A 45621-nucleotide genomic window follows, 5' to 3' on the forward strand; every position below is an offset into this window, starting at 1 on the left:
ACGTGGCCGGTGTCGCTGGGCTCGTCGACGTCGAAGTGGCGGTGGTCGCTGGCCCGCTGCCGCTCGGCCTCCGCGTGGTCCGGGTCGAACCGAACGACGGCTTCGGCCACCAACCTCTCGAGCTGCTTCCAGCCGACGTCGTCGACGGCGGCGTCGAGCTGTCGGTCCACGAACTCGGCCGCCTCAGGACTGAGCGGGTGGGTGAGGTCGGAGATCCGCTGCGCCTTCCACGTGTCGACCCGTCCGGCGACGACGGCCCGGTAGAGGCGGGGCAGGCGCCAGGCGCACTCGATGACCTGACCGACGTAGGCGCGGCCACCGATCGGTGAGCGGCCGAGGACCGCGATGAGTTCCATCAACGCGAACTCACTGACGAGGGGTGCACCGGGGCCGGCGATCGGGACACCGGTGTCGACCACCCCGTCAAGCAGCGTCGCCGCACCTTCAGGGGAGTCGAGGGTGTTCTGGTCGGCCCAGGCGACGATGGCGATCCACTCGTCGATCCAGAGGTTCTTGCGGGCGTCGACCCGTGACCTGATCTCGGTCAGGAGCTCGGGCACGGAGCGGCCGTCGTACTGGCCGATCGATGCGTTGGTTCCGAGATCCATGACTGGATTCTTCCAGAGACCACCGACGCAAAGGTCGGCCGGAAACCCGCCTGTGGACTGGGGATTCTCCGGATTCTCTATCCACAGTCCGCCTTGAAGGCCCGGTGGTTTCGAGGCTCCTCGCTAGCGCTCGTCGCACCTCAACCACCGGGAGCTGGGTGCACGCCGAGACCAACACCGCCCCACCTACGACCCGCGAGCCGACAGGCGGACCCGACCACCTCCCCAGTCCTCTCGTCGCTGCCTTTCGCAGCTGTGCCAGCTGCGTGACCGCAGCCCACCGGGACCATCCCCGTCCACCTACGCAACCGCAAGCCGACCGCCGGACCGGACTACCTACCCAGCCATCTTGTCGCCGGCTCTGGGAGCCGTGCCGATCACCCCACCCCGAGCCGCCGCAGCGCCCGCTCGGCGGCGTTGAACCCGCACATCCCGTGCACCCCGCCGCCGGGCGGGGTGGCGGAGGAGCAGAGGTAGACGCCGTCGATGCCGAGCCAGTAGGGGTCGAGGGTGGGGCGGGGGCGGAAGAGGAGCTGGCGGGCGGTGTTGGCGCCGGCGGAGATGTCGCCGCCGACGTAGTTCGCGTTGTAGGTTTCGAGCGCCGCCGGGCCGCGGGTGGAGACGGCGAGGACGCGGTCGCGGAAGCCGGGGGCGAAGCGCTCGACCTGGCCGAGGATCGCATCGGTGGCGTCGCCGGTGTAGCCGTGCGGGACGTGGGCGTAGGCGTAGACCGGGTTGACCGGGCCGGAGGAGCGGGAGGGGTCGGCGAGGTACTGCTGGCCGAGCAGGACGAAGGGGCGCTCGGGCATCCGGCCGCGGGCCGTGTCCTTCTCGACGGCGGCGACCTGCTCCGCCGTACCGCCGAGGTGCACGGTGCCGGCGCGGCGGCAGGTCTCGTTGGTCCACGGGATGTCGCCCTCGACGGCGAGGTCGACCTTGAAGGCGGCCGGGCCGTAGCGGAAGCGGGTCAGGCCGCGACGCACCCGGGCGGGGAGGTGGTCGCCGAGGATGCGACGGGCACCAGCCGGCGCCGTGTCGAGCAGTACGACGTCCGGCCGGCCCCCGACGAGGTCGTGGAGCTGCTCCAGCGAGTCAGCGCAGAAGTCCGTCACGACGCGTCCACCGAGCTCGGCGAGCTCGGCGAGCAGGGCCCGGGTGATCGCCTCGGTACCGCCCTCGGCGACGGGCCAGCCGACGGCGTGGGCGGAGGCGGCGAGCAGGAGCCCGACGGAGGTGGTCAGCGGCGTGTCGAGACGGCCGAAGGCGTGCGCGGCGGCGCCCATGAACAGCGCGCGGGCGGGGTCGTCGCGGAAGCGGGCGCTCGCCCACGTCGCGGGGAGGAGCGCCTTGGCGCCGAACCGGCCGAACGAGACGGGGTGCCGGGGCAGGTGCACCACCGGTTGCAGCACCTCGCCCATGAGGTCGTCGAAGCGGCGCACGATCGGGGAGAAGGTCCTCCGCCAGCGCTCACCGTCCTCGCCGAGCGTGGCGACGGAGGCGTGCAGGTCGCGGGAGGCGACGCCGGCGCGGCCGTCGTCGAGCGGGTGGGCCAGGTCGACCTCGGGCCACGACCAGCGCAGGCCGTGCCGGTCGAGGCGGAGGGAGGCGAGGAAGGGCGAGGCCACTCCGGTCGGGTGGAAGGCCGCGCACTCGTCGTGCAGCACGCCGGGCACGGTGAGCTCGCTGGAGCGGGCGCCGCCGCCGGGCCGTCCCTGCGCCTCGACCACCGTCACGGCGAGCCCGGCCTGCGCGAGCCGGATCGCGCCGGCGAGGCCGTTCGGTCCGCTGCCGACGACGACGGCTGTGCCCATGCCCGGGACGGTACCGGTCGACGCCGCGGCGTAGTCCTCGCGGGCCAGCAGGTCGAGCCGATCGACATCGCCGTCGATGCCCGGGTCGGCACCGGTCCGACCTACGGTGGAGCGCCCGAACGGAGGAGCCCCGTGTCCCACCGCCACCGAACCGTCGCCACCGGCACCGTCCCCGGCACCGTTCCCAGCACCGTCCCCAGCATCGTCCTGGGCCTGCTGGTCGCGCTGCTGCTCGGCCTGCTCGGCGCCGTGGCCGGTCCTGCCCAGGCTGCCCGCACGCCGACGGTCACCGGGCTGGCCGCGGCCGGCCAGGACTGGGCGGCCGCGCGGCTCAAGGTGCGCTGGAAGGCCGTCCCGGGCGCGACCTACCAGGTCCGCTGGGCGCGGAGCCGGGCTGCGCTGGCGAGGGCGGAGGTGCAGCGGGTGGAGAACCGGGCGGCGACGTCACCGACCCTGGGCAACCGCTGCGTGACCTGGTACGCCCAGGTCCGCGCGGTGCGCAAGGGCTCGGCCGGTGCCTGGTCCCGGCCGAAGGGACTGCGCTTCACGCGTGGCCCGGTCGGCACACCCCGGCTGACCGGCCCCGCCTCGGCGCAGACCAGCGAGCAGGCCGTCCGGTTCACGTGGACGGCGGCGCGGTACGCCGCCCGTTACCGCCTCGACTGGTCGGCGGCGGCGCACGGCCACTGGGCCGGCTTCGCCCACAACTACACGCGGTGGCTGGCAGCGGGCGCCCGGTCGGCCGTCATCCCCGTCCCGGCCACCCCGGCCCCGGGGGACCGCTTCCTCGCCCCGGCCTACGGCAACGCGGTCTACGCACAGCTGCAGTACGACAACACCTGCATGCCGAAGGCGCACCGCACCAAGTACGTCGGCGCCTTCCCCCGTCCGCGCGACCCCGGGACCGGGGACCTGGTCAGCGTGGGCTCCTACAACGTCGAGCTGTCGCCGACGACGAGCTCGCGGCCACGCAAGATCGCCAACATCGCCGACAACATCGCGCGCCGGGGTCTCGACGTCGTCGCGCTGCAGGAGGCCAAGGAGCAGACCGCGAAGGACCTGGTCCGGCGCCTCGCCGATGCCGAGGGCCAGAAGGACTGGGCCCACTGGGGCGTCGGCGCGCAGCGGGTGCTCTGGCGCACCGGCGCCTGGCGGGCGGCCCTCGGCGGCAAGGTCGACGTGGGCCGCGCCTCCGACAAGTCCGCGGCCACGCCGCTGCCGGCGCCGGCCGTCCGGCTCACACCCGCGCTGGGCGCCTGGGCGCCGGGCCGGCAGGACATCTTCGTCGTCTCGGTCCACCTGGAGGACCGGCGTCGCTTCGACGCCGGGGCCACCGTCAAGGAGCGCAAGCGCGACGCCCACCTCGCGGCCAGCGCACTTCTCGACAGGATCGCCGCCGTCAACCGCGGCGGCGTGCCGACGCTGGTGCTGGGGGACCTCAAGGGCAACTTCGGCGGCGGCGGGCTGCCGGCCGGTGCGGGCTACTGCGACGAGAACACCGGCTGCGTCGGCGAGGGCCAGCCGACGTTCGTGCGCGCGGGCTTCTGGGACGCCCAGAGCGCGGTCACCAAGGTCGGCATCGAGTACGGCACCGTCAACAAGCACGTCGCCAAGCAGCCGGTCTCGGTGACCGGCGTCGGCGGCCGCACCGACCACATCCTCGCCCGGGGCACCGGCGGCTTCACCTTCTACCGCAACGTCGTCGCGACGTACGGCGACGCGTCGGCCTCCCAGCAGCCCGACCACAACCTCGTCATCGCGAGGGTCGTCGTCCCGCGCCTTCCCTGACCCGCCCCGCGCGGCAACGCAGCAAGAACGGTCAAGCGCAGGAGGCCCGGACCGGTCCACACTCGTCGTGTGACCACCACCCCGAGCGGCCGTGACCGCCTGCGCGAGCTCCTCGACGCCGTGCTCGACGAGGACAACCGCACGCTCGGCGACATGGCCGGGGGCGCCCACGCGTCGCCGTACCACTTCAGCCGGATGCTCTCCCGCGACGTCGGCGAGGCGCCGGTCGCCCTGCGGCGACGGGTGATGCTCGAGCGCGCGGCGTGGCGGCTGCGGCACGGCGTGACGGTCACCGACGCCGCGTGGGAGGCGGGCTACGAGTCCGTCGAGGGCTTCAGCCGGGCGTTCACCCGCGCGTTCGGGCACGCCCCCAGCGAGACCGGCGCCGCCGGCGGCAGCGTGTGGCTGCCCGCCGCCAACGGCATCCACTTCCACCCGCCCACGAGCCTGTGGGTGCACAGCACGGAGCAGACGATGAACCCGGTCACCGATCAGCAGGTCCGCCACGACCTCGACGACACCCGCCTTCTCATCGAGCACGCCAAGGGCATCAGCGACGACGAGTGGACCCGCGTCCGGGTGCCCGGCCACGAGGTCGCGGCCTGGGAGGGGCCCGAGGAGTCCGTCGCGGTCGTCCTCGAGCGGACCGTCTTCGCCAAGGAGGTGTGGCTCGCGGCCATCGAGGGGACCGACTTCCCCGCCGTCGACCGGCAACCCACCCCGGCCGCGCTGCTCGAGCGGCACGACGCGGTCGCCGGGCGCTGGCTCGCCACCGTCCGCGACATCGACCGGCGCGGGGGCTGGGACGACCTGATCATCGACGCGCTGTGCGAGCCGCCCGAGTCGTTCGTGCTCAGCAGCATCGTCGCCCACGTGCTCACCTACAGCGGCTACCGACGCCTGCTCGTGCGGTCGTGGCTGCGCGGCACCGGCCTCGACCTCGACGACGGCGACCCCATCAACTGGCTGCGCCGCGAGCTCGACGAGCACCGAGACACCCCCACCGGAGGAGACCGATGACCCGCACCACCTACTACACCGCCACCACCCTCGACGGCTTCATCGCCGACCCCGACGATTCGCTGGCCTGGCTGCTGCGCCAGCCGCAGGACGAGGGCGGGCCGCAGGACTACGGCGAGTTCATCAAGCGCATCGGCGCGGTGGTGATGGGCTCGACGACCTACCTGTGGGTGCGCGACCACCTGCAGCGCACCGGCGAAGACTGGTCCTACTCGATGCCCGCCTGGGTGATGACCAGCCGCGACCTGCCGACGATCGACGGCGCCGACCTGCGCTTCGCGTCCGGCCCGGTCACCGACGTGTACGACGACCTGCGCTCCGCCGCCGGCGAGCTCGACATCTGGGTGATCGGCGGGGGAGACCTCGCCGGGCAGTTCGCCGACGCCGGCCTGCTCGACGAGGTCATCGTGTCGATCGCACCGGTGACCCTTGGCGCCGGCCGGCCGGTCCTGCCGCGCCGGCTCGAGCTGCGGCTCGCCGAGACCGCGCCCAACGGCGCCTTCGTCACCGCGCGCTACGAGGTCGACGGACCGCTGCTGGAGGACCGGAAGGACTGACGTACCTCCTTGCTGCCCGGCAGCGGCCTTGACAGCGGGGGCATGGTGGAGGGAGTCGGACCACAGTCTCGGGAGGACACCGTGCGCCGTACTCACCTCCGTCGCGGAGCCGTGCTGGCCGCTGCGACCACCGTCGCCCTGACCATCGCGCTCGTCGCGCCCGGCCCCGCGCCGGCGAAGCCCGGGCCGAAGCCGCCGCCGAAGGTCGCGACCGCGACCGGGTTCGGCGGTGCGGTCAGCTCCGTCGACCCCGACGCGACCCGGATCGGGCTGGAGGTGCTGCGCCGCGGCGGCACCGCCGCCGACGCCGCGGTCGCCACCGCAGCGGCGCTCGGGGTCACCGAGCCCTACAGCGCCGGCATCGGCGGCGGCGGGTACTTCGTGCACTACGACGCCCGCACCGGCGAGGTCACCACCATCGACGGCCGCGAGACCGCGCCGGCCGCGATGCAGCCGGACGCCTTCATCGCCCCGGAGACCGGCGAGCCCTGGCCGTTCACCCCCGACCTCGTCACCAGCGGCGTCTCGGTCGGCGTGCCCGGCACGCCCGCCACCTGGCAGGAGGCCCTCGACCGGTGGGGCAAGCTGTCGCTCAAGAAGGCGCTGCAGCCCGCAGCCGACCTGGCCCAGCACGGCTTCGTCGTCGACCCGACCTTCGCCCTGCAGACCAGCGAGAACTCCGAGCGCTTCCGCACCTTCACCAGCTCGAAGAAGCTCTTCCTGCCCGGCGGCAAGGCGCCGGAGGTCGGCAGCGTCTTCCGCAACAAGGACCTCGCCCGCACCTACCGCCAGCTCGGCGCCCACGGCGTCGACTGGCTCTACCGCGGCGCGCTCGGCAAGGAGGTCGCCCGCACCGTGCAGCGGCCGCCGCTCAGCGGCGAGACCGACCTGCCGGTGCCCACCGGCGACATGACCACCGCCGACCTCGCGGCCTACCGCGCGCTCGTGCAGGCGCCGACGGCGGTCGACTACCGCGGCAACGACGTCTACGGCATGGCGCCGTCGTCGTCCGGCGGCACCACCGTCGGCGAGGCGCTCAACATCCTCGAGCAGCTCGAGCCGCCCGCCGACGACGTCGCCGCGCTGCACCAGTACCTCGAGGCCAGCGCCCTCGCCTTCGCCGACCGCGGCAGGTACGTCGGCGACCCCGCCTACGTCGACGTCCCCGTCGACGCCCTCCTCGACGACACCTTCGCCAGGGAGCGGGCGTGCCGGGTCGACCCCGACGCGGCCGCGACCAAGCCCGTCCCGGCCGGTGACGTCACGTCGTACGACGGCGTGTGCGACGCGCCCGCCGGCGACGGTGCCGAGGACCCGGACACCGAGAACCTCTCCACCACCCACCTCACCACCGCCGACCGGTGGGGCAACGTCGTCGCCTACACGCTCACCATCGAGCAGACCGGCGGGTCCGGCATCGTCGTGCCGGGCCGCGGCTTCCTGCTCAACAACGAGCTCACCGACTTCTCCACCGTCTACGACGAGGCCGACCCGAACCGGATCCAGCCGGGCAAGCGCCCGCGCAGCTCGATGTCGCCGACGATCGTGCTGCGCGACGGCCAGCCGGTGCTCGCCCTGGGGTCGCCCGGCGGGTCGACGATCATCACCACGGTCCTGCAGGTGCTCATGAACCGGCTCGACCTCGGCATGAGCCTCCCGGAGGCGGTTGCCGCCCCGCGGGCCTCGCAGCGCAACACGACGAACGTCACTGCCGAGCAGGCGTTCATCGACGCGTACGGCGACGCGCTGGCGTCGTACGGGCACGGCTTCACCGTCGCCGGGCCACCCGGGTCGAGCGCCTCGGAGATCGGTGCCGTCGCCGCGGTCGAGCTCGGGCCGGACGGCCGGCTGACGGCCGTGGCCGAGCCCACGCGCCGCGGGGGAGGAGCCGCCGGGGTGGTCCGGCCTACCCTTGTCCCGTGACCTGGGACGGGACGTGGACCGAGATCCGTGACGACGCGGCGCTGACCGCGCTCCTCGGCGAGCCCGCACCCGCGGCGCGCGCCAAGGAGCGGGACGTGCTGACCGACGTCGACCGCGACTGGCTGGCGGCCTCGCCGTTCTGCATCGTCGGCACCGCCGACGCCGACGGGCGCTGCGACGTCTCGCCGAAGGGCGACCCGGCCGGCAGCCTCGTGCACGTCCTCGACGACCGCACCATCGCCATCGCCGAGCGACCGGGCAACCGGCGCGCGGACGGCTACCGCAACGTGCTCGCCAACCCGCACGTCGGCCTGGTCTTCCTGATCCCGGGCCGTGGCGACACGCTGCGGGTCAACGGCCGCGCCAGGCTGGTCAGCGACGCGCCCTTCTTCGACGAGATGGTCGTCAAGGGCCACCGGCCGGTGCTCGCGCTCGTCGTGGAGGTCGAGACGGTCTTCTTCCACTGCGCCAAGGCGTTCCTGCGCTCGCAGCTGTGGCGCCCGGAGACCTGGGACCCCGAGGGGATCGTCCCGCGGCGCGCCGTGGTGGCGCAGCGCTTCGAGCGGCGGGGTGCGAGCCTCGAGGAGCTCGACGCCTACTACGGCCCCAGCTACGAGGAGGGCATCTATGTCTCCTGACGGCTACCCGTTCCTCAAGGGCCACGGCACCGAGAACGACTTCGTCCTGCTGCCCGACCACGACGGCGCGGTGCACGGCGACCTGCCGGCCGACCGGGTCCGCGCCCTGTGCGACCGCCACGCCGGCATCGGCGGCGACGGCGTGCTGCGCGTCATCCGCACCGCCGCCGTCGGCGAGGCCGGCGCAGGCCAGGACGCCGAGTGGTTCATGGACTACCGCAACGCCGACGGCTCGGTCTCGGAGATGTGCGGCAACGGCGTGCGCGTCTTCGGCCGCCACCTCGCCGAGCAGGGCCTCGTCGACCCGACCGGCCCGGTCCCCGTCGCCACCCGGGCCGGGGTGAAGGTCCTCGCCTTCGCCGGCGGTACGCCGGACGGCGAGATCACCGTCGACATGGGCATCCCGAAGGTCCTCGAGCTGACCTCGGTCGCCGTGGGGGAGCAGGAGTGGGACGCCCTGCACGTCGACATGGGCAACCCGCACGCCGTCGCCTTCCTCGGCGACGGCGCCAGCCTCGACGACGTCGGTCCGCTGCTCGACGCCCCGGCCCACGACCCGGCCGTCTACCCCGCCGGCGTCAACGTGGAGTTCGTCGTGCGCCGCGGCCCGCAGCACGTCGCGATGCGCGTGCACGAGCGCGGCTCCGGCGAGACCCGCTCCTGCGGCACCGGCGCCTGCGCCGTCATGGTCGCCACCGCCCTGGCCGACCGCGCGGAGCGCGACACCGAGTACCGCGTCGACCTCCCCGGAGGCACCCTGCGGATCACCTGGACCGCCGACGACCGGGTGCTGATGACCGGGCCCGCGGTGGTCGTGGCCGAGGGGCAGACCACGCTCTGAAACCGGCTCCGACGAGCGTTAGAGTCCGGCGCATGGAACTCACCGGATCCTCTGCCATCGTCACCGGCGGTGCGTCGGGCATCGGCGCCGCCGTCGCCCGTGCGCTCGCCGCCAAGGGCGCGACCGTCGTCGTCGCCGACCTCCAGGCCGACAAGGGTGAGGCCCTTGCCGCCGAGATCAACGGCGTCTTCGCGCAGGTCGACGTCACCAACAGCGAGCAGATCGGCGCGGCCGTCAAGGCTGCGGCCGACATCGCCCCGATCCGCGCGGTCGTGAACTCCGCCGGCATCGGCTGGGCGCAGCGCACGATCGGTCGCGACGGCCAGCTGGAGTCGGCGCACTCGCTCGAGGCGTTCACGAAGGTCGTCGCGATCAACCTGATCGGCACCTTCGACATGGTCCGCCAGGCCGCCACCGTGATGAGCCAGAACGAGGCGGACGAGGACGGCTGCCGCGGCGCGATCGTGAACCTCGCCAGCGTGGCTGCGTTCGACGGCCAGATCGGCCAGGCGTCGTACTCCGCGTCGAAGGGTGGTGTCGTCGGCATGACCCTGCCGGTCGCGCGCGACCTCGCGGCCGCGGGCATCCGACTCAACACCGTCGCGCCGGGCCTGATCGACACCCCGATCTACGGCGAGGGCGAGCAGGCCGAGGCGTTCAAGGCCAAGCTCGGCGAGAGCGTGCTCTTCCCGAGGCGCCTTGGCACCGGTGCGGAGCTGGCGTCGATGGTCGTCGAGTGCCTCACCAACTCCTACATGAACGGTGAGGTCGTCCGCGTCGACGGCGGCATCCGGATGCCTCCCAAGTGAGCTGACCACCCAGGTCCGACGACGAGCGCCCGGCGTGGGGTCCCCACGCCGGGCGCTCGCGTCTCTGCCCGTACGACGGCCGGCCGTCAGCAGCTCAGTCGGTCACTCGCCGACCCGGTCGCGCTCCTCGCGGGTGTAGCCGTCCATCATCGGCGCCGGCGCGCCCGCCGGGGCGGCCATCCGGTCGCCGCGGAGCTTGCCGAGCTTCTGCGAGGTCATCGCCAGCACGTCGCGGGTCTTGCCGCGGCCGTAGGTGACCGACGCGTCGCGGCTGACGCCGAGCCGGGCGCCCACCTCGATCGCGTCCTGGTCGGCCCCCATGTAGAGGAACTGCCACGCGTAGTCGGTGGTCTGCTGCTCGACCAGCGCCTTGATCGCCGGGTGCGTCCACTCCTGGCTGGCGTTCTCGTGGCCGTCGGTCATGATCGCGACGATCACCGTGCCCGGCCGCTCCTCCTCGGGCAGCGCGGCGAGCTCGGTGCCGGCGGTGGTGACCAGCCGGCCCATCGCGTCGAGCAGCGCGGTCGACCCGCGCGGCTGCAGGTCCAGCGGCGGGACCTCCTCGACCGGGACGCCGGAGTAGACGACGTCGTACTCGTTGTCGAACTGGGCGAGGGTGACCCGGCACTCGCCGGGCAGCGCCTGCTGCTCGGCCACGAAGGCGGCGAAGCCACCCTCGGTGTCGGTCTTGATGGACTGCATCGACCCGCTGCGGTCCAGCAGGAAGTACAGGTGGGTGAGGTCGGCTCGGGTCATGGTTCCTCCGTTCCGGACGCCGGTGGGCGTCCTCAGCTGGGCCGGCGCGGCTTGAACCGCATCGGCGCCGGGGGTGCGGCGGGTTGCCGCGGCTGACCTGTCTCCAGGTCGTACTTCGCGCGCTCGACCCCGGCGGCCGTCACCCGGCCCCGGTCGTCGGCGTACGCGCCGAGGGTCCGGGTGCGGGCCAGCCGGGGTCCGACCGCGTTCTCGGTGAGGCCGGCCTGCGCCCCCGCCCCACGCAGGGACGCCTGGCCGGTCAGCACCGCGGTCGCCATCGCCTCGTCGATGAGCTCGGTGAGGCGATCAGCTGCCTGGCGAAGGTAGGGGAGGGCTCCGACGGAATCCCTTCCCTCCGCCTCGTCGAGGGCCCGCCGCACGTCGTCCAGCGTCGTGGGGCGGGCGTCGTCCTCGTGGTTGCTCATGCCCTCCATGGTGCCGCACAAACTGCGGACGCGCAAGTAGTGCGGATCCGCAGATGGTGCGCACCTCGCGGTGTGGTGGGGGCCGGGCGGAAATCGGGAAGCATCCGGCCGACCCCGTGGTTACGCTGGAGACGCCTATGACGAACCATGCTGAAGACTTCTCCCTCGCCGCCGCCCTGCGAGCCACCGAGGGCTGGGACGACCCCGACGACCTGGTCGACGACCTCGACACCGACCCGACCGCCGACCGCGCCGACCGCGCCGACCGCGCGGACCGCGCCGACCGCGCCGATGACGACGACTGGGAGTCCGGTTACGCCGACGACGTCGCCCTGAGCGACCCCACCACCGGCGACCTCGACCTCGCCGCGCGCCACGAGCTGCGCCGCGTCGCCGGGCTGCGCACCGAGCTCGAGGACATCACCGAGGTCGAGTACCGCCAGCTCCGCCTGGAGCGGGTCGTGCTCGTCGGCGTGTGGACCGAGGGCACCGTCGCCGACGTCGAGAACGCGATGGCCGAGCTCGCGCTGCTCGCCGAGACCGCCGGGTCCGAGGTGCTCGACGCGATCTACCAGCGCCGCCAGTCGCCCGACCCCGCCACCTACATCGGCCGCGGCAAGGTCGAGGGCCTGCGCGAGATCGTGGAGGCCACCGGCGCCGACACCGTCATCTGCGACGGTGAGCTCGCGCCGTCGCAGCTGCGCAACCTGGAGGACCGGGTCAAGGTCAAGGTCGTCGACCGGACCGCGCTCATCCTCGACATCTTCGCCCAGCACGCGAAGTCGAAGGAGGGCCAGGCGCAGGTCGAGCTGGCGCAGCTCAACTACATGAAGCAGCGGCTGCGCGGCTGGGGTGGCAACCTCTCCCGCCAGGCCGGTGGTCGCGCCGCCGGCGGTGACGGCATCGGTGGCCGCGGCCCCGGTGAGACCAAGATCGAGACCGACCGGCGCCGGATCAACGACCGGATCGCCAAGCTCCGCCGCGAGCTGAAGGTCATGAAGGGCACCCGCGACACCAAGCGCCAGGAGCGCCGTCGCAATCAGGTGCCGTCGGTCGCCATCGCCGGCTACACCAACGCCGGCAAGTCCTCCCTGCTCAACCGGCTCACCGGCGCGGGCGTGCTCGTCGAGGACGCGCTGTTCGCGACCCTCGACCCGACCACCCGGCGCACCCAGACGCCCGACGGCCGCGTCTACACGATGAGCGACACCGTCGGCTTCGTCCGGCACCTGCCCCACCAGCTGGTCGAGGCGTTCCGCTCGACGCTGGAGGAGGTCGCCGACGCCGACCTCATCGTCCACGTCGTCGACGGCTCGCACCCCGACCCCGAGGGCCAGATCAGCGCCGTGCGGGAGGTGCTCGCCGAGATCGAGGCGGGCGACATCCCCGAGCTCGTGATCATCAACAAGGTCGACGCCGCCGACCCGCTCGTCATCGACCGGCTGCGCCGCCGCGAGCCGCACTCCGTCGCGGTGTCGGCGAAGACGGGGGAGGGCATCGCCGAGGCGATCGCCGCCGTCGAGGCCGACTTGCCGCGCCCCCGCGTCGAGTTCACCGCGCTGGTGCCCTACGCCCGCGGCGACCTCATCGACCGGATCCACAAGGACGGCGAGATCACCGCGCTCGAGCACACCGCCGACGGCACGCACGTCACCGGCCGCGCCACCGAGGCGCTCGCCGGCGAGCTCGCCGACTTCGCCGTCTGAGGCTGTACGGAGGCAGTACGGCGACGGTCCGGTCACGATTTCGCCTGATCTTCGCCGAAAGGGCTCCCCGCACGGCCAGCACGACGGATGATCCTCCGGTGACTCGGCACCACTCCCGCCCCCGCCTGCTCGGCGTGCTGCTCGCGCTGGGCCTGGTCGTCGTCGCCACGGCGCTGGTCTGGGGCCGCGCTGGCGCGGACGCCAACCCCTGCGCGCGTCGCGCCGACCGGGCCGAGCAGCGCAGCCGGCTGGTCACCGGCAGCGGGCCGGAGGTGCTGGTCATCGGCGACTCCTACTCCGTGGGCGCCGGTGTCGCGCTGCGCGACTCGTGGCCGGTCCGGCTGCCCGGCCGGGTCCGCGTCGACGGCTTCTCCGGCAGCGGGTTCAGCGTCGGAGCCAGCCCGTGCGGCGACGTCTCCTACGGCACCCGTGCCCCCGCCGCGCTGCGCCCCGCCACCGACCTGGTCGTGGTCGAGGGCGGACTGAACGACACCGACCGGCCCGCCGCCGAGCTGGAGGAGGGGGTCGAGCGGCTGCTGCGCCGCCTCGACGGCCGGCGCGTGCTGGTGGTCGGGCCGCCGGTGACCCCCGACCGGCCGCGGTCCCACGCCGAGCGGGTCGACGCCACGCTCGCCCGGATCGCGCGCGAGCACCAGGCGTCGTACCTCTCGATGCTGGGGACCGAGCTGACCTTCCTCGACGACGACCTCCACCCGGACCCGGCCGGGCACCGCACCTTCGGCGACGTCGTCGCCGCGCGGGTGCGGGAGATGCTCGCCACCTGAGGCCGCCCGCCTGTGGAGCCAGCAGCCGGAGCGTCGGCCGGGCCATCTAGGGTGCTCCGGTGAGCACCCACCCGGACGTCGACGCCAGCCCCGTGCGCGAGCTGCTCGCCACGGCCGTGGCAGCGCTCGGCGGCCAGGAGCGCTCCGGCCAGGTCGCGATGGCCGACGCGGTCGCGCAGGCGTTCGCCGACAAGGAGCACCTCCTCGTCCAGGCCGGCACCGGCACCGGCAAGTCGCTCGGCTACCTCGTCCCGGCGCTGCTCCACGACAAGCGGGTCGTCATCGCGACCGCGACGCTGGCCCTCCAGCACCAGCTCGTCGAGCGCGACCTGCCACGGCTGGTCAAGGCCGTCGGCACCACCCCCGGCCTCGACGCCAGCTACGCCGTGCTCAAGGGCCGCTCCAACTACGCCTGCCTGCACCGCATCCGCGAGGGAGCCCCCGACGACCAGGGCGAGCTGGTGCAGCTGCCCGAGGGGTCGATGGGCGCCAAGGTGCTCGCGCTGCGCGAGTGGGCGACCCGCTCCGCCGAGGACGGCGGCAGCGGCGAGCGCGACGACGCCCCCCGCCACACCGAGAAGGAGTGGCGCCAGGTCAGCGTCAGCGCCCGTGAGTGCGTCGGCGCCAGCAAGTGCCCCTACGGCCAGGAGTGCTTCGCCGAGAAGGCGAAGGAGAAGGCCCAGCGCTCGCACCTGATCATCACCAACCACTCGCTGCTCGCGATCGACGCGATCGAGGGCATCCCGATGATCCCCGAGTACGACGCCGTCGTGATCGACGAGGCGCACGAGCTGGCCGCCCGCGTGACCCAGGCGGCGACCGACGAGCTCTGGGCGGCCGAGGTGGAGCGGGCGGCCCGCCGCAGCGTCCGCCACGTCGAGGGCAACGAGGCCGACGACCTCGCCGACGCCGCCGACGCCCTGCGCGCGGCGATCAGCGAGGCCCCGGCCGGACGCTTCGAGCGGCTGCCCGAGGACCTCGCCGACGCGCTGGCGCTGGTGCGCGACGCGGCCCGCGCCTGCATCTCGGCGTTCCCGAAGGCCGAGTCCGGGAAGGAGCCCGACGCCGCCATGACCCAGGCCAGGGGCATGGTGCAGGAGGTCTTCACGACCGCGGAGCGGATGTCGGCCGGCTCGGACAACGACGTGCTCTGGCGCACCGAGGGCACCGACCGCCTGCCGCCGATGTTGTGCGTGGCGCCGCTGCAGGTGTGGGGCCAGATGCGCGACAAGCTGCTCGCCGACAACACCGTCGTGATGACCTCGGCGACGCTGATGCTCGGTGGCGACTTCAACTCCGTCGCCCGCTCCGTGGGGCTCAAGCCGATGCCCGACGCCGAGCAGCCGTGGCGCGGCATCGACGTCGGCAGCCCGTTCGACTACGGCAAGCAGGGCATCCTCTATGTCGCCCGACACCTGCCACCGCCGGGCCGCGACGGGCTCGGTCCGGCCCAGCTCGACGAGATCGCCGAGCTCGTCGACGCCGCCGACGGCCGTACCCTCGGGCTCTTCTCCAGCCGCCGCGCGGCCGAGGCCGCCGCCGAGCACGTCCGCTCGGCGCTGCCGCACCTGACCACCCTCGCCCAGGGCGAGGCCCAGCTGCCCGAGCTGGCCCGCCAGTTCGTCGAGGACCCGCACACCTGCCTGTTCGGCACGCTGGGCCTGTGGCAGGGCCTCGACGTCCCGGGCGAGACCTGCCAGCTGGTGCTCATCGACCGCATCCCGTTCCCCCGGCCCGACGACCCGCTGATGAGCGCCCGGCAGAAGGCAGCCGACCGGGCTGGTGGCAACGGCTTCATGCAGGTCGCCGCGACCCACGCGGCGCTGCTGCTCGCGCAGGGCGCGGGCCGCCTGATCCGCACGACCAGCGACCGCGGGGTCGTCGCGGTGCTCGACCCGCGGCTGGCCACCGCCCGCTACGGGTCCTTCCTCAAGGCGAGCCTGCCGCCCATGTGGCCCACGACCGACCCGGCGGTGGCGCGCGGCGCCCTGAAGCGGCTCAGCGGCGGTACGCCCGGCCGGTGACGGCCTGCAGCCGGTTGTCGTCGCGGGCGAACCCGTGGCACGTCGTGCTGGCGTCACGGTCCGGGTCGTCACAACCGCCGAACCGGGTGCTGGTGTTCAGCACCGTGACGTCGATCCACTGGACAGCGGGGCCGAAGCGCACGTCGAAGGCCCGGTTGCCGTGCACGTTGAGGCTGACCATCGAGGTCTTCGCCGCCTTGCCCTTGCGCTTCACGGTGAGCACGGCGCGACTGCCGACGGCCCGGTCGTTGAGGTTGAGCTTGAGCTGCACCCAGTGCCGCTTCGTCAGGCCGGACCCGCGGATGAAGCGCACCGTGGACGCCGCCAGGTGGTCGAGCCGGAACCGGAACGAGCCGGCGGGCGCGCCGCCGCGCAGGTTGAAGGTGCGCCGGGTGGGCGAGGCGCGGTAGGCCGCCCCCTCGTCGTAGAACGCCGCCGGCCGCCGGTTCCAGATCGTGAACTTCGAGAGCTCCGTCGCCAGGGACGACCCGCGCTTCGAGAGCGAGGAGCGCACCGCCTCGACGGAGTACATGCCCTTGGCACCGACCCCACCGTCGTGGGCGAGGCGACGCCAGATCTCGCGGACGATGATCGGCATCCCGCCGGCCGAGCTCGGGTAGCGCTCGCCCAGGAACTGGAAGAAGATCCACGAGCCGTACTGGCTGAGCTGGCTGTAGAGGTCGAGCGACTGGTGCGGCAGCGCCAGCGGGCCGTAGGGCAGGTAGTTGCGGTTGTCGTTGATCCCGTCGAAGACCTGGTCCTCGATCCAGGTGGCGGTGGCCTCCATCAGCCAGGCGTCCTCGTTGAGGTCGTAGGCGAACTGGACCGCGTGGAACCACTCGTGCGCCGCCGTGGCCCGCAGCGCGGACCGCGGGGCGATCCCGAACTCGGCGTAGTCGTTGTCCAGCACGCAGTACGCCGGGGCCGGCACGTGCTCGGTGACCGAGTGGTCGTCGGTGGTGCAGTAGCCGTAGGCGCCGAGGTCGCCCAGCTCGCCCAGGTAGATGTCCGGGCGCGCGTCACCACCCTTCGTGCCGTCGCTCAGCACGTCGCGGTAGCCGGCCTTGCGGTAGGTCTGCGCGACCCGCGTCAGGGTGGACAGCACGAACTCGACGTAGTCAGGGGCGCCGCCGGCCTTGCCGGGATAGCGCCCACCCGGACCGTCGTTCTCGCCGGGCACACCGTGCCGGGCGCTCGTCTTCCGGTTCACCCAGTGCACGCACAGCATGCTGTTGCAGGTGCGCTTGACGCCCTCGCGCCCGCCGTAGCAGACGAGGTCGCCCTCGTCCCGGTCGTTGCACACGACCAGGCTGTCGTCGGGACGCGCGAGCAGCCGGCCCGCGGCCTCCCGCTTCGACTTCGGCAGGTCCGAGCGTGCGGCGGCGAGGTCGCGCAGGGCCAGCGTCAGGTCCTTGCCGCCGGCACGCAGGCCCTCGGTCGCCGGCTCGTCGCCGGTGTGGTCTGCGTCGTGGGTGCCGTCAGTGGCGTCGGGGTCACCAGCGTCGCCCGTGCCGGCGTCACCGGAGTCGGCGGCGGCCGCACCGGACTCGATGATCTCCTCGACCGCGGCCAGGGCTGCCTCGGCCGTCTCCTCGGCCGTCACGGGGGCGGGGTCGGTCGCCGGGGCGTCAGCTCCAGCCGGTGCGGCGAGCAGGGGCACGGCCAGGAGAGCAGCCAGCACGGCGGCCCACGGTGCACGTCGAGGGGTCACGGGGGAAGGCCTCACGGTGGGGACGTCAGGGGACCCACCGACCCTACGTGAGAAGTGGCGTCAGACACGCCTCAGCACGGCCGTCACCTTGCCGAGGATCGTGGCGTTCGTGCCGTCGATCGGCTCGAAGGCGGGGTTGTGCGGGAGCAGCCAGACCTTGCCGTCCTTGCGCTGGAAGGTCTTCACGGTGGCCTCGCCGTCGATCATCGCTGCGACGATCTCGCCGTTCTCGGCGGTCGGCTGCTGGCGGATCACCACGTAGTCGCCGTCGCAGATGGCAGCCTCGATCATCGACTCGCCGCTGACCTCGAGCAGGAAGAGCTGGCCGTCGCCGACGAGCTGGCGGGGGAGCGGGAAGACGTCCTCGACGCGCTCCTCGGCCAGGATCGGGCCGCCGGCGGCGATCCGGCCGACGACCGGCACGTTGGCCGGGACCGGGGCGGCGTCGCCGATCCCGGTCTCGTCGTACGACGTCTCCTCGGCCGAGCCCATCGCCTTGCGGGCCGCCATCACCTCGGGCAGGAACACCTCGAGGGCGCGGGGCCGGTTCGGGTCGCGCTTGAGGTAGCCCTTCTCCTCGAGCACCCGCAGCTGGTGGGCGACGCTGGAGGTGCTGGTGAGGCCGACCGCCTGGCCGATCTCGCGCATGCTCGGCGGGTAGCCGCGCTTCTCGATGCTGTCCTTGATGTGGGCCAGCACGCGCTGCTGGCGCGGCGTCAGCCCGGTCGCGTCCGGGGGACCGTCCGGCAGCTCGGTGACGCCGCGGCCTGCCTTGCGCTCCGCCATGGGGGTGCCTCCCGTTCGCTGTGGCGGCCGGTCGTCCCACCGGCCTGGTGTGACGACGCTAACCGATCCCGCCGCGCTGTTTCAAACACCTGTTCGAAGGGCGTGTCGCGGCCCACGGCCCACTTCTGCGGCGTGGCAGTGGCTGCGACACGGTCGAACAGGATTTCGAACAGGTGCTGGATTTGTTCGAACGTGTGATCTAACCTCGTACACATGTTCGATCGAACGCATGGTCGAACAGCCTTCCGTCGGACCCCGTCCGCAGACTCCTCCCCGGAGTCCCGGACTCGGCCCGCTCCCTTCCCCGGAGGTCACCAGACATGAGCACGATCAGCATCGCCCCGCACCGCGTCAGCACCGCCCGCGTCGCTCCCGCCGCCCGCCGCGGCGCGCAGCCACGGGCCGCCGCGCCACGGGGCCAGGTCCGGCTGACCCGCCGCGGCCGCGTCGTCGTGTTCGTCCTGGGCTTCCTCGTCGTCGCGGCGCTGGCCGTCGCGGTGGCCGCCGGGTCGGCGGCGACCCGCGAGGACGGCGGCGCCCCGGCCGTCCAGGTCGTCACCGTCGCGCCCGGCGAGACCCTGTGGGACATCGCCTCCGGCGTCGCGGCCGCGACCGGCGGCGACGTGCGCGGCGCGATGGCCGACATCCAGGACCTCAACACCCTCGACGGCAGCATGGTCTACGCCGGCCAGCAGCTGCGCATCCCGGCCGCGAAGTAGCGCGCCCACCGACTCTCCGCTGCCTCGACCCCAGCGGAGCAGGGGAAAGACGAAGGGTGGCAGGCAGCCGGCTCACCGAGCCGCGCGCTTGCCACCCTTCGGCGCGTTCGGGTCGCGCTTCGGCCGCGGCTCGGGGGCCGAGGTGAGGCCGAGGGCGCGGGACAGGCGCACCGCCAGCATGAAGGCGAGGAAGAGGCAGAGCATGCCGCCGAGCGAGGCGACCGCGAGGAAGAACCAGGCGCTGCCGTCGCCGTCGTGCCGGGCGTCGGCACCGAAGTCGATGGCCGCCAGGACGAGGTACCCCCACGCCACGAGGGCGAAGGTGATGCCGACCGCGAGGAGCAGGAGGTCGGCCCGAAAGCGCGGTCGCGCCTTGCTCCCTGCGCGGCTGCCCGCGCGCTTCCCACCTGCCACGGTCGTCATTGTTGCCGATCACCCAACCTGGTGGGTGCCCGCCCCGCGATCGGCCTCAGCGGCCCGTGACGGAGTACTGCACGAAGGTCTTGCCGTCCGCCTCGGTGAGCGTCCCGACGATGACCTCCCACGCGTCGTTCTCGTAGCTGGAGATGCCGGCCGCGCTCGCCTCGTCGTCGCGGGTGAAGCCGGCGGCCCCCAGCTCGTCGCCGATCCGGGCGGCGACCTCGTCGGTCCCGCCCGGCACCTGCAGCTGGACGACGAAGCCGGGCTTGCCCCCGCTGGTCGTCGACGCGCCGGAGACGATCTCCCCGTCGGTGACCGGGACCTCCTCGGGGAAGCCCTCGGGGAGCTTGCCGGTCCCGTAGGAGAACGAGCCGTCGCTGCTCTCGACCTTCACCTCGCCGGAGTCGGCGTCGATGTCGACGTCGGCGCCGCCGGCGTCCTCGGCGGCCTTCTCGATGGCGCGCTCGGTGATCTGCTCGGCGGCCTCGCCGCACGCGGACAACGCCAGCGGGAGGGCCACGGCAGCGGCCGTGGCGGCGACGGTACGACGAAGGCGGGCTCGGGTGGGCAGGGCAGGCATGTTCGGCTCCTGGGTGTGTGGGGGGGGGGGGGGCGAGCGGCGCGGACCCGAGACGCGCCGGTCAGACGATAGTCCCGGACAGCCTCGTCCCGCTCGTGACCTGCGCAAACGCGGTGCCGGGCAAAACTTCCGGCAACTCTCCCGCCCCCGGTCTTGCACCCGTGGTGGCCGGGGCGTACGGTTACCACTACATCTAGTAGTTACAACGATGTAGTTCTCCACATCTAGTCCACAGGACTGGGGGTGGCGATACACAGATCAGTACCCGTTCTGCACGGCGGAGACCAGGTTATCCACAGGTTTCCGCGGTCCGGGACGTCGATCCCGGGAGGAGGAACCATGCACTGTCCGTACTGCAAGCACCACGACACCAAGGTCCTCGACTCCCGGGTCGCCGAGGACGGCTGCTCGATCCGCCGCCGGCGGGTCTGCCAGTCCCAGGACTGCGAGAAGCGGTTCACGACGGTCGAGCTCATGCAGCTCACGGTGCTCAAGCGCTCCGGCGCCACCGAGCCGTTCAACCGCGAGAAGGCTGTCGCCGGCGTACGGAAGGCCTGCAAGGGCCGTCCGGTCGGCGAGGACGACCTGGCCCTGCTCGGCCAGGAGGTCGAGGACCAGCTCCGGCTGGCCGGCAGCCCCGAGATCGCCGCCCACGAGGTGGGCCTGGCGATCCTCAACCCCCTGCGCCGCCTCGACGAGGTGGCCTACCTCCGCTTCGCCTCGGTCTACCGCGGGTTCGAGTCCGCGGCCGACTTCGAGAACGAGATCGCCCTCCTGCGCGCCGAGCGCCAGTTGCAGGGCGACCCAGCCCCGACGGGCTGACCACAGACGCCCGGCAGGTAGTGGGGAAGCTGCCTGCCGGGCCACCAGCTTCCCTGTCCCGACCGATCGGGGCACGCAGCACCCGCACCACCCACGCAGCATCCGCACCACCGCCGACAGCACAGCCGACCAGCGCACCAGGAGAGTCATGACCGAGACGGCCAGCAACCCGACCGAGGCAGGCGCACCCGCCCGCAAGGGCCTGAAGATCGAGCGGGTCTTCAGCACCGAGGGCGTGCACCCGTACGACGAGATCACCTGGGAGCGGCGCGACGTCGTCCAGACCAACTGGAAGACCGGCGAGACCGTCTTCGAGCAGCTCGGTGTGGAGTTCCCCGACTTCTGGTCGCTGAACGCCTCGACGATCGTCACCACCAAGTACTTCCGCGGCGCGGTCGGCACCCCGGAGCGCGAGACCGGCCTGCGCCAGCTCGTCGACCGCGTGGTCTCCCGCTACGTGGAGGCGGGCCTGGAGAACGGCTACTTCGCGACGGCGGCGGACGCGGAGGTCTTCGAGCACGAGCTGACCTGGCTGCTCGTCCACCAGTACTTCTCGTTCAACTCCCCGGTGTGGTTCAACGTCGGCACGCAGTCCCCGCAGCAGGTGTCGGCCTGCTTCATCCTGTCGGTGGACGACTCGATGGACTCGATCCTCAACTGGTACAAGGAGGAGGGCTTCATCTTCAAGGGCGGCTCCGGCGCCGGCCTGAACCTCTCCCGCATCCGCTCCTCCAAGGAGCTGCTCAAGTCCGGCGGCACGGCCTCCGGCCCGGTCTCCTTCATGCGCGGCGCCGACGCCTCGGCGGGCACCATCAAGTCGGGCGGCGCCACGCGTCGTGCGGCCAAGATGGTCGTCCTCGACGTCGACCACCCCGACATCGAGGAGTTCGTCGAGACCAAGTGGCGCGAGGAGGACAAGATCCGCGCCCTGCGCGACGCCGGCTTCGACATGGACCTGGGCGGCAAGGACATCACGTCCGTGCAGTACCAGAACGCCAACAACTCGGTGCGCGTCACTGACGAGTTCATGAAGGCCGTCGAGGAGGGCACCGAGTTCGGCCTGCGTGCCCGCACCACCGGCGAGGTCATCGAGACCGTCGACGCCCGCTCGCTGTTCCGCAAGATCAGCGAGGCCGCCTGGGCCTGCGCCGACCCCGGCCTGCAGTACGACGACACGATCAACGCCTGGCACACCAACCCCGAGACCGGCCGGATCACCGCGTCCAACCCGTGCTCGGAGTACATGTCGCTCGACAACTCCTCGTGCAACCTCGCGTCGCTGAACCTGCTGAAGTTCCTCAAGGACGACGACACCTTCGACGCCGAGCTGTTCACCAAGGCCGTCGAGCTGATCATCACCGCGATGGACATCTCCATCTGCTTCGCCGACTTCCCGACCGAGGCGATCGGCGAGACCACCCGCGACTACCGCCAGCTCGGCATCGGCTACGCCAACCTCGGCGCCCTGCTGATGGCGATGGGTCTGGGCTACGACTCCGACGGCGGCCGCGCGATGGCGGCCACCATCACCTCGCTGATGACCGGCACGTCGTACCGTCGCTCGGCGGAGCTCGCCGGCATCGTCGGCCCCTACGCCGGCTACGCCCGCAACGCCGAGGCGCACAACCGCGTCATGCGCAAGCACCAGGCCGCCAACGACGACGTGCGCACGCTGCACATCGCCGACGCCGCGGTGCACAAGGCCGCGACGGAGGAGTGGGCCAGGGTCGTCGAGCTCGGCAAGACCAACGGCTTCCGCAACGCGCAGGCCTCGGTGCTCGCCCCGACCGGCACCATCGGCTTCATGATGGACTGCGACACCACCGGCATCGAGCCCGACTTCTCCCTGGTGAAGTTCAAGAAGCTCGTCGGCGGCGGCTCGCTGCAGATCGTCAACCAGACCATCCCGCGGGCCCTGAAGAAGCTGGGCTACGACGAGGAGAAGGTCGAGGCGATCGTCGCCTACATCGGCGAGCACGGCCACGTCGTCGACGCCCCCGGCCTCAAGCCGGAGCACTACGAGGTCTTCGACACCGCCATGGGCGAGCGTGCGCTCAAGCCCATGGGCCACGTGAAGATGATGGCCGCCTGCCAGCCGTTCCTGTCCGGCGCGATCTCCAAGACCGTCAACCTGCCGGAGACGGCGACGGTCGAGGACATCGAGCAGATCTACATGGAGTCGTGGAAGCTCGGCCTCAAGGCCACCGCGATCTACCGCGACAACTGCAAGGTCGGCCAGCCGCTCGCCGACGGCGGCGGCAAGGCGAAGAAGGACGCCGCGGACGCGGCCGAGGCCGCCGAGGCGACCAAGGTCGTCGAGAAGGTCGTGGAGAAGGTCGTCTACGCCCCGACCCGCAAGCGCCTGCCGAAGTCGCGCCAGGCCCGCACCACGTCGTTCACCGTCGCCGGTGCCGAGGGCTACATGACCTCCGGCGCCCACGACGACGGCAGCCTCGGCGAGATCTTCCTCAAGCTCGGCAAGCAGGGCTCGACCCTGGCCGGCGTGATGGACGCCTTCTCGATCGCGGTCTCGATCGGCCTGCAGTACGGCGTCCCGCTGGAGACCTACGTCTCGAAGTTCACCAACCTGCGCTTCGAGCCCGCCGGCCTCACCGACGACCCGGACGTCCGGATGTCGCAGTCGATCATGGACTACGTCTTCCGCCGCCTGGCCCTCGACTACCTCTCCTTCGAGCAGCGCTCCGCCCTCGGCATCTACTCCGCCGAGGAGCGCCAGCGCCACCTCGAGACCGGCTCCTACGAGCCGATCGAGGAGACCGGCTCGGCCTCCGAGCTCGTCGAGTCCGCCCCGGCCCCGAAGGCCGCGGCCGCCGCGGCCGAGGACGTCGTCGAGGCCGAGGTCGACACCGACGAGGACCCCCTCGCCGGCGCCCCCGAGGTCAAGGTCGCCAAGACCACCGCCGAGCTCCTCGAGCAGATCACCGGCCACGCCGTCGACAGCCCGCTCTGCATGACCTGCGGCACCAAGATGCGCCCCGCCGGCTCCTGCTACGTCTGCGAGGGCTGTGGCAGCACCAGCGGCTGCAGCTGAGGCTGACTGTGCGCGCGGCACTCCGGTTCACCGGGGTGCCGCGCGCCTCCGCGTTTCGTCGGTCGGGTCCGCTAGCCTGGGACCAGCGTTCGATCACCTGTTCGAAAGGGGCGTCATGGGCGACGCGGTCAAACTGAAGTCGGGGGAGCCGGACTTCCGGTTCATCGACCTTTTCGCAGGCATTGGCGGCTGTCGCATGGCCTTCGAGCGCGCCGGGGGCGAGTGCGTCTTCACCTCGGAGTGGGACGACTACGCCCGCAAGACCTACGAAACGAATTTCCCTGCGGACGAAGGCAGCGAGCACATCTTCCGCGGCGACATCACGCAGGTGCACGTCGACGAGATCCCGCCTCACGACGTCCTCGTCGCGGGCTTCCCCTGCCAGCCGTTCAGCATCGCCGGAGTCTCCAAGAAGAACGCCCTCGGTCGACCGCACGGGTTCCAGGACCCGACTCAGGGCACGCTGTTCTTCGACGTCGCCCGGATCATCGAGCACAAGCGGCCGCGGGCCTTCCTGCTGGAGAACGTGCGCAACCTCGTCTCGCACGACAAGGGCAACACCTTCCGGGTGATCAAGCAGCGTCTGGAGGGCCTCGGCTACGAGTTCCACCATGAGGTGATCAACGCTGCCGCTGTCGTTCCGCAGGGCCGGCGCCGGATCTTCATGGTTGGCTTCGACCGCAGCGTCTACCCGGACGGATCGGGCTTTGATTTCAACAAGGTCGAGCTACCGGCGGTCCACCCGACGATGGATGCCGTGCTCTACAAGGAGGACGGCACCGAGAAGGTCGAGCCGCCCTACACCGACGAGCACGGCGCACCGGCGGAGAAGTACACGCTCACGCCTCGTCTGTGGGAGTACCTGCAGAACTACAAGAAGAAGCACAACGCTGCGGGCAACGGCTTCGGTTTCGGCCTCGTCACGCGCAATGACGTCGCCCGGACGTTGTCTGCCCGCTATTACAAGGATGGCTCGGAGATTCTCGTGGACCAGGGCCCTGGCCGTCGTCCGCGTCGACTGACCCCGCGCGAATGCGCCCGCCTCATGGGGTTCCCCGACAGCTACGTAATCCCGGTCAGCGACACCCGTGCCTACAAGCAGTTCGGCAACAGCGTCGTGGTGCCGGTCGTTGAAGCAGTGGCGAAGCAGATCGCGGCCCACCTGGACGAAGGCGCTCTGGCGGTTCCAGCAGCGGGCTAGGCTCGATCGCATGCCCGACGTGGTCTCTCCCGAGGTCCGCAGCCGGATGATGGCGGGCATCCGCGGCAAGGACACCAAGCCGGAACTCCTGCTGCGCAAGGCGCTGCACCGCGACGGCTTCCGCTATCGCCTGCATGCCAGGAACCTGCCGGGCCGACCCGACATGGTGTTCCCGCGCTACAAGGCAGCCGTCTTCGTCCACGGCTGCTTCTGGCACGGCCACGAAGGCTGCAGCTACTTCAAGGTGCCCGCGACCCGCCGGGAGTTCTGGGAGGCCAAGTTTGCTGCCAATCGGGAGCGCGACGCCCGCCGTCGGCTCGAGCTCGAAGAGGCCGGCTGGCGCACGGCCGTGATCTGGGAGTGCGCGACTCGGCGCTGTCTTGCTCAGACTGTGCGCGACGTTGAGACTTGGTTGGTCGGTGAGGAGCGGAGGTTGAACCGAGCGTGGGAATGAGTCGACGAGTCGAAGACTTCTTCGAGGGAGCGGCTGGAAAGTACCTGAGCGCGGTCGAGGCGAACCCGGTAGCTTCGAATCAGCATGAGTTCAACGGAGTATCCGCGCTTAGGGGTCTGCTTGGAGACCCTCCGGAGCGAGGTGTGATTTTCCCCGCCAAGTTCATTTTCCTGGATGACGAAATTGAACCCGAGGTGGCTGAATCGACCGTGACCTGGTACGACGCACGCGCTCGTCATCCCACGCGCTCAGAGTGTCGGCTCTACTACCCCTCCAACTACGTCATGGACGGAGCTGGCGAGGGGGACTACATGGTGATTGCCAAGCTGCGACAAGGAGTGGACGCCGAAGCGGAGGTTGTCGTGATCATCACGCCGGGTCCGTCGAGCACGGCCGCACAGTTGCAGGTTCTCTTTGGTCTCGAGCCATCGAATCGCCTCGACGTAGAGACCACTCCGAGCGGCGTGGATTTGAGCCTCACGTCCAGGGCGCTCGTTGAGTCCTTGGGCTACGAGGTGGCTGATGATCGTGATCATCTACTCGGTGTCATGGTGGACGCATTCGGTGATGCCTTCCCGCCGAGCGGTGAGTTCTCCACCTTCGCGCGACGCCAAGTTGCCGAAGCCGACCCGGTAGGTGAACCGGATACGGCTCTGGTGGCGTGGATGAAGGAGGAGGAGGCCCTATTCCGAACCTTCGAGCGACATCTCTTGGAAGCGCGTCTGCAGGGTTTGGTAGGAGATGTAGACCACGTTCTCGAGCTCGCAATGCAAACCTTCCAGCGCAGGCGAGCGCGAGCTGGAAAAGCGCTGGAGAACCATGTCAGTGCGATCCTGCAGTCGCACAACGTCACGTTCGCGTCGCAAGCTTTCACGGAAGGTCGAAAGAAGCCTGACTTTCTCTTCCCAGGGGCTGTCGAGTATCACGACCACACCTTCCCCGCAGAAAGTCTACGCATGCTGGCCGTGAAGACGACTTGTAAGGACCGCTGGCGCCAGGTGTTGTCAGAAGCAGATCGTGTAAAGCGGAAACACCTTTTGACCCTTGAGGCTCCTATCAGCTCGACACAAACGCGTGAAATGGCATCGCGTGATCTTGTCCTGGTGGTGCCCCTAGAACTGCATCACCTGTTCGATTTCCAGCAGCAAATGAGCCTCCTTAGCCTAGGCACGTTTCTTGATGAGGTCGGCATCAGCTGATGTATTCGTAGCCGTTGTCGACAAGTCGCTGACGCAATGAGAGCAGTCGCTTGGACTGGAGCTCGGTGGGCAGATTCCCGCGCATGACGACATTGAGAATGCCAGCTTCTGCGGGGGTGATCAGTCGTCGAGCCTGGGCGTACTGCTGCATAGCAGCCCACTCCTCGGCCGGAATGGCGAGTACTGCGGCCTGTCCCTCGATACCCTCATCGACTCGACGCTGCTGCCGCGCTGAGCGCTTGCGGGATGTGGCTTCAGTGGTCGAAACGAGGTCGTCTTGGAACGCAGGGGGGATCTCCACAGGCATGGCCTTAATCAGGTTCCAACACTCCGCGCGCTTTGCCCACTCCGTTACGTTGACGACGGGCCTGCTCTCGGAGGTCAGTACGCGCAGGACGTTATGCGCGATTCCGAGCGCGAAGGCCCGGGTTGCGTCAGAGATTTCCTGGCGCTGCCACACGGCGTCAAAGTTAAATTCTCGACTCGGCGACATGGACGCAACCGTCTCTGCAATCTTCGCGATGGTGTAGGTCACGATGTTCGCGAGGTATCCGGTCTGGTACCAGTCTGCCGACGAGACTGCCGATCGCACTGAATTGAACAGAATGCCCTTAGCTACGAGATGACGGAAGTAGTCATCGTTGAAATCTGCTTCGGCGCTCTCCCATCGGTCCGCGACCTCGTTCGCGAAAGCGACAAAGTTCTTTTGGGCGCCCGAACTCACCGTGTGCGGTTTCCGCGCCCATGAAACTAGATACTTTGCCGCGTCCGTTTTTGTGATGACCTGGGTTCGTGGATATTGAGCGGTGAACTTCTTCTCGTCGGCGGTGCTGAGCTTGCTCTTCTCGTTGAGGTATTGGCCTCTGGTTCTCTCGTAGAACCACTTGGTCTGGAAGGTGACGCCCGGCCGGGCAGGCGTGAGGATACGCCTCGACAGTTCTTCCATTCGGATGTGGAAAGGACTGTTAGAGAAAAAGTCTGCTTCGCTAACCTTGTTCTGACTATTGGCATAGCGAGAGATATATGGCACCAGTTCCTGCGCACGCTCTGGAGTGACCTCCACCAGCTTGGCCTGCACGGCAATGTCGCGGAACTGAGGCGGGTTCTTTTCGTCCCGGTCGACATAGAAGAGCGATGCTGTGGTCTGACCACCGTTGACGATCTGAAGGTCAGTCAGCCCAACGATGTGGCGGCCATCGTCGCTCAAGTGAACCCCCGTCGCCGTCGCGGTGATTCCGTTGTTGTAGGCCAGGAAGCGGTCGGGCTCGGCCATGACTGTTTTCTTGATGCCCTTATTCACGTTACCCCGGGCGCTGAGATACGATCTAACGTTCCCTTCAAGAAGCCTGCTGCCGTACCGGCCGTAGAGGTCTGCTATCAGGCGGGCCGGCAGGGCACACAGGTAAGTGGTCGTCGACCCACGGCCATCAGAGACTCTCAGTGCAGGAATGCCATCGGGAGCCCACTCACGCAGGTCAATAATCAGCTCCTCCCGTCCGCGAGCTGACTCGTGCAACTGATGAAGGCGCTGAACGTCCCAGACGTGGTACTCAACCGGAATGCCGGCGATTTCCTTCGAAGGGAGGTCCTTAGCGCGGCTGCTCAACTGTTGGTTAGTGAGGAGGTACAGGCGATACCTCGTGACCGACCGGCCCCGTCGGCGGAGGTCTTCAGCGAGTTGGTATTCCGGCGTGCTTTCTTCACGCTCTTCCTGGAAGACGCCACTAAGCGATTCTGACAAGAAGGCTTGAAGAGCGTCGAACATCTTGGCGATGGCAGGAACGCCGATCGTCTCGATCTCCTCGGAGTCAACGAAGCCAGAGACCACCAGGGCGATGGAACCGTCGGCGTCGTCGAGGTCATAGCCGTTCACGGCAATCTTGCGGCGGTTGGTTCCCGTCCCTTCGAAGTAGAAGGTCGTGAGATTGTCGATCTCCTCTGCGTCAGCCATGCGTTCGGCCATTTCCGCCATGAAGGAACTGGCACGGTAGTCAGAGTCCACCTCGGCGCGTGTCCGGACCTGGTTCATCAGGTCACTGTAAAACTCTTCGATCTTCATCGAACTACTCCTACGATGTGGCCAAGGGAATGTCGACGGAAAGGAAACCTTCGACGAAGTTGAGGTCTAGTCGGTACTTGGTCGCCCTCAAAGCTTCCGGCAAGTCGGCACGGCGTAGAGCCGGGAAGTCGTTCTTGACGTCATAAACACGCAGGCGGGTTGCTTGATAGCTCTGATCCCGGTACCACGGATCATCGAGATTCGCGCCCACCTCGAGGAAGCGGCGCTGAAACTCAACTCGGGCCTCAGGCTCTTTCAGGCCGACCTGAATCGATGAGACAAGTTCGGGCAGGTTCATGGCGCCGGGGCCGTAGCTCTCCTCCAGTGTCACAGCGGCCAGGCGAAGGTTCTCGCCCTCTAGCTGGAACTCCGAACTAATCTCGACCACGTCGCCGCTTGCCCGCAGCGCCTTGACCTCGTAGCTGGGGCCAGGTTTCGGAAATCGGAAATCTTGGTAGCCGCCCCGTGGTCCATCCCAGCTCGCCACAACGATGTCGAGATCGAAGCCGTGATGCCCACTGGCGAACCCGAACCAGAGTTCCGCGATCAAGCCGCGCAGACGCTCCTCGGAGAGTCGGTCGTTGCGCGGGCGTAGCAATCGTTGCCAATCACCAACCTCAGCAAGCAGCGAAGTCATGGCGTCCCGCTCGGTAGTGGCGGCCGTACATTTCGCCGCTAGGTCGACCACAAGGGTGATGAATATGTCGGACAGTGTCGAGTCGTTGAGGACAAGGTTTAATGTCCACTTTCCGTCCTGGCGAACCCGACGTTCGACGGAGATGGCGCCGTGCAGACGAGGCAGCCCGGGCTTTTCCTCTACAATCACGGAAAAGAATGGGTTCGCCAGCGCGTCCAGACCGAAGACCATCCGAATCGGGCTGCGCGCGTCTACCTCGCGCGTAGCGTAGTCGCCGGCCGCAATCAATGAGCGCCAGCGCTCTTCAAAGTCGTCAATCATCGATATCCTCGTCGTCGGCGCCCGTGAACTCCGTCAGCCATTGCTGTTGTGCGACTGTATTGATGACGTATTCAACCTCACCCTCGCTGTTGCGCGGGTCCGTGCTGTCTCCCGGGATAGCCACCTTGACAGCCACCAGGTTTCCAATTGTTTGGTCGTCATCGGGGGGTTGGAGCAGGTAGATCATCAGGACTGGACGCTCAAGCGCTTTGTAGAAGCGGGTCTCCGGAACCCCCTTTTTCTCAGGGAACTCCTCGCGAAACTCCGTCTCAATCTGCTCTCGCACGTTGCTAGGTAGCAGGCTGGCGACGTCTGACGGTCCCGCCAAGCGCATGCGAGCTCCTGACACCCGCAGTGTGGGCCTGTCTGCCGCACGGACGAGCTCCCGTCGGGGGATAGGAATGTCGGTACCGCCGATGCGTTCGCGCTTCGCGCTCTTGTGGCCCTTGGCTATGACCACGTCCCATGTTGCGAATCGAATGGCTCGTGCGCGGCGTACCCATCCGCTGAGAGTGGCATCCGAGAAGAACGGATCGCCCGGATCGGCGACGTAGTTCTCGAGGAAGTCAGCAATAGAGGTCCGGGGAACGCCCTGCCACCTGGGCCATTGGACAGGCGTCGGGGCCTTGGTTCCTTCCGCTAGGACGGCCTCAAGCAGTGAGGTTAGTGCAAGTCGATTCTTTTCCGGAGCGCCAACCTTTGGGTCGACATTCAAGCGAGTAGTCTCTAGGCGCCGACCGGCCAAGCTCACGACCTTTGTCGCGCTCTGGGTATTTCGCATCTTGTTCCGCGCGGTGATCAGCAGCGAAGTGGGGTGCTTCTTGACAGCAAGGCCGAAGTGCTCGGGCGTGAGTTTCTGGCGCAGCATCAGACGCAGGTCCAGACGAAGATCTTCGATGGACTCGGCAGCTAGACGATAGTTATCCGCCGAATCGTGGTTGATCCAAAGGTGACAGAGGTCCTGGTACCCGTCGCGGTATCCGAACCAGCGGGCCATCTGCATCAGGGTGTCGGAAGCCGTGACGGCCCGGTAGAAGTAGCTGGTCGAAAGACCTTCAAGCGTGAGGCCGCGACTAAGGACGTCGCCGCCGACAGCAACCATGCGCGGTGGACGCTCCCACGACAATTCCTCTTCTTCGATCAAGGCTTTGTCGCGGTCGGAGTTGAAGAGTTGCACGCGGACGTCGGACACACTCTGAGGCAGCGCCTTTCGAACCTCGTCCCAGGTGGTGCCGGTGTCTGCGAAGTGAGCCTCGTAGGCACGTCGGAGCCTCTCGATCTCCCGGTGGCGGCTTCCCGGCATGCTGCAATGGAGCTGAACCGCATTGTTGAGTGCCGTTACCTCCTCCTGCAGTAAGTCGTGCACCTGTGCCTGGACTCGCTTGAAGCGGGACACGTTCACCAACATCGCGCGCGGCTGGTCGGTCTGGCCGCGGAGGTCGCGGATCGCGTTGGCGACAAAGAAAGTCCGGACGGCCTCCTTGAGGCTTGCTGGCAGTGCTGGGACGACGAGCTCTGACTTGTGACGCAGCGGAATGAGGTCATCCACGTCGTCAAGCAGGTGCAAGCGGTCTGTCTTCACGTCCTCAGTTGTTCCGAATACTGTGGTGCTACCCACATAGTTACTCGGCGCCTCGAGCGAGTAGACGAAATCCTTGGGGAACAGATCATTGTCTACGCCGTGGTCCATGAAGATGTTGGCGAAGGGCGTCGCTGTGAACGCGACATAGGAACTTCGCGCGAACAAACTGAGGATGTCTCTGATCGCCTTGTTGATGGCGGTGGGATCGCTGTCCTCGCGAGTGTTGATGCTCGCGTAGTCGGACTCGTCATCCAGCAGAAGGAGGGGGGTGTGGATGACCCCGCCGTAAGCGGCTGCCTGCTCCTCAAGCCACTGTTGAACGGCGCTGAGCACCGACTTGTTCTTTTTCAATACGAAGACGAACGGGTGCGCGGCGTCCTTGGGCAAGGTAATGCTGCTCGCCTCGTAACTGCTCTTTCGGAAGTCCCTCAGCACGGTCGTCATGCCAACGGTGTGCGCGAGATCCTTCCGAATGAGACCGATGCCAATATGCTTGCTCGGCGTCGTGTCCGCCCCCGTCCGCCGGCCTTGGCGAGCTGTGTCGCGACCGATGAAGGCCTCGTCCACACGGGCCTGGGTCTGGCGCCTCAGGACCTCGGTGTTGCCAGCGAGCAAAATAACGAGTCGGTAGCCCGCGTCGGCCGCTTTGTTGAACAGGCCAAGGTAGGTCGCAGTCTTGCCGGACTGAACATCGCCGAGGACGAGCCCGCGGCGATTCCAGCTGCCTCCGACAGTGGGGTCTCCTGCGAAATCGAGGATGTCGTCGGTCAAGTCGTCGAGCTTGTCGATGACCTTGGGGGACCTACCCTGCCGCAACATCAGGGTCCGGTAGGCCGCCCACCGCTCCCACTCAATGTCCCGCTTTTTCTCCTTGAGCCATGGTTCGAAGTCTTCCGCGGTGATCGCGGTGCCAAGGTCGACGTCGATGTTCAGCTGCTCTGCCAGCTTGCGACAGAGGTAGTCCAGGTCCTCGTCGCTGAGGTCATAGTCCACCGTCGGGCGGAAGGTCTCGAGCGTGGATCGCACGGAGGCTTCGTCATGTTGCCCGTCTTGGAGCATCACGCTGGCGAGCTGCTGAAGACGAGAGAGAGCCTTGCGGCGCTCCGGAGATGTTGTGCTAGTCACTCAGCACCTTCCGTAGGTACTTCTCGATGTCGGGCAGGGCAGAGAACGGCTCGACGTAGCGGAGTCGATCCGCCAGGGCGTCGACGTCCTCGATCGGCTGCATGCTGCGCCACATGAGTCGGGTGAGTTGTTCGAGCTCCGGGGTCTCGGCGTTGGGGGCTCGATGTGCGTTGTCGCTCCCCAACCGGTTGTACGCGTCTTCCACCGGGAATGTGCTCTCGATGACTTGTAGGGCGCCGTTCAGAATATCCAGTGAGTCGTCGCTCAAAGCAGCTGCCAGCTGATCGATCACGGGGTGCTGTCGATTCAACTCGTAACGAAAAGTTCCGCGCTCCTCGATCAGGCTCCAGAGCCTCGAAATCGAGTCCGAGGATGGGATCGGCCGTCCTCGATACTTGTGTGTCCTCGTGCTAGGCGTAACGAAGTTCGTCGCCAAACGGCGCAGCTGTGAGCGCACCTCCGGAGGAGGTACGGCGGTGGACTTCTTGATGTCGAGTGACCATAGGTGGTCAAGCGAGTTGGGGATGTCGACGCGGACTCGAGCGAGCTTTCCGAGGTCATCCTTCGGGACGATTCGAAACCAGGTCCCCCAAATCACGAGCCGTCGTGATCTGTAGATGTAGAAGCCCTGGCTGTCTCGCAACGGTCCTGCGATCTGCGCGGTTTCTCGGTCCCGCTGACTCAGCTTAGAGACATACGGGAGTGTGAAGGCCTCCAGGGAAACGGGTACTCCTGCAATCGTCACCTGCTCAAGGGGCGACTTCTGAGTTGCTCGATGTGCGGACAGGAACGGGTCAACCGCCGGTACAGCGCTGCCATTGATGCGCAGGAGTAGTGGTGTCTTGGGGTCGCTAGTGAAGCGGTGGAAGACAAGGGCGAGGTGGTCTCGGACGCGGGCCATTTGCTCATCGAGCTCCCTCTCGCGCTCGTCTGCGTTCACGTGAAGCTGGTCGAGGTCGGTCCACACCACGAGTGTTCCGCTGTCGTTTTCCTTGAGCAGATCCGCATGCGGGACGAGTGAACATTCGTCTTTGCTGAGGATCAGGAGGGCCCAACGACCCGTGGCGGCCAGGTGATCGAGGCTCCAGCGCACACCAATGACGTCGCCGCCCTTAACCTTGCTGAGCACAGTCAACACGCGACATTGGCTTAAGCTCGCTGTCTTCAACCCCAAGCCAAAGCGGCCGAGATCTCCGTCGCGCCGGCTGTCCAGCGGACTTCTGCCGGCAAGTCGCATCGCCTCCTGGAGACCGGCGGCAGTCATGCCCTTGCCATCATCGAGGATTGCGACGTAGGGAGACGGCGCTGCCGAGAAGAGGACATCTATCGTCATGGCTTCGGCCGTGATTGAGTTGTCAATCACGTCGGCCACGGCGGTTTCGAGGGTGTACCCAACCGCCCTCATGGATTCCATGAGGTGCGGGTCGGGGGCGATCTCAGTCTCTTTCAAGGTGCTCCAGACCTCTGTTTGCTTGGTCGAAGCCGACCGTAGCAATGGGATCCGACGGAAGGTGCGGCTTGGCCAGTTTTGGTAAAGACACCCCGCTACGCCATGGTTCGGGGCAAGCTGCACGTGTGCTTACCAAGCAGAATCTTCCTGACATGGTGATCGAGGCGCTCAAGGCTCTTGGTGGGTCAGGTTCAGTGGTGGACGTGTGCCGCGAGGTGTGGAAGCGCCACGAGGACGTGCTCCGAGACAGCGGCGACCTGTTCTTCACGTGGCAGTACGACATTCGGTGGGCGGCACAGAAGCTGCGGGATCAGGGCCGGCTGGAGCCAACTGCCCGCGGTGCCGCGTCAAGATGGATTCTGGCGGATCGGACAGTCGTGCGGACGTAGAGGCGCTCCGCTGCACACGGTTGGACGAAAGAAGTCCGGTGCCGCCGCCGTGCCGCACCGAGACTCTGTTACCGCGGCAAGTACCCCAGCCATAAACCGTCTCTGGCGCGTGTCATCCCGACGAAGAGCTCGCGGTGGAAGCGTTCCAGCCGTTCGGCGTAGGCAGATTCCGCTTCTCCATGTCGTCTCGCGGGCGGGCTGTGGCGCAGTCCAGGCATCAGGACGTACTTGAAGTCGAGTCCCTTTCCCCGCTTGAAGGTCCCAATCTTGACCTTGTCCTGCGTGACCCCGTCGTAGGCCGTGAGCTCAACGGTGGGAACACCTGCCGCACGCAGCACCCGCTGATACTGGGAGACGGCGCCGACGTACGCCACCAGGACCGCCATGTCGCCCAACGGGACGCCGTAGTCCCGAGTGCGGATGATCTGGTCGACCAGGCGGGCCTCCAGGTCTTGCTGGGAACCAGCGAGGAACTCGATCGGTGCATGTCCATGGCGTGCGATCTCGACTTCACGGCCGCCGTGCTCGAGTTGTCCTTCAAGGTCACCGAAGCGATCGTGTGACACCTCGCGCATGGCGCGGTTCAGGATCTCGATGGTGTTGCGGTAGTTCACCTTGAGCACGGTTGATCGACCCGTGATGTTGATTCCGGCCTCGGAAAGGTTGAACCCACCGGGGTAGACCGACTGCTGCCCGTCGCCGATCAGCAGGACCTGGCCGTCTCGTGCGAGGCGGGCCAGGAACTGGAGTGCGGTCAGGGTGAGGTCCTGCACCTCGTCGACGATCACCGCGCCGTACCGCAAGAGCCCCGGTGTCTCGTCGAGCACATCCAGCGCATTCATGATCAAGTCGTTGAAGTCGCAGACCCCGGCTTCGTCGAGGAGTTCGCTGTAGCAGCAGTAGAGGTTCCAGAGGTCGACCCGGGACTCCCGCGGGAAGGTTGTCTTGCGGCCGACGCGCTCGAGGTCCCGGTAGGTGTCGAAGTCGAGGATGCCTCGCCCCTTGATGACGTAGTCGATCTCCTCGCGCCAGTAGTCAGGTCGGGGCTCGAATCGAGCGAGTTTGTCAGCTGCCTGAGTCTCCGCCCAGGCGCGCTCGAACGCCCGGCTGCATGCGTCAAGGTCGATACGGACGCCAACGCCCGACAGCTCGAGCACCCGGTAGGCGAGTTGATGCGCGCTTGCGAACTCAATGTTCTCGGCACCCGCTGGCGAGATGCGTCGAGCGAGCGCTGCTTGCACACGGGGAAGGGTCTTGACGAAGGACGTGAAGAGCACGGGCAGGTCTGACCGCTGCGCGAGGTAGACCGCGCGATGCAGGCCGACGACCGTTTTGCCGGTGCCGGCCGGACCACGGATGCGGTACGGACCGTTCCACTGCGCACGAACGAGCTTGTTCTGTTCCGGATGGATGAAGGTCATCCAGTCTTCAATGGGTTTGGCGAGGAGCGCTTCGTTGAGTGCGCCGTGAACCTCGTCGAACTCGATCAGCGGCTCATCGAGCGCTTCGTCTTTCGCGCGTGGCTTCCGCGGAACCTTCGTCTTTGCCTGTGTGGGAACGGGACCCTTCGGCGGGCATGCCAGCTCGAGGTCGTCGGCGATGGCGTGTACGTTCTCGGGCGCGAGGCGAGGTGGCCGACTCAGCAACCACCCAATGAGCTCCGTGGCGCCGATTGCCGTCGACGGGCCCACGGGGGTCGCCTTCATGGACTGGTTGGTAAACGCCAGGACCGACTGGATCGCGCTCGGAACCAGGCCGTGGTCAGCGAGGACGTCGGCGAGCCGGTCGATGAGCGAGATGTGCTTGTCGATGGTCGCTGTTTCGTCTGCATCGCCACGGAAGAGCTGGCCGTTGATGATCGAGACTTCCGCCCACTCCTTGGCGTCGATGATCAGTACCCCAGGCGGTCCCACGACGAGGAAGTCGATGTTGGCGCGCGAGCTATTCGGCCACTCGCGATCCTCCAGCACTCGCCATTGAAACTGAATAAGCTCCTTCAGGTACTTCGAGAGCGTGCGCTCGGATTCAGCGGCGATGAGGAAGTTCTCTGCGCGCTCATCCAGCAGGCGGGCGTATTGCCTCAGGCGTGCGCTTTCGTCCTCTGCGGAATCCCCAGCGGCCATGTCGACCTCCCTTTCAGGCAGGGTAGGTCTGGAGAACTCGTTTGACGGGAGTTCTGCGAATTTCCTCTGCGCAGCGGACGGTGCTGCTTGACTCCGGCTCGTGGTCACCTGCATCCCCGAATCACCCACGTTCACGACCGGGTCCGAGAAGGAGGTCTGGGAGCTGCTGCGCGACCAGCTCGGGCCGGACGACGTGCTGCTGGCCAACCAGCACCTCACCACCGAGGAGCGGGACTACGAGGCTGACCTGGTGGTGCTGATGCCCGGGTTCGGGGTGCTGGTGCTCGAGGTGAAGGGCGGGTCGGTCTGGTACGACGAGGGGTGGATCCAGAAGCGCGGGGAAGAGCCGCACTGGATCGACCCGGTGGGGCAGGCCCGCGACGCGAAGTACGCGCTGCGCTCCTACGTCGAGCGCCAGGCAGCGTGGGGGAGCAGGACGCGGGTGCGGTGGGCGCACGGGGTGGTGACGCCGTACTCCACCTTCGACCAGGCGTTCAGCCTGCCTGAGCTGCCGCGGCACGCGCTGCACGACCGCGACGACCTGGCGCACGTCGCGACGCGGCTGCGGCAGAACGCGTCGAAGGGGGACACCCAGCGGGCGCCGGAGGCGGACGACGTCGATGCGATCGTCGCGGCGCTGACCGGTCGGTTCAACACCAGCTACTACGACGTCAATGCCGAGGCGGCGGAGCGCGCCGCGGAGGCGGACCGGCTGACCGACCAGCAGGCGATGATCCTGTCGGTCACCCGCCACCTCACCCGGGTCGAGGTGCGCGGCGGAGCGGGCAGCGGCAAGACGGTCCTGGCGCTCCAGCAGGCCAAGGAGCTCACCCGCGGCACCGCCGACCGGAAGCCGCAGCGGGTGGCCCTGCTGTGCTACTCGATCGGGCTGGCGACGTACCTCAAGCGGCAGGTCGAGAGCTGGCCGCACCGCCACCGCCCGAAGTTCGTCGGCACGTTCCACGACTTCGGCCGGCAGTGGGGCGCGCCGGACGGCGACCGCGCAGACAGCGAGTTCTGGGAGGAGCAGCTGCCGCAGATCATGGCCGACCTGGCCGACGGGCTCACCGACGGCCAGCGGTACGACGCCGTGGTGGTCGACGAGGCGCAGGACTTCGCCGTCTCGTGGTGGACCCCCGTGCTCAAGGCGTTGCGCGACGAGGAGCAGGGCGGGCTCTACGTGTTCTCCGACGAGAACCAGCGCATCTTCGGGCGGTTCGGCGTCCCTCCGGTCTCCCTGGTGCCGCTCGTGCTCGACCACTGCCTGCGCAACACCCGCGAGATCCACGGCGCGTTCGCGCCGCTGGCGCCGTCACGGATGTACGCCCGAGGCGGGCACGGCCCGGACGTGCGGTTCGTCCCGTGCGACGCCGCGGACGCCGAGGAGGTCGCTGACGACGAGGTGGTGCGGCTGCTCGACGAGGACGGCTGGGAGCCCGGCCGGGTCGCGCTGATCACCACCGGCCACCGCCACGCCTCGCACAAGATGCAGACCGACGCGGTCGGCCAGGAGCAGTACTGGGAGACCTTCTGGGACGCCGAGGAGGTGTTCTACGGTCACGTCCTCGGGTGCAAGGGCCTCGAGCGCCCGGCCGTCGTGCTGTGCCTCAACGAGGAGTCGGTGACGGACCGGGCGCGCGAGCGCCTCTACGTCGGGATGTCGCGTGCGACCGACCAGCTGGTCGTCGTCGGCAACCCGGACTGGGTGCGGGAGGTCGGCGGGCCGCAGGTCGCGAAGACCCTCGGCCTCACCGGCTGAGCCCGCCCGCCGATCAAGGGCCGATCAGGCCCGCTCAGCGAGGCTCACGCCTCGTGCCCGCTGCCGTCCGACAGGTCGCAGGAGTGCGCTGCGGCCACCTCGCGCGCCTCGGCCAGCGCGAGCTCCGGGCTGGTCCAGCCGCAGTCCTGGCAACAGGCGAGGGCGGTGGCCGGCTCGGACTCGTAGCGGCGCTCGACGTCGGTCGTCACCAGCACGACTGGCACCGGCTCCCAGCGGAGCTGGTCGAGGTGGCCGGTGGCGCGGGCCAGCGGCAGCCCCGGTGGCGTGACCACCCCACAGCTGCACACGTCGCCGTCAGGGTGCTCCCGGGCCAGCTCGTGCACGTCGCGGGCCTGCGCCAGCACGATCTCGTAGGCATCCATTGCCAGCAGTCCGGCGGCGCTGCCGTCCCGGCCGGCAGCCCTGGCCCGCTCCGCGCTGCTGCGCAGGGCGAGGTACTCGAAGCTCGCGCCGAGCACACGCACGTCGTACCGATGCCCGCGCCAGGCGAGCGTCTCGAAGTCAGGTCCCACAGGGACTCCTTCCCGTCCTTGGCCGCGCCACCGTGGCGCGACCCGGGTCTTCTCCGGAAGGCACCGTGCCGGGTGGCGCGGTTGCCGGTCGACCACGTCCGGAGGCGTGCGGTCGACACTCGTGACCCATGTCCGCGGGACCGGTCGGCCCCGCACGGCGCACGCTAGGGACGGCGCCCGACAGAACTGCCCCGAGCGCCGCCGGCGTGGGGTGATCGGACCCTGCTGGTGGTCACTTCGGACCATCTCTGCCCTGTTCTCCAGCGGCCGGCCGGTCTCCGACCTACGGTCGCCGGCATGAAGCGACTGATCCGGCTCCTCGGCGTCCTGGTGACCGCGGCCCTGCTCGGCACCGGGCTGGCCGCGACGGCGTCGACCTCCGCGTCCGGTGCGGCAGCGGTCGACCGGGACTGCGGCGACTTCAGCACCCAGGCAGCCTCGCAGCGGTTCTTCCTCGACCACGGCGGGCCGCGCAGCGACCCGCACCGCCTCGACGCGGACGGTGACGGGATCGCGTGCGAGACCCTGCCCTGCCCGTGCAGCTACGCGACCGGCGGAGGCGGCGGCGGTGGCGGTGGCAGCACCACGCCCACCGTCGTGCGGCAGTGGGCGCGGGTGGTCCGCGTGATCGACGGCGACACCGTCGACGTCCGGCTCGCCGGTGGCCCCACGCGGCGGGTGCGGCTGATCGGCATCGACACCCCTGAGACCAGCCCCCGCGAGTGCGGCGCCGGGCTCGCCACCCGGTCGGCACGGCAGCTGCTGCCGCGCGGCACCCGGGTCCGCCTCGTCTCCGACACCCGTCAGCCGAAGAAGGACCGGTACGGCCGGCTGCTGCGCTACGTCAGCAAGGGCTCCATCGACGTCAACCGCACCCAGGTCAAGCGCGGCTGGGCGCGCGTGTACGTCGTGGGGCGCGGGTTCACCCGCGTGGCGGGCTACCGCACCGCGCAGCGCTCCGCGCAGGCCGCGCCGCGGGGGATCTGGCGCACCTGCCGCTGACGGACCGAGTGACGGACCCGGGCCGTTGCCCCGCGGTCAGTGGCTGTTGAGCACCGCCCAGCCGATCAGCTGGTCGATGCGGCGGATGTCGGCGCCCTTGCCGACCTTGATCTTGATGTGGCCGGCGCGCGTCCACAGCTCGATCTCGGCGTTGATGTCGAGCAGCTTGCCGGCGTTCTCCGAGGACCACATGTTGATCGAGGAGTAGGGCAGCGAGTAGATCTCGACCTTCTTGCCGGTGATGCCCTGGGCGTCGCGGACGATCAGCCGCTTGGTGGTGAACACGGCGCTGTCGCGGAAGGTCTTGAACGCCGTCACCGGCTGCTCGCCCTCCACGAGGATCGGCCCGATGTCGTCGGGGATCGGGACCTCCTGCATGAAGGTCCAGGACGTGATGGTCGCGGTTTCCATCACGCCAGCCTGCCCGACCCGGGCGGCGGATTCCCGCAAGTCGGGGCCGCCGCCCAGGTCGGGTGGGTCGGGTGTGCTGTCAGTCGGCGGCGAAGGTGACGACCGGCTCACCGTCCACGAGGTCGACCGTGCCGGAGAGGTAGAGGCTGGCCTCGTCGGTCTCCTCGGTCCACTCCGGTGCGCCGAAGCCGTACGACGCGTCGTACTCGTAGGTGACGGTGGCCTCGCCGGTCTCGTCGGAGGACAGCTCGAACGGGAAGGTGCCGTTGAACCAGTCCCACGCCACCGTGGGCATCGTGGTCAGGGTCCAGGTGACCTTGCGCTGCTCGTCGCCGTAGCCGTAGGTGTCCTGCGGGCAGTCGTCCGGGTCGAGCTCGGTCGCTGCCATGCACCCCTCGACCCACTCCGCGACGGCGGTGTCGACCGCCTCGCGCAGCTCGGCCGACGGGGTCGGCGTGCCGGTCTCGACCCACAGGCCGTAGGTCTGGGCCGCCGGCACGGCGGTCGGCTCGTCGGCCGGCTCGAGCCACGGGTTGTCGGCGTACGGGTTGAAGACGTAGGAGCCCGGGAGCACCCAGAAGTCCACGTCCTCGCCCCCAGCCGCCTCGACGGACACGCCGTTGGCCTCGATCGCGGAGCTGGCCTCGGGCACCGAGACGGTCACCTCGCGGGCGAGGCCGCCGTCGTCGACCTTCCAGTCGTCGAAGAACACCGCCCGCTTGCCGTCGCGGGTCAGCGTCAGCTCCACGCCGTCGCCCTCCTCAGGGCCCTCGAGGTCGACGGTCACGGTCACGGAGCTGCCGTACTCCTCGACGTCGGTGATCTCGTAGCCGGTGATCCGGTCCTCCGCCGAGGAGTAGACCTCGTCGGTGAGCAGGGCGACCGACGCCTCGTCCCCGTCGACGGGGGCCAGGTCGAGCACCTCCGCGACGTCGCCGGCGACGACGGCGTCGAGGTAGGCCTCGGCCCGCTTCTCGGGGTCGGACAGCGTCGAGGCGAGGATGCTCATGACGACGACGCCGAGCAGGGTGATGCCGCCGACCACGGCGGCCGCGATGAGCCCCTTGCGCGCCCGCGCCCGGTCGCCGGGTGACATCGGGATGCGCTGCGCAGGGCCGGCCGGCGCCGGCAGGGGGTGCTTCGGCCCGGCGGCGAGGCGCCGGGTGAGGCCGGCGGGCAGTGCGCGGGCGAGGGCGGGGGCGAGGAAGCGCGAGGCCACCTCCACCAGCGCACCCCACACCGCGAGCACCGGCACCAGCCAGTAGGCGGCGTGGAACGCGACGCCGCCGTCGACGCCGAAGAACGCGCCGGACACGCGCACGGTCGAGACGAGGCAGACGGCGAGCCCGCCGGCGGCGTACGCGAGCGGCAGGGTGGTCCACGACGCCGGGTGCGCGAGCCACGCGGTGTCGTGCCCGCGGCGCAGGTGCCACGCGACGGCGGCGAGCAGCACGAACAGCACGGCGAGCAGCGGCAGGACCACAGCCGGGAACCAGCCGAGGTCCCAGGCGAAGGAGTGCTCGCCCAGCGCGGTGACCGCGCCGACGTGCCCCATCGCGAACGCGCCGAGGGACAGCGTCGGCCCCCAGACCAGGCCGTAGAGCGCGGCGTCGACACCGCTGTCGACCAGCATCCACACGACGGCGACCGGCACGACCAGGACCACCCACAGCAGGACGTGCTGCGTGACGAGGTGCGCGCTGCGGCGCACCTCGGCAGGCGTACGACGTGGCCACAGCGAGCCCTGCGCCGACTGGCGTCCGGAGAACCCGGCGACCCCGGCCAGCGCGGCGGCGCCGACGAAGAGCCCTGCCGTGGCGGCGTGCATGACGAGGTCGTCGTCGCGCATCGCCAGCACCCGCGTCGCGACAACCGCGAGCAGCGCGGTCACAAGCCCGCCGCCGGCAGCGAGGATCGCGCGTTCCGTGGTGCTTCCGGACGGCAACGCCAGCTCGCTGCTCCTGGAGAGCCGGTGGACGGCGACGAGGAAGACGGCGGTGACGAGCAGGGGCGGCGCGAACAGGCGCAGCGCGAAGTCGTCGTCGCCGAGCCCGATCGAGCCGCCGAGCGCCATCGCCGCGATCTGGAACGGGATGCCCACCAGGGTCCCGATCACCTTGATGTCGATGTCGCCGGACGGGTCATCGCTTGCGGCGCTGTCGGCCTCCAGCGCGATCGCGAGCACGAGCACTGCCGTGAGCAGCAGTGAGGCGCCGAGCGCGAACGCGTAGCCGAGCAGCGGCGTCGCCGTCGAGCGGACGACTCGCCGCAGCGTCGGCACCGTCGTCATCACGGCCCGCGGCGGCGCGCCGGGAGGACCGGCGGGTGCGGCAGCGGGGGAGGGAGGCGGTGGCGGCGGAGCGGCGTCGCTCCCGGGCCCGAGGTTGTCCATGCGGGGCATCCTCGCGGCACCGTCCGACGCAAGCAGCAGATCGGCGGAAAATCGTGTCGCTGCCGGGCGGTCCTGGTCAGGCCAGGGCCGCGGTGACCAGCTCCACGGCCGGGACGTCGGCCGGTGCCCAGTCGAGGCTGCCGAGCTCGTCGTGGGCGAGCCAGCGCAGCTCCTCGTGCTCGGTGGTGGTGGGCGTGCCGTCCACCAGCACGCACCAGTACGTCGACAGCGTGACCACCAGCGCGTCGTACGCGTACCTCGTGGTGGTCACCTCCTCGCCCACCTGCACCCGGCAGCCGAGCTCCTCGTCGACCTCCCGGGCGAGCGCGGCCTGCGGTGACTCGTCGGGCTCGACCTTGCCGCCGGGGAACTCCCACATCCCGCCGGTGGCCCCGCCCGGCCCGCGGCGGGCGCACAGGACGCGACCGTCCTCGACGATCACGGCGCCGACGACAGCGACCTCCTTCACGGATGAGTGCACGGCGCGCGTCAGTCGTCGGTGAGGCTGCTGAGGTCGTCGGGCACGTCGACAGCGTGCTCCTGCAGCACCTCCAGCGGGATGAGCCGCAGCGCGGCCTCGTTGGTCGACGCGAGCACGACGGGCGCAGCCACGCCGTCGGCGTACGCGTGCAGCCAGCGGGCGGCGACCACGCACCAGCGGTCACCCGGGTGCAGGCCCGGGAACTGCCACTCCGGGCGCGGGGTCGAGAGGTCGTTGCCGACGGCCTGCTGGTGGGCGAGGAACTCCTCGGTCATCACCGCGCACACCGCGTGCACGCCGACGTCCTGCGGCCCGCAGGTGCACGTGCCGTCGCGGTGGAAACCGGTCATCGGGTCGGTCCCGCAGGGTTGCAGCTCGCCGCCCAGGACGTTGCGCTCGGTCACACCCCGAGCCTAGGTCGGTGCACCCACCGGCAGTAGTGCGGTCGACCGCCCCACTCCCGGGGCGACGGGTGCACCGCGCTGCAGCCTGTCCGCGCCTGAGCCGCGGTGAGCGAGGCGCATGACAGACTCGGCCCATGCCCGAGGACTTCGTCGTCGCGCGCAACCCCGAGCCGGACTCGTCGCTGCCGTACCTGCTGCGCATCCCGCTCGGGGACGGGATCCTGCTGAAGGCGAAGGACACCTGGCCGCGCACCTCCAAGGTCTACTGCCACCGGTTCTTCGACGGCTGGCCGGACGAGGCCGAGGTCGTCGAGCGGGTCGCCGTGCGGTCCTGCGTACGCCGTGGTGCCGCGATCGACCTCGTGCTCGACCGGGGCCGCGAGAACCGCTCGCAGTTCGTGATCACGACGATCCGGGGTGGACGACAGGCGGTGTTCTGGCAGACCTCGCGCACCGCGAAGCAGGCCAGGCCCGGCGTCACGGTTCCGAAGGCCCGGGCCCAGGGCATCTCGGACCTCGAGGTCGTCGTCGACACCGGGGAGCGCTACGCCTGGACCTTCGGCGACCAGCAGGTGACCACGCGCAAGCAGTCGCTGCCGGCCGGGGACTACGCCGCCCTCGGCGACGACGGCGCCGTGCTCGCCGCCGTCGAGCGCAAGAGTCCGCAGGACCTCGTCGGCTCGCTGACGACGGGCAAGCTGCAGTTCCAGCTGACCGAGCTCGCCGCCCTGCCCCGTGCCGCGGTCGTCGTGGAGGCCGGCTACGGCAAGGTGGTGCAGCACACCCATGTGCGCACCGCGGTCATCGCCGACGGGCTCGCCGAGGCGCAGGTCGCCTTCCCCGGCGTGCCCATCGTGTTCATCGACAACCGCAAGCTCGCACAGGAGTGGTGCTACCGCTTCCTCGCCGCCGCGGTCGCCGCGTCCGCCGCCGAGGGCTTCGCCACGCGGGCGCTCGCCGGCCTCGCCCCGGAGGCGCCACTGCCACCGCTGCCGCCTCCCGAGCCGACCCCGGCCGAGCTCCGCGCGTGGGCCGGCGCCAACGGGCACGAGGTGTCCGCCAAGGGCCGCGTGCCGGCCGACGTGCGACGGGCGTGGGAGGAAGCGCATGGCGGCTGACGTCGTACGACGCGCGCGGGCGCTGCTGGGCCGCACCATCACCGGACACGGGGTGACCGTGCGGATCACCGAGGTCGAGGCGTACGGCGGCATGGAGGACCCCGCCTCGCACGCGTTCACGCGCACCCCGCGCTCGGAGGTCATGTACGGCCCGGCGTACCGGCTCTACGTCTACCGCTCCTACGGCATCCACTTCTGCGCCAACGTCGTGACCGGTCCGACGGAGATCGGTGCCGCGGTGCTGCTGCGCTCCGGCGAGGTCGTCGACGGCCACGACCTCGCCCGACTTCGACGGGGGATCGAGGGCCGCGACGTCCAGCTCGCCCGCGGCCCCGGCAACCTCGCCCAGGCCCTCGGCATCACCCTCGACGACCTCGGCACCGACCTGCTCGCGGACCACCCCGACGGCGAGCACTTCACCGGCGTCCGGCTCGGACCCGAGCACCGCCGACGCCTCCGCATCGCCAGCGGGCCACGGGTCGGGGTGTCGAAGGCGGCCGACGTGCCCTGGCGGTTCTGGATCGAGGGCGACCCCACCGTCTCGGCGTACCGCCGCAGTCCGCGCGCACCCGCGCCACCGCCCTAGGCTTCCGCGTCGTGAGCACCGAGACCTTCGAGAACGTCACCCTCGACCCCAAGGCGAACATCTACTTCGACGGCGCCTGCGTGAGCCACTCGTTCACCCTCGCCGACGGCACGCGGAAGTCCGCCGGCGTCATCCTCCCCGCGACCCTCACCTTCAGCACCGCCGCGCCCGAGGTCATGGAGCTCAACGCCGGCACCTGCCGCGTCCGCCTCGCCGGCTCCCAGGAGTGGACCGAGTACGCCGCCGGCCAGTCCTTCAGCATCCCCGGGGACTCGTCGTTCGACATCGAGGTCATCGAGCCGGTCAGCTACGTCTGCCACTACGGGGCCTGAAGGCGCGAGCGCGTCGCCTGCGCGGCGCTTGATGGCGCGAGCGTGTCGCCTGTCGACGGAGGCCGCACGGGCGCTCGCTGCGCTCGGCCCGCGGGCGTCCGTCGACGCGCCTTCGGCGCGGGGCGCCACGCTGCCGCGCACGCAGTTGCCTTGCGTAGGTCCGGGCCCCGCTTGGCGGCAAGCCTTCTCCCGGTGGTTGAGGTGCGACGAGCGCTAGCGAGGAGCCTCGAAACCTCCGGGCCTGCGTGGCGGGTTGTGGTGGGCACAGTCGGGTGCACCGGT

The 45621-nt window shown here is 69.6% G+C and carries 40 protein-coding genes and 1 riboswitch; of the genes, 22 read left to right on the forward strand and 18 right to left on the reverse strand.

Annotated elements, in window-relative coordinates:
• Positions 1 to 608, reverse strand: a 608-nt coding sequence (locus NOCJ54_RS26775; protein ID WP_036518577.1) for a DUF222 domain-containing protein, incomplete at its 3' end; no start/stop codon positions are given.
• A 377-nt stretch (positions 609 to 985) separates the two neighbouring features.
• On the reverse strand, positions 986 to 2419 hold the full coding sequence (locus tag NOCJ54_RS0118025) for a phytoene desaturase family protein (RefSeq protein WP_028656602.1): 1434 nt from the start codon (positions 2417 to 2419) through the stop codon (positions 986 to 988).
• 132 nt (positions 2420 to 2551) lie between these two features.
• Here NOCJ54_RS0118025 and NOCJ54_RS29555 point away from each other — a divergent pair, with 132 nt between their 5' ends.
• From NOCJ54_RS29555 to NOCJ54_RS0118060, 7 genes are all read left to right on the forward strand, one after another.
• The gene (locus tag NOCJ54_RS29555; RefSeq protein ID WP_157514954.1) at positions 2552 to 4207 is read left to right on the forward strand and encodes an endonuclease/exonuclease/phosphatase family protein; all 1656 of its coding nucleotides are present in this window, start codon (positions 2552 to 2554) and stop codon (positions 4205 to 4207) included.
• 69 nt (positions 4208 to 4276) lie between these two features.
• Entirely contained in the window at positions 4277 to 5227 is a 951-nt protein-coding gene (locus tag NOCJ54_RS26780) for a helix-turn-helix domain-containing protein (RefSeq protein WP_036518580.1), read from the forward strand.
• Complete coding sequence (locus NOCJ54_RS0118040) at positions 5224 to 5784, forward strand: dihydrofolate reductase family protein (protein WP_028656604.1); 561 nt, start codon at positions 5224 to 5226, stop codon at positions 5782 to 5784. The genes NOCJ54_RS26780 and NOCJ54_RS0118040 overlap by 4 nt, the downstream gene beginning before the upstream one ends.
• 81 nt (positions 5785 to 5865) lie before the next feature.
• The gene (gene ggt, locus NOCJ54_RS0118045; protein WP_232221827.1) at positions 5866 to 7707 is read left to right on the forward strand and encodes a gamma-glutamyltransferase; all 1842 of its coding nucleotides are present in this window, start codon (positions 5866 to 5868) and stop codon (positions 7705 to 7707) included.
• Positions 7704 to 8345, forward strand: coding sequence for a pyridoxamine 5'-phosphate oxidase family protein (locus tag NOCJ54_RS0118050; protein WP_036518583.1), 642 nt, complete (start codon positions 7704 to 7706; stop codon positions 8343 to 8345). The genes ggt and NOCJ54_RS0118050 overlap by 4 nt, the downstream gene beginning before the upstream one ends.
• Positions 8335 to 9186 (forward strand): diaminopimelate epimerase, encoded by an 852-nt coding sequence (dapF, locus tag NOCJ54_RS0118055; protein ID WP_028656607.1) that lies wholly within the window; start codon positions 8335 to 8337, stop codon positions 9184 to 9186. Before NOCJ54_RS0118050 ends, dapF begins: the two co-directional genes overlap by 11 nt.
• Before the next feature lie 32 nt (positions 9187 to 9218).
• Positions 9219 to 9995, forward strand: coding sequence for an SDR family NAD(P)-dependent oxidoreductase (locus NOCJ54_RS0118060; RefSeq protein ID WP_028656608.1), 777 nt, complete (start codon positions 9219 to 9221; stop codon positions 9993 to 9995).
• Positions 9996 to 10097: 102 nt separating this feature from the next.
• On the opposite strand, the gene NOCJ54_RS0118065 is transcribed toward NOCJ54_RS0118060, so the two are convergent.
• On the reverse strand, positions 10098 to 10751 hold the full coding sequence (locus tag NOCJ54_RS0118065; protein ID WP_028656609.1) for a vWA domain-containing protein: 654 nt from the start codon (positions 10749 to 10751) through the stop codon (positions 10098 to 10100).
• Positions 10752 to 10783: 32 nt separating this feature from the next.
• Positions 10784 to 11176, reverse strand: a complete 393-nt coding sequence (locus NOCJ54_RS0118070; RefSeq protein ID WP_051486033.1) for a hypothetical protein — start codon at positions 11174 to 11176, stop codon at positions 10784 to 10786.
• 137 nt (positions 11177 to 11313) lie between these two features.
• On the opposite strand from NOCJ54_RS0118070, the gene hflX reads away from it, so the two are divergent.
• From hflX to NOCJ54_RS0118085, 3 genes are all read left to right on the forward strand, one after another.
• On the forward strand, positions 11314 to 12882 hold the full coding sequence (gene hflX, locus NOCJ54_RS0118075) for a GTPase HflX (RefSeq protein WP_028656611.1): 1569 nt from the start codon (positions 11314 to 11316) through the stop codon (positions 12880 to 12882).
• A 98-nt stretch (positions 12883 to 12980) separates the two neighbouring features.
• Positions 12981 to 13667, forward strand: a complete 687-nt coding sequence (locus NOCJ54_RS28510) for an SGNH/GDSL hydrolase family protein (RefSeq protein WP_028656612.1) — start codon at positions 12981 to 12983, stop codon at positions 13665 to 13667.
• A gap of 59 nt (positions 13668 to 13726) precedes the next feature.
• Positions 13727 to 15691, forward strand: coding sequence for an ATP-dependent DNA helicase (locus NOCJ54_RS0118085; protein ID WP_028656613.1), 1965 nt, complete (start codon positions 13727 to 13729; stop codon positions 15689 to 15691).
• On the opposite strand, the gene NOCJ54_RS0118090 is transcribed toward NOCJ54_RS0118085, so the two are convergent.
• The gene (locus tag NOCJ54_RS0118090; RefSeq protein WP_157514955.1) at positions 15666 to 17402 is read right to left on the reverse strand and encodes an MXAN_6640 family putative metalloprotease; all 1737 of its coding nucleotides are present in this window, start codon (positions 17400 to 17402) and stop codon (positions 15666 to 15668) included. The two genes, NOCJ54_RS0118085 and NOCJ54_RS0118090, sit on opposite strands and share 26 nt — an antisense overlap.
• Positions 17403 to 17462: 60 nt before the next feature.
• On the reverse strand, positions 17463 to 18188 hold the full coding sequence (gene lexA, locus NOCJ54_RS0118095) for a transcriptional repressor LexA (protein ID WP_028656615.1): 726 nt from the start codon (positions 18186 to 18188) through the stop codon (positions 17463 to 17465).
• A gap of 320 nt (positions 18189 to 18508) precedes the next feature.
• Between lexA and NOCJ54_RS0118100 the strand changes: the two genes are divergently transcribed.
• Positions 18509 to 18907 carry a LysM peptidoglycan-binding domain-containing protein gene (locus NOCJ54_RS0118100; RefSeq protein ID WP_028656616.1) on the forward strand — a complete coding sequence of 133 codons (399 nt, stop codon included), beginning with the start codon at positions 18509 to 18511 and terminating at the stop codon, positions 18905 to 18907.
• A 72-nt stretch (positions 18908 to 18979) separates the two neighbouring features.
• On the opposite strand, the gene NOCJ54_RS0118105 is transcribed toward NOCJ54_RS0118100, so the two are convergent.
• Complete coding sequence (locus NOCJ54_RS0118105) at positions 18980 to 19321, reverse strand: hypothetical protein (RefSeq protein ID WP_145726031.1); 342 nt, start codon at positions 19319 to 19321, stop codon at positions 18980 to 18982.
• A 55-nt stretch (positions 19322 to 19376) separates the two neighbouring features.
• Positions 19377 to 19907, reverse strand: a complete 531-nt coding sequence (locus tag NOCJ54_RS0118110) for a hypothetical protein (protein ID WP_028656618.1) — start codon at positions 19905 to 19907, stop codon at positions 19377 to 19379.
• Between the two features lie 339 nt (positions 19908 to 20246).
• Here NOCJ54_RS0118110 and nrdR point away from each other — a divergent pair, with 339 nt between their 5' ends.
• From nrdR to NOCJ54_RS0118135, 5 genes are all read left to right on the forward strand, one after another.
• On the forward strand, positions 20247 to 20729 hold the full coding sequence (nrdR, locus tag NOCJ54_RS0118115) for a transcriptional regulator NrdR (RefSeq protein ID WP_028656619.1): 483 nt from the start codon (positions 20247 to 20249) through the stop codon (positions 20727 to 20729).
• A 148-nt stretch (positions 20730 to 20877) separates the two neighbouring features.
• Entirely contained in the window at positions 20878 to 23781 is a 2904-nt protein-coding gene (locus NOCJ54_RS0118120; RefSeq protein WP_028656620.1) for a vitamin B12-dependent ribonucleotide reductase, read from the forward strand.
• 115 nt (positions 23782 to 23896) lie between these two features.
• Positions 23897 to 24982, forward strand: coding sequence for a DNA (cytosine-5-)-methyltransferase (gene dcm / locus NOCJ54_RS26790; RefSeq protein ID WP_051486034.1), 1086 nt, complete (start codon positions 23897 to 23899; stop codon positions 24980 to 24982).
• 10 nt (positions 24983 to 24992) lie between these two features.
• Positions 24993 to 25436: a very short patch repair endonuclease gene (locus tag NOCJ54_RS0118130; protein WP_028656621.1), complete on the forward strand. Its 444-nt coding sequence runs from the start codon at positions 24993 to 24995 to the stop codon at positions 25434 to 25436.
• Positions 25433 to 26635 carry a type II restriction endonuclease gene (locus NOCJ54_RS0118135; protein ID WP_028656622.1) on the forward strand — a complete coding sequence of 401 codons (1203 nt, stop codon included), beginning with the start codon at positions 25433 to 25435 and terminating at the stop codon, positions 26633 to 26635. Before NOCJ54_RS0118130 ends, NOCJ54_RS0118135 begins: the two co-directional genes overlap by 4 nt.
• Here the strand turns inward: NOCJ54_RS0118135 and NOCJ54_RS0118140 are convergent.
• The 4 genes from NOCJ54_RS0118140 to NOCJ54_RS0118155 form a co-directional block, all read right to left on the reverse strand.
• Positions 26628 to 28694 carry an AIPR family protein gene (locus NOCJ54_RS0118140; RefSeq protein ID WP_028656623.1) on the reverse strand — a complete coding sequence of 689 codons (2067 nt, stop codon included), beginning with the start codon at positions 28692 to 28694 and terminating at the stop codon, positions 26628 to 26630. The two genes, NOCJ54_RS0118135 and NOCJ54_RS0118140, sit on opposite strands and share 8 nt — an antisense overlap.
• A gap of 10 nt (positions 28695 to 28704) precedes the next feature.
• Positions 28705 to 29652 carry a PD-(D/E)XK motif protein gene (locus tag NOCJ54_RS0118145; protein WP_028656624.1) on the reverse strand — a complete coding sequence of 316 codons (948 nt, stop codon included), beginning with the start codon at positions 29650 to 29652 and terminating at the stop codon, positions 28705 to 28707.
• Complete coding sequence (locus tag NOCJ54_RS26795; protein WP_051486036.1) at positions 29645 to 32260, reverse strand: Z1 domain-containing protein; 2616 nt, start codon at positions 32258 to 32260, stop codon at positions 29645 to 29647. The genes NOCJ54_RS0118145 and NOCJ54_RS26795 overlap by 8 nt, the downstream gene beginning before the upstream one ends.
• A gap of 91 nt (positions 32261 to 32351) precedes the next feature.
• Positions 32352 to 33809: an ATP-binding protein gene (locus NOCJ54_RS0118155; protein WP_028656625.1), complete on the reverse strand. Its 1458-nt coding sequence runs from the start codon at positions 33807 to 33809 to the stop codon at positions 32352 to 32354.
• Positions 33810 to 33934: 125 nt separating this feature from the next.
• Between NOCJ54_RS0118155 and NOCJ54_RS26800 the strand changes: the two genes are divergently transcribed.
• Positions 33935 to 34198, forward strand: coding sequence for a hypothetical protein (locus NOCJ54_RS26800; protein ID WP_198020262.1), 264 nt, complete (start codon positions 33935 to 33937; stop codon positions 34196 to 34198).
• A 68-nt stretch (positions 34199 to 34266) separates the two neighbouring features.
• Here the strand turns inward: NOCJ54_RS26800 and NOCJ54_RS0118165 are convergent, their stop codons facing one another.
• The gene (locus NOCJ54_RS0118165; protein ID WP_028656626.1) at positions 34267 to 36321 is read right to left on the reverse strand and encodes a nuclease-related domain-containing DEAD/DEAH box helicase; all 2055 of its coding nucleotides are present in this window, start codon (positions 36319 to 36321) and stop codon (positions 34267 to 34269) included.
• Positions 36322 to 36421: 100 nt separating this feature from the next.
• On the opposite strand from NOCJ54_RS0118165, the gene NOCJ54_RS0118170 reads away from it, so the two are divergent.
• Positions 36422 to 38080: a nuclease-related domain-containing DEAD/DEAH box helicase gene (locus NOCJ54_RS0118170; protein WP_028656627.1), complete on the forward strand. Its 1659-nt coding sequence runs from the start codon at positions 36422 to 36424 to the stop codon at positions 38078 to 38080.
• 44 nt (positions 38081 to 38124) lie between these two features.
• On the opposite strand, the gene NOCJ54_RS29560 is transcribed toward NOCJ54_RS0118170, so the two are convergent.
• Positions 38125 to 38613, reverse strand: coding sequence for a hypothetical protein (locus NOCJ54_RS29560; protein ID WP_028656628.1), 489 nt, complete (start codon positions 38611 to 38613; stop codon positions 38125 to 38127).
• Between the two features lie 9 nt (positions 38614 to 38622).
• A riboswitch (SAM riboswitch) is annotated at positions 38623 to 38740 on the reverse strand.
• A 170-nt stretch (positions 38741 to 38910) separates the two neighbouring features.
• Here NOCJ54_RS29560 and NOCJ54_RS28515 point away from each other — a divergent pair.
• Positions 38911 to 39615, forward strand: coding sequence for a thermonuclease family protein (locus NOCJ54_RS28515; RefSeq protein WP_051486037.1), 705 nt, complete (start codon positions 38911 to 38913; stop codon positions 39613 to 39615).
• 36 nt (positions 39616 to 39651) lie between these two features.
• Here the strand turns inward: NOCJ54_RS28515 and NOCJ54_RS0118185 are convergent, their stop codons facing one another.
• The 4 genes from NOCJ54_RS0118185 to NOCJ54_RS0118200 form a co-directional block, all read right to left on the reverse strand.
• Positions 39652 to 40026 carry a PH domain-containing protein gene (locus NOCJ54_RS0118185; protein ID WP_028656629.1) on the reverse strand — a complete coding sequence of 125 codons (375 nt, stop codon included), beginning with the start codon at positions 40024 to 40026 and terminating at the stop codon, positions 39652 to 39654.
• Between the two features lie 79 nt (positions 40027 to 40105).
• Positions 40106 to 42418: a hypothetical protein gene (locus tag NOCJ54_RS0118190; protein ID WP_157514958.1), complete on the reverse strand. Its 2313-nt coding sequence runs from the start codon at positions 42416 to 42418 to the stop codon at positions 40106 to 40108.
• A gap of 76 nt (positions 42419 to 42494) precedes the next feature.
• A complete protein-coding gene (locus tag NOCJ54_RS0118195) occupies positions 42495 to 42887 on the reverse strand; it encodes a (deoxy)nucleoside triphosphate pyrophosphohydrolase (protein WP_028656631.1) in 393 nt (130 codons plus the stop codon).
• 20 nt (positions 42888 to 42907) lie between these two features.
• Entirely contained in the window at positions 42908 to 43303 is a 396-nt protein-coding gene (locus NOCJ54_RS0118200; protein WP_028656632.1) for a DUF2237 family protein, read from the reverse strand.
• 134 nt (positions 43304 to 43437) lie between these two features.
• Here NOCJ54_RS0118200 and NOCJ54_RS0118205 point away from each other — a divergent pair, with 134 nt between their 5' ends.
• Genes NOCJ54_RS0118205 through ppnP form a run of 3 tightly spaced genes read left to right on the forward strand, consistent with a single transcriptional unit; the run spans position 43438 to position 45339 of the window.
• The gene (locus tag NOCJ54_RS0118205) at positions 43438 to 44421 is read left to right on the forward strand and encodes an ERCC4 domain-containing protein (protein ID WP_028656633.1); all 984 of its coding nucleotides are present in this window, start codon (positions 43438 to 43440) and stop codon (positions 44419 to 44421) included.
• Positions 44411 to 45007 carry a DNA-3-methyladenine glycosylase gene (locus NOCJ54_RS0118210; protein ID WP_028656634.1) on the forward strand — a complete coding sequence of 199 codons (597 nt, stop codon included), beginning with the start codon at positions 44411 to 44413 and terminating at the stop codon, positions 45005 to 45007. The genes NOCJ54_RS0118205 and NOCJ54_RS0118210 overlap by 11 nt, the downstream gene beginning before the upstream one ends.
• Before the next feature lie 11 nt (positions 45008 to 45018).
• Entirely contained in the window at positions 45019 to 45339 is a 321-nt protein-coding gene (gene ppnP, locus NOCJ54_RS0118215; protein WP_028656635.1) for a pyrimidine/purine nucleoside phosphorylase, read from the forward strand.
• Positions 45340 to 45621: the final 282 nt, after the last annotated feature.

The organism is Nocardioides sp. J54, from assembly GCF_000519005.1.
GTDB lineage: Bacteria > Actinomycetota > Actinomycetes > Propionibacteriales > Nocardioidaceae > Nocardioides.

Coding starts and splice junctions, on each gene's coding strand:
- NOCJ54_RS0118025 (WP_028656602.1), bottom strand. CDS start 2,419: ATGGGCACAGCCGTCGTCGTCGGCAGCGGACCGAACGGCCTCGCCGGC.
- NOCJ54_RS0118040 (WP_028656604.1), top strand. CDS start 5,224: ATGACCCGCACCACCTACTACACCGCCACCACCCTCGACGGCTTCATC.
- dapF (WP_028656607.1), top strand. CDS start 8,335: ATGTCTCCTGACGGCTACCCGTTCCTCAAGGGCCACGGCACCGAGAAC.
- NOCJ54_RS0118060 (WP_028656608.1), top strand. CDS start 9,219: ATGGAACTCACCGGATCCTCTGCCATCGTCACCGGCGGTGCGTCGGGC.
- NOCJ54_RS0118065 (WP_028656609.1), bottom strand. CDS start 10,751: ATGACCCGAGCCGACCTCACCCACCTGTACTTCCTGCTGGACCGCAGC.
- NOCJ54_RS0118070 (WP_051486033.1), bottom strand. CDS start 11,176: ATGAGCAACCACGAGGACGACGCCCGCCCCACGACGCTGGACGACGTG.
- hflX (WP_028656611.1), top strand. CDS start 11,314: ATGACGAACCATGCTGAAGACTTCTCCCTCGCCGCCGCCCTGCGAGCC.
- lexA (WP_028656615.1), bottom strand. CDS start 18,188: ATGGCGGAGCGCAAGGCAGGCCGCGGCGTCACCGAGCTGCCGGACGGT.
- NOCJ54_RS0118100 (WP_028656616.1), top strand. CDS start 18,509: ATGAGCACGATCAGCATCGCCCCGCACCGCGTCAGCACCGCCCGCGTC.
- NOCJ54_RS0118110 (WP_028656618.1), bottom strand. CDS start 19,907: ATGCCTGCCCTGCCCACCCGAGCCCGCCTTCGTCGTACCGTCGCCGCC.
- nrdR (WP_028656619.1), top strand. CDS start 20,247: ATGCACTGTCCGTACTGCAAGCACCACGACACCAAGGTCCTCGACTCC.
- NOCJ54_RS0118120 (WP_028656620.1), top strand. CDS start 20,878: ATGACCGAGACGGCCAGCAACCCGACCGAGGCAGGCGCACCCGCCCGC.
- dcm (WP_051486034.1), top strand. CDS start 23,897: ATGGGCGACGCGGTCAAACTGAAGTCGGGGGAGCCGGACTTCCGGTTC.
- NOCJ54_RS0118130 (WP_028656621.1), top strand. CDS start 24,993: ATGCCCGACGTGGTCTCTCCCGAGGTCCGCAGCCGGATGATGGCGGGC.
- NOCJ54_RS0118135 (WP_028656622.1), top strand. CDS start 25,433: ATGAGTCGACGAGTCGAAGACTTCTTCGAGGGAGCGGCTGGAAAGTAC.
- NOCJ54_RS0118140 (WP_028656623.1), bottom strand. CDS start 28,694: ATGAAGATCGAAGAGTTTTACAGTGACCTGATGAACCAGGTCCGGACA.
- NOCJ54_RS0118145 (WP_028656624.1), bottom strand. CDS start 29,652: ATGATTGACGACTTTGAAGAGCGCTGGCGCTCATTGATTGCGGCCGGC.
- NOCJ54_RS0118165 (WP_028656626.1), bottom strand. CDS start 36,321: ATGGCCGCTGGGGATTCCGCAGAGGACGAAAGCGCACGCCTGAGGCAA.
- NOCJ54_RS28515 (WP_051486037.1), top strand. CDS start 38,911: ATGAAGCGACTGATCCGGCTCCTCGGCGTCCTGGTGACCGCGGCCCTG.
- NOCJ54_RS0118185 (WP_028656629.1), bottom strand. CDS start 40,026: ATGGAAACCGCGACCATCACGTCCTGGACCTTCATGCAGGAGGTCCCG.
- NOCJ54_RS0118190 (WP_157514958.1), bottom strand. CDS start 42,418: ATGGACAACCTCGGGCCCGGGAGCGACGCCGCTCCGCCGCCACCGCCT.
- NOCJ54_RS0118205 (WP_028656633.1), top strand. CDS start 43,438: ATGCCCGAGGACTTCGTCGTCGCGCGCAACCCCGAGCCGGACTCGTCG.
- NOCJ54_RS0118210 (WP_028656634.1), top strand. CDS start 44,411: ATGGCGGCTGACGTCGTACGACGCGCGCGGGCGCTGCTGGGCCGCACC.